43 protein-coding genes and 1 tRNA gene (1 of these 44 running past the window's edge) are annotated in these 57,671 nt (G+C 48.5%); 27 read left to right on the top strand and 17 right to left on the bottom strand.

Annotation, left to right across the window (positions count from 1 at the left end):
• From FD28_RS07380 to FD28_RS07370, 3 genes are all read left to right on the top strand, one after another.
• Positions 1-110: the end of an oleate hydratase gene (locus FD28_RS07380; RefSeq protein WP_235806870.1), read on the top strand. 1,726 nt of this gene lie to the left of the window's left edge; the window shows 110 of its 1,836 coding nt (coding positions 1,727-1,836); its start codon lies beyond the left edge, outside the window; the stop codon is at positions 108-110.
• Positions 111-564: 454 nt separating this feature from the next.
• The gene (locus tag FD28_RS07375; protein WP_083478145.1) at positions 565-1,050 is read left to right on the top strand and encodes a TMEM175 family protein; all 486 of its coding nucleotides are present in this window, start codon (positions 565-567) and stop codon (positions 1,048-1,050) included.
• A 43-nt stretch (positions 1,051-1,093) separates the two neighbouring features.
• On the top strand, positions 1,094-2,161 hold the full coding sequence (locus tag FD28_RS07370) for an ElyC/SanA/YdcF family protein (protein WP_057734130.1): 1,068 nt from the start codon (positions 1,094-1,096) through the stop codon (positions 2,159-2,161).
• A gap of 270 nt (positions 2,162-2,431) precedes the next feature.
• On the opposite strand, the gene FD28_RS07365 is transcribed toward FD28_RS07370, so the two are convergent.
• The 3 genes from FD28_RS07365 to FD28_RS07355 all read right to left on the bottom strand — a co-directional run bounded on the left by FD28_RS07365 (position 2,432) and on the right by FD28_RS07355 (position 5,673).
• Positions 2,432-3,283: a hypothetical protein gene (locus FD28_RS07365; protein ID WP_057734128.1), complete on the bottom strand. Its 852-nt coding sequence runs from the start codon at positions 3,281-3,283 to the stop codon at positions 2,432-2,434.
• A gap of 85 nt (positions 3,284-3,368) precedes the next feature.
• Positions 3,369-3,791, bottom strand: a complete 423-nt coding sequence (locus tag FD28_RS07360) for a helix-turn-helix domain-containing protein (protein WP_057734126.1) — start codon at positions 3,789-3,791, stop codon at positions 3,369-3,371.
• A 73-nt stretch (positions 3,792-3,864) separates the two neighbouring features.
• Positions 3,865-5,673, bottom strand: a complete 1,809-nt coding sequence (locus tag FD28_RS07355; protein ID WP_057734123.1) for a M3 family oligoendopeptidase — start codon at positions 5,671-5,673, stop codon at positions 3,865-3,867.
• Between the two features lie 475 nt (positions 5,674-6,148).
• Here FD28_RS07355 and FD28_RS07350 point away from each other — a divergent pair, with 475 nt between their 5' ends.
• The 3 genes from FD28_RS07350 (at position 6,149) to rny (ending at position 9,518) form a co-directional block, all read left to right on the top strand.
• Positions 6,149-7,096 carry an alpha/beta hydrolase gene (locus FD28_RS07350; protein ID WP_057734121.1) on the top strand — a complete coding sequence of 316 codons (948 nt, stop codon included), beginning with the start codon at positions 6,149-6,151 and terminating at the stop codon, positions 7,094-7,096.
• Between the two features lie 25 nt (positions 7,097-7,121).
• Entirely contained in the window at positions 7,122-7,814 is a 693-nt protein-coding gene (locus tag FD28_RS07345) for a YoaK family protein (protein ID WP_157059867.1), read from the top strand.
• A gap of 99 nt (positions 7,815-7,913) precedes the next feature.
• The gene (gene rny, locus FD28_RS07340; RefSeq protein ID WP_057734117.1) at positions 7,914-9,518 is read left to right on the top strand and encodes a ribonuclease Y; all 1,605 of its coding nucleotides are present in this window, start codon (positions 7,914-7,916) and stop codon (positions 9,516-9,518) included.
• Positions 9,519-9,656: 138 nt separating this feature from the next.
• Here rny and FD28_RS07335 read toward each other — a convergent pair whose 3' ends face one another.
• On the bottom strand, positions 9,657-11,231 hold the full coding sequence (locus FD28_RS07335) for a bifunctional metallophosphatase/5'-nucleotidase (RefSeq protein WP_057734115.1): 1,575 nt from the start codon (positions 11,229-11,231) through the stop codon (positions 9,657-9,659).
• 958 nt (positions 11,232-12,189) lie between these two features.
• Positions 12,190-14,265 carry a cation:proton antiporter gene (locus tag FD28_RS07330; RefSeq protein ID WP_057734113.1) on the bottom strand — a complete coding sequence of 692 codons (2,076 nt, stop codon included), beginning with the start codon at positions 14,263-14,265 and terminating at the stop codon, positions 12,190-12,192.
• Positions 14,266-14,808: 543 nt separating this feature from the next.
• Here FD28_RS07330 and spx point away from each other — a divergent pair.
• A complete protein-coding gene (spx, locus tag FD28_RS07325) occupies positions 14,809-15,207 on the top strand; it encodes a transcriptional regulator Spx (protein WP_020089121.1) in 399 nt (132 codons plus the stop codon).
• Between the two features lie 142 nt (positions 15,208-15,349).
• Here spx and FD28_RS07320 read toward each other — a convergent pair whose 3' ends face one another.
• A complete protein-coding gene (locus tag FD28_RS07320) occupies positions 15,350-15,637 on the bottom strand; it encodes a hypothetical protein (protein ID WP_057734111.1) in 288 nt (95 codons plus the stop codon).
• A gap of 181 nt (positions 15,638-15,818) precedes the next feature.
• The gene (locus FD28_RS07315; protein WP_057734109.1) at positions 15,819-16,751 is read right to left on the bottom strand and encodes a ketopantoate reductase family protein; all 933 of its coding nucleotides are present in this window, start codon (positions 16,749-16,751) and stop codon (positions 15,819-15,821) included.
• Positions 16,752-16,914: 163 nt separating this feature from the next.
• Here FD28_RS07315 and FD28_RS07310 point away from each other — a divergent pair, with 163 nt between their 5' ends.
• The 3 genes from FD28_RS07310 (at position 16,915) to FD28_RS07300 (ending at position 21,352) form a co-directional block, all read left to right on the top strand.
• Entirely contained in the window at positions 16,915-18,888 is a 1,974-nt protein-coding gene (locus FD28_RS07310; protein WP_057734107.1) for a S9 family peptidase, read from the top strand.
• 292 nt (positions 18,889-19,180) lie between these two features.
• Positions 19,181-20,791: a polysaccharide biosynthesis C-terminal domain-containing protein gene (locus FD28_RS07305; RefSeq protein ID WP_057734105.1), complete on the top strand. Its 1,611-nt coding sequence runs from the start codon at positions 19,181-19,183 to the stop codon at positions 20,789-20,791.
• Between the two features lie 204 nt (positions 20,792-20,995).
• Positions 20,996-21,352: a helix-turn-helix domain-containing protein gene (locus FD28_RS07300; protein ID WP_057734103.1), complete on the top strand. Its 357-nt coding sequence runs from the start codon at positions 20,996-20,998 to the stop codon at positions 21,350-21,352.
• A 530-nt stretch (positions 21,353-21,882) separates the two neighbouring features.
• Here the strand turns inward: FD28_RS07300 and FD28_RS07295 are convergent.
• Positions 21,883-22,359: a C40 family peptidase gene (locus FD28_RS07295; protein WP_057734101.1), complete on the bottom strand. Its 477-nt coding sequence runs from the start codon at positions 22,357-22,359 to the stop codon at positions 21,883-21,885.
• 157 nt (positions 22,360-22,516) lie between these two features.
• On the bottom strand, positions 22,517-23,473 hold the full coding sequence (locus FD28_RS07290) for a linear amide C-N hydrolase (protein ID WP_057734099.1): 957 nt from the start codon (positions 23,471-23,473) through the stop codon (positions 22,517-22,519).
• Positions 23,474-23,694: 221 nt separating this feature from the next.
• Here FD28_RS07290 and FD28_RS07285 point away from each other — a divergent pair, with 221 nt between their 5' ends.
• Positions 23,695-24,336 (top strand): LVIS_2131 family protein, encoded by a 642-nt coding sequence (locus FD28_RS07285; RefSeq protein WP_057734097.1) that lies wholly within the window; start codon positions 23,695-23,697, stop codon positions 24,334-24,336.
• 74 nt (positions 24,337-24,410) lie between these two features.
• Here FD28_RS07285 and FD28_RS07280 read toward each other — a convergent pair whose 3' ends face one another.
• The 3 genes from FD28_RS07280 to FD28_RS07265 form a co-directional block, all read right to left on the bottom strand.
• Entirely contained in the window at positions 24,411-24,983 is a 573-nt protein-coding gene (locus FD28_RS07280; RefSeq protein WP_057734095.1) for a M15 family metallopeptidase, read from the bottom strand.
• 546 nt (positions 24,984-25,529) lie between these two features.
• Entirely contained in the window at positions 25,530-26,180 is a 651-nt protein-coding gene (locus FD28_RS07270) for an NAD(P)H-hydrate epimerase (protein ID WP_057734092.1), read from the bottom strand.
• Positions 26,181-26,213: 33 nt separating this feature from the next.
• Positions 26,214-26,672, bottom strand: a complete 459-nt coding sequence (locus tag FD28_RS07265) for a MarR family winged helix-turn-helix transcriptional regulator (protein WP_057734090.1) — start codon at positions 26,670-26,672, stop codon at positions 26,214-26,216.
• A 146-nt stretch (positions 26,673-26,818) separates the two neighbouring features.
• On the opposite strand from FD28_RS07265, the gene FD28_RS07260 reads away from it, so the two are divergent.
• The 6 genes from FD28_RS07260 to brnQ (FD28_RS07235) all read left to right on the top strand — a co-directional run bounded on the left by FD28_RS07260 (position 26,819) and on the right by brnQ (FD28_RS07235) (position 31,935).
• A complete protein-coding gene (locus tag FD28_RS07260) occupies positions 26,819-27,145 on the top strand; it encodes a peptidase dimerization domain-containing protein (protein ID WP_057734088.1) in 327 nt (108 codons plus the stop codon).
• Positions 27,146-27,191: 46 nt separating this feature from the next.
• Positions 27,192-27,263 (top strand) — tRNA-Arg (locus FD28_RS07255).
• A gap of 282 nt (positions 27,264-27,545) precedes the next feature.
• Positions 27,546-27,746, top strand: coding sequence for a hypothetical protein (locus FD28_RS07250; RefSeq protein ID WP_057734086.1), 201 nt, complete (start codon positions 27,546-27,548; stop codon positions 27,744-27,746).
• Positions 27,747-27,995: 249 nt separating this feature from the next.
• Positions 27,996-28,946: a helix-turn-helix transcriptional regulator gene (locus FD28_RS07245; protein WP_057734084.1), complete on the top strand. Its 951-nt coding sequence runs from the start codon at positions 27,996-27,998 to the stop codon at positions 28,944-28,946.
• A gap of 120 nt (positions 28,947-29,066) precedes the next feature.
• Positions 29,067-30,098, top strand: a complete 1,032-nt coding sequence (locus tag FD28_RS07240; RefSeq protein WP_057734082.1) for a hypothetical protein — start codon at positions 29,067-29,069, stop codon at positions 30,096-30,098.
• 460 nt (positions 30,099-30,558) lie between these two features.
• On the top strand, positions 30,559-31,935 hold the full coding sequence (brnQ, locus tag FD28_RS07235) for a branched-chain amino acid transport system II carrier protein (RefSeq protein ID WP_057734080.1): 1,377 nt from the start codon (positions 30,559-30,561) through the stop codon (positions 31,933-31,935).
• Between the two features lie 57 nt (positions 31,936-31,992).
• Here the strand turns inward: brnQ (FD28_RS07235) and FD28_RS07230 are convergent, their stop codons facing one another.
• Positions 31,993-32,916 (bottom strand): exonuclease domain-containing protein, encoded by a 924-nt coding sequence (locus tag FD28_RS07230; RefSeq protein ID WP_057734078.1) that lies wholly within the window; start codon positions 32,914-32,916, stop codon positions 31,993-31,995.
• 505 nt (positions 32,917-33,421) lie between these two features.
• Between FD28_RS07230 and FD28_RS07225 the strand changes: the two genes are divergently transcribed.
• The 4 genes from FD28_RS07225 to pglX are packed head-to-tail and all read left to right on the top strand — an operon-like array spanning position 33,422 to position 41,919.
• On the top strand, positions 33,422-34,015 hold the full coding sequence (locus tag FD28_RS07225; RefSeq protein ID WP_057734076.1) for a DUF1819 family protein: 594 nt from the start codon (positions 33,422-33,424) through the stop codon (positions 34,013-34,015).
• A gap of 1 nt (position 34,016) precedes the next feature.
• Positions 34,017-34,595, top strand: coding sequence for a DUF1788 domain-containing protein (locus FD28_RS07220; protein ID WP_057734074.1), 579 nt, complete (start codon positions 34,017-34,019; stop codon positions 34,593-34,595).
• An 11-nt stretch (positions 34,596-34,606) separates the two neighbouring features.
• Positions 34,607-38,275, top strand: a complete 3,669-nt coding sequence (gene brxC / locus FD28_RS07215; protein ID WP_057734072.1) for a BREX system P-loop protein BrxC — start codon at positions 34,607-34,609, stop codon at positions 38,273-38,275.
• 32 nt (positions 38,276-38,307) lie between these two features.
• On the top strand, positions 38,308-41,919 hold the full coding sequence (gene pglX / locus FD28_RS07210; RefSeq protein ID WP_057734069.1) for a BREX-1 system adenine-specific DNA-methyltransferase PglX: 3,612 nt from the start codon (positions 38,308-38,310) through the stop codon (positions 41,917-41,919).
• Between the two features lie 58 nt (positions 41,920-41,977).
• Here pglX and FD28_RS07205 read toward each other — a convergent pair whose 3' ends face one another.
• Genes FD28_RS07205 through FD28_RS13430 form a run of 3 tightly spaced genes read right to left on the bottom strand, consistent with a single transcriptional unit; the run spans position 41,978 to position 45,184 of the window.
• Positions 41,978-43,066 (bottom strand): tyrosine-type recombinase/integrase, encoded by a 1,089-nt coding sequence (locus tag FD28_RS07205; RefSeq protein ID WP_057734067.1) that lies wholly within the window; start codon positions 43,064-43,066, stop codon positions 41,978-41,980.
• Between the two features lie 53 nt (positions 43,067-43,119).
• Positions 43,120-43,869, bottom strand: coding sequence for a BREX-1 system adenine-specific DNA-methyltransferase PglX (locus FD28_RS13435; protein ID WP_235806869.1), 750 nt, complete (start codon positions 43,867-43,869; stop codon positions 43,120-43,122).
• A 10-nt stretch (positions 43,870-43,879) separates the two neighbouring features.
• On the bottom strand, positions 43,880-45,184 hold the full coding sequence (locus FD28_RS13430) for an Eco57I restriction-modification methylase domain-containing protein (protein ID WP_235806868.1): 1,305 nt from the start codon (positions 45,182-45,184) through the stop codon (positions 43,880-43,882).
• Positions 45,185-45,299: 115 nt separating this feature from the next.
• On the opposite strand from FD28_RS13430, the gene pglZ reads away from it, so the two are divergent.
• From pglZ to FD28_RS07175, 5 genes are all read left to right on the top strand, one after another.
• Positions 45,300-47,840: a BREX-1 system phosphatase PglZ type A gene (gene pglZ, locus FD28_RS07195; RefSeq protein ID WP_057734066.1), complete on the top strand. Its 2,541-nt coding sequence runs from the start codon at positions 45,300-45,302 to the stop codon at positions 47,838-47,840.
• 43 nt (positions 47,841-47,883) lie between these two features.
• Complete coding sequence (locus FD28_RS07190; RefSeq protein ID WP_057734064.1) at positions 47,884-49,212, top strand: replication-associated recombination protein A; 1,329 nt, start codon at positions 47,884-47,886, stop codon at positions 49,210-49,212.
• A gap of 618 nt (positions 49,213-49,830) precedes the next feature.
• A complete protein-coding gene (gene brnQ / locus FD28_RS07185; protein ID WP_057734062.1) occupies positions 49,831-51,216 on the top strand; it encodes a branched-chain amino acid transport system II carrier protein in 1,386 nt (461 codons plus the stop codon).
• A 62-nt stretch (positions 51,217-51,278) separates the two neighbouring features.
• The gene (gene arsC, locus FD28_RS07180; RefSeq protein WP_057734061.1) at positions 51,279-51,695 is read left to right on the top strand and encodes an arsenate reductase (thioredoxin); all 417 of its coding nucleotides are present in this window, start codon (positions 51,279-51,281) and stop codon (positions 51,693-51,695) included.
• Between the two features lie 351 nt (positions 51,696-52,046).
• Positions 52,047-53,246 (top strand): ROK family protein, encoded by a 1,200-nt coding sequence (locus FD28_RS07175; protein WP_057734059.1) that lies wholly within the window; start codon positions 52,047-52,049, stop codon positions 53,244-53,246.
• A 68-nt stretch (positions 53,247-53,314) separates the two neighbouring features.
• Here FD28_RS07175 and FD28_RS07170 read toward each other — a convergent pair whose 3' ends face one another.
• Positions 53,315-55,558 carry a MucBP domain-containing protein gene (locus FD28_RS07170; protein WP_057734057.1) on the bottom strand — a complete coding sequence of 748 codons (2,244 nt, stop codon included), beginning with the start codon at positions 55,556-55,558 and terminating at the stop codon, positions 53,315-53,317.
• Positions 55,559-56,176: 618 nt separating this feature from the next.
• Between FD28_RS07170 and xylA the strand changes: the two genes are divergently transcribed.
• On the top strand, positions 56,177-57,532 hold the full coding sequence (xylA, locus tag FD28_RS07165) for a xylose isomerase (protein ID WP_057734054.1): 1,356 nt from the start codon (positions 56,177-56,179) through the stop codon (positions 57,530-57,532).
• Positions 57,533-57,671: the final 139 nt, after the last annotated feature.

Below are 57,671 nucleotides of genomic sequence, written 5' to 3'. Positions count from 1 at the left end.
TAAAGGTAGTCAACGCTGTACCCCCGTACTACCAGATGTATCTTGGCCGTGACCAGACGATCCCCCAAAAGGCCGCGGTGTTGCACCCCAAGGCACCACATAGCAAATAAACCCTTTACCCCCGTAGATCCTGTGTGGTGTTAGCGGAAAGGCTGCCAGTTGGCGGCCTTTTTGCGTTGGTGTTTTGGTCAATGACCATTTCAAAAGGATTGACAGATAAGGACGACCAATCTCCGCCGTGTGTGCAGTATACGGGAGCCATCGTAGCTTGGCTAGCCCCCTAAAACAAGCCAGATTATAAAAACGACGCTGGCGACTGACAGCATCCTCTTTCAAATAATGAAAAGAATTTTTCAGGTTGCTAGACCGCTAAAGGGTGTGCCGCCACACCATGTAAGGCCTTATTTACGCCGCCTATAAACCGTTATGCTATTCTAAAACTATCACAAGTTTTTGAGGGGGATTTTTCAATGAACAAAGGACGTGTGGAGGCCTTCACAGACGCCGTTATTGCCATCGCCTTGACCATCATGGACGCCTGAGGAGCCCACTTTTACGGCGCTGATGGCCAATTGGAGCTACCTGGTGGCGTACCTGATCAGTTTTCTCTTTATTGGGGTGGCTTGGTACAATCACCATTACATGTTTAGCCTGACCAAGCGCGTCACCAAGCAGATTTACTGGGTTAATAATTTCTGGATTCTGACCATGAGCATGCTCCCGGTCTCCACGGCCTGGGCTGGGCGTTTCATCAACGATGTTCAGCCAGAGCTCTTTTACTTCATTATTTTTACGTTGTGGGCCTGGGCCTATGCGGCACTGTCCTACACCATCATGCGGGCTAATCGCGACGACCATCCCGAAATCGCCCAGAAGATTCGGCGGATGTCGGTCTATCGGATGCACGCCAGCGTGTGGTTTTGGCTGATTTGGGCCGGCGTTGTGGCGCTGATTTTCTACTGGCCACCCGTGTCGTTGGTCTTTACGCTGATCGAATTAATTATGATGGCTATTTTGACGCCAGCCGATAGTGATCGGTTGTTTTCGTAAAATCGTGTTATCCTAAAATTATCAAGTTTTTTGGAGGCGTTTCATGCAAGATGAGTTGTTTAATATTCCCTTAGTTGTGTACTGGGGATGGCTGGTGCCCCTGTTTTTCGGCGCCGTCTTTTTTACCTGCTACGCCATTGAGAAGCGTCGGCTGAGCAACGGTATTTGGTTTTCGCTCTTTTTCTACAGTACGATGGTGATGCTGGCAATCTCGATTATTGGTTTGGGGAATAAGTTACTCTTCGGGTTTAGCCTGATTATTTTTATTGGGGTCATCCTACTAATTGGACTGGCCTTTGCGCTCCAAGCGTTCCTCCTCTTGTGGAATGCGTGGATCGTCTGGCGCCGCGAGAGTCACACGCTGGCCAACATGCTGACGTTGTTCTTAGGACTTGCGATCCTGCTGGCGCCGTTTATCGTGCGGTTAACCTCGCTGTATCTTCCCGTTCCGGTGGCCACGTTCATTAATCTATTTCCGGGCATGGTCATTTTTTACATCTTCTTTTGGTTCTACAATTATTTAACGATGCTGGTGATTTATCAATTTAACCACCCGCGCTACCGCCAGGATTATTTGATTGTGCTGGGTGCCGGCTTGCTAAATGGTAACGAAGTGTCGCCGTTGTTGGGCCAACGGATTGATCGGGCCCTGAAATTCTACCGGAAGCAGTTGCGGAAAATCGGCCAGGGTCCCGTGATCATTTTCTCCGGGGGCCAGGGGGGTGACGAGACGGTGCCCGAGGGTGTTGCCATGCGGCAGTACGCCATTGACCACGGTCTGCCACCGGAGCAGGCGCTCGCCGAAGATCAGTCAAAAACGACCTATGAAAACATGGTCTTTTCGAAGAAGATCATTGATGCGCGGGGAACCGTGAAGCCGGAGATTACCTTCGTGACCAACGGCTACCATACCTTCCGTGCGGGAATGATTGCCCGTAAGGCCGGCGTGCCCGCGAATGGGATTGGCGCCCATACTGCCAAGTTCTTCCTGCCGAATGCCATTATCCGTGAATACATTGCGGTCTTTGTCGGCAACAAGCGGTGGCACGCGGTTGCCATTGGCCTGATGTTTTTGCTAAGTCTGGTCATGGTCTGGGCCGAATATCATTAAATTGCTAAAAATAAAGCAGAAATTTCAAGTGCCCGTAGGCCCTGAAATTTCTGCTTTTAATTTATTCGTCGCGATGTGCTTGGTAACTTGCGAATGCGGCGTAACCCACCGCAATGATCAATAAAGATCCCAAGCCATAAAATAAGATATTCCCTAGTGCTACCATGATTGGTTCCTCCCTCTGCCGATTAACCATAAATATAATATCAAATGGTTAATAAAAGGGAAACCGGTAACGGCCAGTTTGTTAATTTGTAATATTTGCGCGGGCTATTTAACGAGGTAAACGTGGTCTTGGACCAAGTCGATTTGGGTAAAGTGCCGGTTCAGATCGCGCGTGTCCTTATTTTCCAAGAGTTCGGCGTGATTCCAAAAGTCCTCGGAGCCAGTGGCCCCATGAGGTTCACCGATGACCACGAAGTCCACGTCCTTGTGGGTGGCACGGATGGCTTGGAGAAGATCCCAATCCAATGATAAGCCATCCGGTGACCACGACATCACCACGACACCGACGTCATCCTGGTATTTTTGCCAGGCGTCGACAGCTGCTAGGGGTTCGATTGCGGTTAGGGGATGCCGGCCCGTCTCATTTTCACTGGTCCAGGCCTGACTATCCGTGGCGTAGACCGTCTTGTGGGCATCACGCAGACCCTTTGAGATGTAGCCATTACCGGCCATGACCTCTAGGACGGCGCGGTCGCCCACAAATTTCGCGAGATCGGTCACAAAGGGGGCGGAGGTATAGGCCCACATGCCATAGTGATTTTCCAAATAGTCCCGGAATGATCGTAAGTCGTGATCCAGATCGGGCAGCGCGTCGGTTAAGGTGTTCCAGAGTTTATCGCCAGTGGCGTCACCCGCGGGATACTGCTCGCCCAGCTTCTTGAAGATCTGGTCCTGCACGTTATCGGGGAGCTGGAGAAGGGGCACCTGTTGCGGCAGGTCTCCCGCCGCGAGCATCCGGTCGGCTAGAAGCACGTTACTAATCAGAATTTTAACGGCTGGAAAGTCATTGAACTGATGGTAGTAGTCCGTCATGCGGGCGATGTAGGCTGTTTTGCGTTGTGATAGGGGTTGGTGCCGAACTTTTTTCTTGAGTTGACGGAGTTTTTTAGGATTCACGAGAAAGGTCCTTTCTGTCCTGAAATTTTTAGGGAATGCTGACAATGAAAAAGCCGACCGGCAAGAACCGGCCGACTCATTAACGTTAATGGTCGTCTAAGTGCAGATCCAATTCTTCTTGTTGATTGGTGTCCTGCTGCGCCACCCGGTTCTCCCGGCCGTGCAGGTAGCCATCGATCAGTTGGTAAATTTCGTAGCGGTCACGGCCGCTTAACAGCTCACGGTTAAAGCTGAGTTGCTTGCCGGATAGGAACAACCGGCCGAGATCATACTCGTCGCGCTCCGCTTTACCTGTGAGGTAGTCCATGGTGACGTCGAAGTATTCCGCCAGCTTGCGGACCTCGATAAAGGAAGGGGTACGGATGCCCCGTTCCCAGTTACCAATTTGTGAGGCGGTATTGGGATGATCATCCGGCCCCACGGACTGTTGTTCGTTTAAGGCCGTTGCCAATTGTTCCAATGTAATGTGTTGACCGCGCCGTAAAGCCCGAAGTCGTTCAGAAAACATTCAACTCACCCGTTTCTTTCGATAGTCGTTACCCTTAGTATACCACTTAGCGTTGTTTTTAACCGAAAGTAGACTATTTCACCAGTGAATCGGTTAGCCGCATGAATTCTGCGACGTCGCGTTTGATTAATTTAACCCCGTCCAGCCAGAAATCAGGCTTGGTTAGGTCAACGCCGAGGTGCTTACGGGCCAAGTCTTCCGTGGACATGTTGGCCGTATCGCGAAGTAGGGCGATGTAGCGGTCCTCAAAGTTCCCCTCCTGCTGGGCCTTGGCGTAGATGCCGAGGCTAAAGAGGTAGCCGAAGACATAGGGGAAGTTGTAGAAGGACAGGTCGTTGATGTAGAAGTGGAGCTTGCTGGCCCAGAGGTGTGGCGAATAGGTGGAAAGGTCATGACCAAAGGCTTCCTTCTGGGCGTTTAGCATCAGTTCGTTCAGCTCGGCTGGTGTGACCAGCTTTTGTTGCCGTAGCTGGTAGAAATGAGTTTCGAAGAGGAAGCGGGCGCGGATATTGAGGAACATCGCCAGCGGATTATCCATCTTGGCGTTGAGGAGGGTGATCTTCTCGGCGTCCGTTTTGGCTGCCCGGACGTTGGCGTCGGCCACGATCAGTTCGCCGAAGGTCGAGGCCGTTTCCGCCACGTTCATGGCGTAGCCTCGCCGGAAGTAGGGCAAATCTTCCATTACGCTGGAGTGAAAGGCGTGCCCCAATTCGTGAGCCAGCGTCGAAACATCGTTGGGGGAACCAGTGAACGTCATAAAGATCCGTGATTCGTGGGTCTCCGGTGCACTTTCCATCCAGCCACCCGGCGCCTTACCCGCACGGTCTTCGGCCTCAATCCAGTGATGCTCAAAGGCGTGTTGGGCGAGTGCCGCCATCTTGGGTGAAAATTCACCGTAGTGCTTGATAATAAAGGCCGCTGCTTCATCATACGTGAAGTGGTGAAGCTGACTTCCCGGTAGATTCAGGGGCGCTTCCACGTCCTGCCAGCCGGCGTGCTTCTTGCCCAGCAAGGCTGCCTTACGATCGAGGTAGTCGAGCAAAAATTGCTTGTGATCATCGACGACTTGCCAGATGGTGTTCAACGTTTCGGCGCTTAACCGATTGTCCTTCAACGGTTGTTTTAGAAAATCAGTAGTCCCGTGAGCAGCGTACTCGGTTAACCGGAAGCCGGCCAAATGATTCAATGTATCGGCGAAGAGCTGTTCCTTATCCGTCCAGGCTTGTTCCCACGCAGGTAAGAGGTCGGCCCGGTACTGCGGGTCGGCGTTGCCCAGTAGGTTGTTGTCGGCCTGCCCTGCAGATAACGTGGTGGGGTGACCCTCCGCGTCGTGAAACGGGACGGTGACGGTCGCCACGAGGGAATCATAGTGGGAGCTCCAGGCGGATTTGCCATCCAGATCGAGGCGACTGATGAGGGCCTCCGTCTTGTCATCGAGCAGGGACTTGCCATCGTCGCGCATCTCCTGCAGGTTAAAGGCCAGGGGTTGAAGTTCCGGTTGTGTCAGCATTGCCGTGAAATTGGCGTCGGGAACCTGAACCAGGACCTTCTTGAGCTTGCCGCTGACGTTCTCCGACTGGGTTTCCAGGTCGCGGAGTTGGGCCTCCATGGGGGCAACGTCGGGATTGTTAAAGTCAGCGGATCCCACGGCGGAGATAAAGAGACCAGCCTGGCCGATGCCGGCTTCAATGCCTTGTAATTGATTGATGAGTTTGATGAACTGCTGATACTGCGGGGCGTCACTAGCCGCATCCCAGCGGTCCAGAAGATCGCCGAGACCCGCAATGGCGGTCTTGATCTGCGTGAGCTTCGTTTTTAATTGGGCGGAGTTGATGCCGCCACTAAAGAGTGAGTCGAGATCCCAATTCAATGAATATTTCATAAGCAGGCCCTCCTAGGCAGTCAAACGCACCTTGCTGCGGCACTTGGCGGTAGCCGCCTTCATCTCCGGCAACTAGCAGGCACCCTATGAGGCAGACCTGAAGCCTGAGAAGCGGTCTTCAGGGCAACTTTGAACCTCGAAGACCGTGAGTTTCAAAGTTGGCCAGTGGACTAAGCCGGGGAAAGACCCCGACTAAGACCACTAACACAGGGTGTCAGCTAGTTGCCTCCGATTCGGCGGCCACCGCCAGTGTTCCAACTGCTCTACAGTTATCAAGCCAGGGTTGGCCTGATTGTCGCCATGAGTTAAGGATTATGGAGACGACTATTAAATTAACCATTAACGTTGCAGCAAGGTTGTGCCTATTATAGCAAATTTCGTATTGATTGCGCTGGCAGAAAGAACTCCGTATACTAACGGAAGAGAGAAATAGCCCCGTCACCTTGAGGGGCCTGAGAATTGGGAGGCAACAACCGTGAGTAAACGAAAAAAATGGGGGTTCATCAGCCTGGGCGTCATCGTCGTGCTGATTGTGGGCGGCCTGTTGGGCGCGAGCCTGTATTTCTATAACATGACCGTCGCTAGTGGTAAGAAGGACTTCGTGGCAACGGGAACCACGCTTAAAAAGAGTGATCCCCTGTACAGCCAGAAGAAATGGTACCAGGATGTGCCCAAGCAGCGCTGGACCGAAAAGGCCGCTGGCGCCGATTTGAAATTGGTGGCGGACTATATTCCCGCGGAGAAGGCCACGCGAAGAACGGTCGTCTTAGTCCATGGTTTTGGGTCCAACAAGGAAGCCATGGGGGGCTATGCCGCTATGTTCCATCGACTGGGCTATAATACATTGATTCCCGATACTCGGGGACAGGGCCAAAGCCAGGGCAAGGTGATTAGCTATGGTTACTACGAGAGCAAGGACTATTTGAAGTGGGTTAATCAGGTCATTGCCAAACAGGGGCAGCACGCGCAGGTCGTCTTGTTCGGGGTCTCCATGGGGGGCGCCACGACCATGATGACGAGTGGCTTGAAGACCCCCAGCCAGCTGAAAGCCTACATTGAAGATTGTGGGTATACCGATGCCGAATCCGAGATCACGTATCAGGCCAAGCAGATGTACAATCTGCCTTACTGGCCACTGGTACCCTTGACGAGTGCCGTAACCAAGGCCAAAGCCGGCTTCTATTTCAAGGATGCTAACGCCTTAGCTGCCGTTAAGAAGAACCATAAGCCAATGTTATTTATTCATGGCGGCGCGGATACCTTTGTGCCGACGCGGATGGTCTATCAGGTCTACCGTGCTGACAACGGACCGAAGCAGTTGTTAGTGGTGCCGGGCGCTAAGCACGCGGCAGCGCTGTCGCACAATCCAACGTTGTATGAACATAAGGTCAAGGCTTTCTTAGCGGAATATCTACCAGAATAACGTTGTCAATGAGGAGATGAGACCCATGACACCAGTGACCACCCGACAATTTCGCCCGCTGACCGATACAATTTTGGCGCTGGGGGCGACCCTACTCATGGGGGTGATTGATGCCGATACCTTTCTGGAGCACGGCGAGGTCTTCGTGAGTGCGCAGACGGGAAACCTGGTCGTCGGGGTCGTTAAGCTACTGACCGCGGGGTGGCAGTCGGCGTGGACCAATGGTTTTGTATGGATCGGCTACTTTTTAGGTTGCTTCGTGGCGCAGGGCCTCAGTGAACGGATTGCTCAGGGCAATCATCGGCGGCAGATGCGGTGGCTGATGTTGTTTGATGTCCTGGCATATGCCGGTATTGCGAGCTTTCAGGTCGTTTTGCCCGATCCGTGGTTGATCTTTCTTCTGGGGACTGTCGCGGGTTATGAGCTAACCATCTTCCGGCAGGTCGGCGGTATCGCCATCAACAACGGCATCATGACCGGAAACACGAAAAATCTGGCGACCAGCTGTTATCAGGCACTAGTCAATCGGGATTCCCTGGCGAGACAACGGGTGTTGCGGTTAGCAAGTGTCCTCGTGACCTTCCTACTAGGTTGTGCTGTGGGCGTGTGGTTAGCCCATTTGGCCGCGTTGGATGTTTTATGGGTCGCCAGCGGATTCAAGCTACTCCTATTGGCCTGGCTGTTCGTCCCGGCTGCGATGGAAAAACCGATGGCATGAACGGTTGGGTTGTGGCCGTAAATAGCGTATAATTAACGAGATAAGTGACCAACCCACCCGAGACGTACTTCGGGACTGAAAACTAAGGAGCACAGCATATTGTTAATAACAGGACTAATCATCGGTCTGTTGTTGATCGGGCTGGTGCTCGGCTACCTCATCAGACGGCGGCAACACCGCACGGAATTATTAGCGGTACAGGCCAAAGCCCGAGAGATTATTGCCCAGGCGACCGAGCAGACCAAAGAAAAGGTGGACCAACTCCACGAAAAGAGTCAACGTGACACCTTGGCCTATCAACAATCCGTAAAAGACGAACTGACCGAACAACAGAGTGATATTCAGGTAAGAGAACAACGGCGGCAACAACGTGAACAGTTATTAGGACAAATGGCCGTCAGATTAGATGACCAAACGGACATGTTGGATGAACGTAGCCAAGCCAACCGTGAACAACGGCAAGCCATCCATCTTCTGCATGATCAGGCGGGGGAACTGCGTGAAAAGCGTGAAGAAACTCTGGCTGAACAAGCAGGGATGGATGTCAAAGCCGCGCAAGACACAGTGGTCCAGGACACCGAGTTAGCGTTAAAGCGCGATCGCGACATTGAGGTCAAGGCGTTGAACGATAACGCCGTGGCCAGTGCCGAACGGTGGGCCAAGGACGTGGTGCTGTCTGCCACGGAAAGCGGGCCGCAAGATTTGCCCAAGGAACATTTGGAACACACCGTCACCGTCCCTAACGGCGAGATTCGCAGTAAGATCATCGGTCGTGAGGGCCAGCACATTCGCCTGCTCGAGACGTTGACCGGGACGGATTTAATCTTTGTGCCGGACGATAACACCACGTTATTTATCAGCACGCATGATCCAATTCGTCGGGAAGTCGCGCGCGTGGCCTTGACCAATCTCGTGGCCAGTCGCCGGATCTCAGCAACACAGATTGAGACCCAGGTGGAAAATGCCCAACGCGACGTCAACCACAGCCTGTGGGAGACCGGGGAACAGACCGTCAGTCTCCTCCACGTCGGTTGGATGCATCCCGACTTGATGAAGCTGATTGGCCGACTCAAGTACCGGACCAGTTATGGTCAAAACGTGTTGCTACATTCGATCGAAGTGGCGCAATTGACGGGTGCCATGGCGGCCCGGCTGGGGTACAACACCCGGCTGGCCCGGCGTGCGGGCTTACTCCATGACTTGGGGAAGGCCATTGACCATGAAGTCGAGGGTACCCACGTGGAAATCGGAACGGAATTTGCCCAGAAATACGGTGAAGATGACGTGGTTATCAATGCCATTGCGGCCCACCATGGGGATGTCGAGAAGACGTCACCATTGTCGGACCTTGTGGCGGCGGCCGATGCCATTTCTGGGGCCCGACCGGGTGCGCGGAGCGAGTCGGTTGAGGATTACATCAACCGGTTGCGGGCGCTGGAACAGATTGCCAACGATCAGGATGGCGTTTCGGAAAGTTACGCCATTCAAGCCGGACGGGAACTGCGGATCATTGTGAAGCCGCAGGAACTGGACGATCATGCGGCGGCTAGCCTCACGCAAGAGGTGGCTAAGCAGATTGAAGCCAAGTTGACCTATCCCGGCAAGATCAAGGTCACCACGATTCGGAAGTCGATGGCGGTCGAATACGTCGGCGATGAGAAGAAAAAGAAAAAACACAAGAAGAAAAAAGCCGCTAACGCTTAACCGTCGGCGGATCAGTATAGTGCATCGACAGTCATCTCAGGATGGTTGCCGGTGCGCTATTTGTTTTTTAAAAGAGCCACGATCACGCCAATTCCCTGATGGAATGGCGGGTGATCGTGGCTCTTTTCAATGTAAAAATTATTCGGGATCGTAAACCACCGTAAAGTTCTTATTCGCCGTGGCATCAATCGTCGGGTGTTCTTGAAGATAGTCGGCGATAATTTCGCTCATGGCACCCTGACTTTCAGCGCGAATCTTATCGGCACTGTACATCGGGTAGTGACCGCCACCGACCGCGCGGTATTGATTCAGCGCGATTCGAAGGTGTTGATCGTCGGCGATGGGTTGCCCGTGATAGGTGAGGTTTTCAATCCGGTGACCCATCGGTTTGGCCACGTTGATCCGGTAATCAACGCCTTCGTACATATCGTAATTGTACTGACGGCGCTTGGGGTGGATAAACGCTGGATTGACAATGATTTGGCCGTCCTGAGCGCTGAAGTAACGTGCCGTCACTTCCAAGGCCCCCTTCAGGTCCGCTCCGGTGATGTTCAGTAGGGATAGGCCGTTCGGATAGACGTAGTTGGTCATGATATTCCGCATGGTGATAGGATTTTCAAATCCGCGGGCCTCGTCATTAAAGAGTGCCGTCGCGGAAATGTCAGCCCCCATGGTGGCCATTTGGACTTTTTGAATGAATTCGATGTAAGGCGTCTCGTCAATCCGGGCAGCGAAGGGATCGGTAAAGGTCATGTCGCCCTTGATGTGCCCCAGCGGTTGATCTAACCAGTGACCCACTTCATCATTTAAGCCGTTGGCTGCGGCCAGGACTTTTTCGTCCAAAGGTGCTTCGGCCGCGGAGACCAATTCGGAATCATGATTGACCACGATGACTTTGCCCGTGGCGTCGCGGTCGAGGTCGAGCGTGATCTTGCCGATGGCCTGTCCCCGGAAGCCGGGTTGGGTTGTGGGGATATCAAAGACATCGGTGGCGAGTTGACGGTGTTGATGGCCAGTAACCAAAGCGTCAATGCCCGGAATGGCCTCTAAAATGTGGTAGGCTTCGTTTTCGCCGACGTGAATGTCGTTAGGCTTACCCGTCGTTAAGTCGCGCTCAAAGCCCCCGTGATAGCACACAACGACGATGTCTGCTTGCTCACGGATGATGGGAACGTATTTCTTTGCTGCTATGTAGGCTGATTCAAATTGGAGGCCACTGATGTTGGTGGCCTTTTCCCATTTGTAGACGGCTTGGGTGGTGAGCCCCAGCACGCCAATCTTGATGCCTTCTTTTTCTATGATCCGGTAAGGTTGGCCGTATTCTGGGTCGCCATTGCTATCCAAAATGTTGGCACACAGGATCGTTCGTTTGGCGTCACGAATAGCGGCCTGTAAGTACTTTTGGCCGTAGTTAAACTCATGATTGCCGAGGATACCGCAGTCATAATCAATTTGATTGTAAATGGACATCAGGGGTTGGGGATCCCGATCGGGTTTGACCCGCGCCACGTAATAGGCGAGGGGTGATCCTTCCAAAAAATCCCCGTTTTCGATGGTCACGACTGGACCTTGTGTCTTAGCGGCGGCCTGTTCCCGGGCAATCACCGTGGCAGCGCGTGCCAGCCCGAACCCGAGGTGACTCCCTTTCTTCACGTAGTTCGTGGGAAAGACGTACCCGTGGGTATCGCTTGTCGATAAAATTGTCAGCTTCATTAGATCTCACCCTCCAATAACGTCTAACAGATTATTAGCGAACAACCGCCAAATCTATAACGTGTTAAAGAAATTATAAGCTAGTTTGTACCGAGTGTAAATTTACGATGGCAAATTCTCTGTAATTATGAGGAGTTTTCTCACAATTAGGGATAAAATGCCGGCGTAATCGCTTTCTTTAAGATAAAGCGTATGCGGAAATTTAGAAAATGTCAGGGGCTTGTGAATTTTGGCGAGGTGGGGCCGGCTGTTCAGGAGAGAAGTTGGGGAAGGCGGGGATGCTTTGGCTATTTCGGGTCGTGAACTTTCTCTCGCTGGAAGATTGTGGATCTGGCGGCCTCGGAAACGCGTTCCACAAGGCAGCTTCTTCCGCTTAGAAAAATAAGCAACTCCTGTCCGGCATGGCCCTTGGCCGTTGGTGATTAGGCTATTTCAGGTCGTGAACTTTCTCTCGCTGGAAGGTTGTGGAACTGGCAGCTTCAGAAACGCGTTCCACAAGGCAGCTTCTTCCGCTTAGAAAAATAAGCGACTCCTGTCCGGCATAGGGTTGGCCGTTGGGGTTTAATTTATTTCGAATCGCTGAACTTTCTCTCGCCGGGAGGTTGTGGATTTGGCGGCCGCCGAAACGCGTTCCACAAGCCAGATTCCTGCGCTTAGAAAGTTAATGAGCCCCTGTCCGGCATTGCCGAACAGAGACTCATTAACTCCCTAATGCTCAGAATCTAAGCGGCTTGTTCCACGCTCTATACAAAAAAACAGCAACCGAACCAGAATGTCCGCGTTGCTGCTTGGAGAAGAAACGTTTATTACGTTTGGAGTTGGCCGATACCATAGCGGATCGACCGTAATTTTTACTTTGGAGGAGTAAAATTATCAACTTATTCGTTCGTAAATTCGTAAGTTATGTGGACAACTATAACAGGTAATTGTGAAGAAAATATGACGGTGGCTGAAGAATTTAATCAGTCCCCGCAATTTCTTGGGTATAAAGCATCTGGTCCATCGAGACTTGTTGGTAGAGCTCATCGGCCAACTCAACGGGGATAGCCCCGGCCGTGCGTTGCTGACGAATGTAGGTGTATTCGTACTGGAAGGCCTGAATAAATAATTCATTTTGGAAGTCAGCCGACTTGTTTTCTTCAAATCGACGGTGGCGGGCATTGTAGTAGTTACGGACGGAATTGACTTCTGCTTGGTTATCAACCGTGGAGATTTGGGTTAAGAAATTGATGATATTGGTGTAAATATCCTGTTCAATCTTTAGGAAATTCTCCCGTTGACGGGCCTGTACGCGGGGATCGCGATGAGGGTGACGCTGCAGTTGCCGGGTTTCTTGCTGGATGCGTTGCTGCTGGAGCTGCTCTTGTTGTGGCGTGTGCGGCATTTCTTGCAGGCGTTGTTGCTGCAGAGCAATGCGCTTTTTTCGCCGCCATTTGCGACTCAGCATAAACTTGACGCGGTGCCAAACGAAACGGAACCACAGGGACAGGTTAACGAAGGGATTGTTGCGGCTCATTTGGGACTTTATGACCAGGACCCGGACGTAGCGGTTCGCGAAACTATTGGGAATGACACCGTCGTCGGCTAGCTTTTGAACCGTCTCGACCTCCACCTGCGTGGCTTGTTTGAGAATGTCACGCGTCTTCTTTCTATCCGGACGGGCGTTAGTCGCTTGGCTGTTGAGGACCTCAATCACGGACTGTGCTGAAGCGGGGGTATCGGGATTCTCCTGAATCAGCCGCTCGGAAGCATAAGCGACCAGTGCTTTTCGCTGTTGAGTGATGGTTTCGGGGTCCACAGTAACCGTCTTCTTGGGCAGAACGAAGGGCAGCACCAGGGTTGGCACTAAGAGACTCAGAATAATCACGATGGCGGCGACAAAAATCATCGTATTCCGGAAAGGAAAGGCGGCGCCGTGTAAAGTCAGTGGCAGAGAGAAGGCCATGGCTAGGGTGATCGTTCCGTGAACGCCGGAGAGGGCACCTACCAAGGCGTTGTGTGGCCGATTTTCCTTTTCCGAGTGAATCAGCGCCCAGTCGAGGCGAATCCACAGGTAACGCAGGGCTAGCATGACGAGGTACAGGATCACGGCTAGGAGAATGAAGCTGGTCAGTGATTTATTATGATCCTGCTGAATATTTACCCATACGGTTGGCAGGGAGACCCCCAGCAAGACGAAGACAAACCCATTTAGAATGTTGGTGAAGATCCCCCAAGTAGAGCGGGAGACCAATTGGAGTTGCGTACTGGATAGTCGTAGCTGATTGGTCGATGCACTGTAGACCAGGCCGGCCGCCACGACGGCTAGGATACCAGACAGTTCGAAGTGTTCGGCCGCCAGGTAGATCAGGAAGGGGACCATGATATCGAAGGGGACGACGACACTAGACGAATCCTTCCCACTTTGTACCAGGTAGACGCGGACCATGACGGCCGCAATCCCCAGTACGAGGCCAATTAAGAGGCCACCAAGGAAGACCACGAAAAAGTGCTTGATGCCGGCGCCTACTGAGAATTGCCCCGTGGTAAAGGCCGCCAATGCCAGGTTGAAGGCGACCAAACCGGAAGCGTCGTTGAAGAGGGACTCCCGTTCCAGCATGCCCATAACCCGCTCTGGCACGGCCATATTGCTGGTAATTGAGGACACGGCGACGGCATCGGTTGGTGTGACGATGGCCGCCAGTGCAAAGGCCAGCGCTAGGGGAATGCCCGCGAGAATGGCGTGACTCAGATAGCCCATCCCAATCACGGTCAGGACGGCCAATACCACGGCCATAGAGACGATAGAGCCGACGTTTCTTCGTAATTCATGGGCATTGGCGTTCTGCCCGTCATAGAACATGAGGGGCGCAATGATGATGAGCATGAACATCTCGGGCTCTAGAATGAAGTGATGATACATGGGCACTAGTGATAGTAGAGCGCCCATGAAGATTTGATAAAAGGCCTTGGGGATAATGGGGAAATAGGGGTAAATTGTATTGGCGACAATGGTCGCTAAAATAAGTAAGATGATGGCATAAAAGGCTACCATAACAAACGCCTCCAGAAATAATAGGTCATGATTGGTGCCTATTTTACGCCACTCTTTCGAAAAAGTGGATAGAAAACCGTTGTCAAAAAATTGGTTTAGCCATTTTGATTGGTTTGAGTAAGCGCTTTTACAAACCGAGTCAAAAATAAAATGAATAATTAAACAATTCAAATGAATATTAATACAATTGGACCAAAAAGAGACGCCTGGGAGGATTAATTTTTACTGATTGACTGATAACCGCTGATAGTTGGGTAACTGACAAAACTTTGTGGATGCCTAGTCCATCATGTTTACAGGGATATTGTCTGTTTATCACAAAGTGATATTCAGGCGAGAAAATAGTTGGGAACGCCAACCAACTCACTAAAAAATGTGGGGTGTTATTTAGAAAGTTTCCAAAAAGGGTTGATTATTCATTCAATTGTGGTAACATATAAGTTGGTTCTACTAGATAGTTCAGTGAAATATTCGGGGGGAACCAGAACAAGTCAGTTGTTTTTTCTATCGTTACTCAATCCAACGATAAGGAAGTGCTTAGATATGATCAATTTATATATTGCGCCAAGTAGCGCATCCAGTCGGAAGGCACGGGCATGGCTCAAGGATCATGACATTGCGTTCAACGAACGGAACATCAAGTCCAAGCCATTGAATGCCGCCGAAGTTAAGCAGATTCTCCGCTTAACGGAAAATGGCAGTGAGGATATCATTTCTACCCGATCCAACGTGTTTAAAGAACTCCACGTTGATCTGGATAGTCTCTCAGTTAGCCAACTCGTCGACTTAGTTGTTAAGTATCCTGACCTGATCAAGCGGCCCATCATCTTTGATGACAAGCGCTTGGAAGTCGGATACAACGAAGAGGAAATTCGTCGATTCTTACCACGTGAGGTACGGACCGCTGAATTACACCACTTGGAATCACAGTTAAGCTCATAGACCGGATCGATCAGTTCTCGGGGGAGTGCTGGTCGGTTTTTTGTGGAGAGCCCCAATTATAAACGAATAAATAAAGCGATTACGCGTGGCCAATGGTGGCTCACGAGTAATCGCTTTTTTCGTGTCTTTTTAAAGAATCTAACTAAGCGTGTTGTTGCTTACGGTAACTTCGCGCCATATTGGCGTAGCCTAACTGTTCCAGCGTGTCCACCACGGTCGCTTCAATGGTGCCAGTCGCCACGACATCAAACCCTGCCAGTTGGGCCACAATCAGGCTTTCCACCCGGTGTACGACGGTTGGATCGTTAGTTAATGCGGTGAGTGCTGCGTGGATTTGCCGGGAGTTAAACGGAACGTGCTCTCCAGCTAAATTTTCCACGGTTAGGCCACCCGGATACATCGTGGTCTGTGATCTTCTTAAAACGTCCATCGTCTCTAGCCCTCCTAGGTTTGCCGAACCCGTTATACGATCTTGCTAACGTACGGTCAAAATGAGTATAGGTCTATGTTACGATGAATTTGGCAAAATTACAACTAGATATAGTACGAAAGTGTGAGACTTTTCTACATATGGTAGTGAAACCACAGAGCGTGGTGCCGCGTTTTTTCTGTTACTTAATGCCTTTGAGACTTTCTTGGCTATGAATGAGTTGGGCGAGAAGCGCATTAGTCGGGGCGGGGACGTTTAGCTTTGCCCCCAGCCGAGCCACATAGCCATTGAGAAAATCGATTTCGGTTGGCCGCTTCTTGGCCATATCCTGGTGCATGGACGGGTAGTGCCCGCCGTTCTTATCGGGATCGAATTGTGCCGCAATCAGGGCGGTCACGTCGGCCGCGCTGAATTGGATCTTTGCCGCCTGAGCGACGGCCGCGAATTCATTAAGAACAGCATCGTTGAGGGTTCGCCAATTCGGAAGACTGCCAAATTCGGCGATGTTGCAGTCAAACAGCGTGCAGTACGTGTTAAGCACACTGTTTAGACCGGCTTTTTTCCAAATCGCCGCGAGGACGTTATCCGCTGGGCTGGCGTTTAATCCCGCATCATTCAGCGTTGCGATTAAGCCAGACAGATCGGGGAACTTAGCGGGGACCATCGCTTGCAAGGAAATACTACCCGTTCCGGTGACCGTGATGTGACCGGGACCCGTGAGACTGGATGACCAGACCGTGGTTCCTGCCACCACGTGATCCTTGGGGACGTGGCGTTCAATGGTTTCGATGTTACCAATGCCGTTCGCCAGCGTTAAGACAATAGGGTGGTTGCCCAAGACGCCACTGAGTTGTTGGAGCATCTGGTCCATCTGCATGGCTTTGGTAAAGAGGATGACTAGATCAAAGGATTCCGTCACGTCCTGTGGTCGCTTAGCGGTCATCTGATAGACGTGATCGGCACCGTCATCCGTGGTCACGGTCAAGCCTTGCCGTTGGATGGTTGTGACGTGATCGACCCAGTTGTCGATCAACGTGACCTGGTTTCCAGCTGATTGAAGCTTTACGCCAAAACGACTACCCATGGCACCCGCGCCGGCAATTGCAATTTTCATATCAAGCTCACTCCTTCAAAGTTAGTTACTTCCAGTGTAGCAGGTTTCTTTCGTCAACGGGGCGATTGGGAATTGACATCCACCTGGGGCTGGCTTAACATGGGAAACAACCATTTAATGAGAAAACAATGAGAAAAATTATAAACATGAGGAGCGATGCGTCATGTCTCAAGGTGTGCGTGCACAAGATCTATTTAAATTAAAATCGGTTTCCCAGGCACTGGCCGCGGATGACCAGGTCTATTTCGTTGAAAATAGCATTGATGCCGGCGAGAATCGCTATTTGGCGAAAATTAAGCGGGCCGATCGGGCGGGACATGTCCAAGATGTGGCGACTAACGGGCAACTGAGCCTACAACCCGCAGTCGCGGCAGATCGTGTCTACTATGCGGCAAAGGTGGGCGCTGCCAAGTCACAACTATTTACGGTGGCAACAACCGGGGACGTGCCAACGCTCGTGACCATGGCCACGCCCGACGAGGCTGTCAACACGGTGATTGCAGCCGCGGACGGTCAGAGCGTTTACTTCAAGACCACGGAAACGGCCGAATTGCCAAAGCTCCCCAATCAAGAGAAATTCCCCCGGACGCGACGGGTGACCCGGCTCATCAATAAAGCCGATGGTTACGGTTGGTTGCCTCAGGACGCCACGTATCGGTTACGGCGTTACGTGCCAGCTACCGGCGCCGTGGAAGAAGTCAGCCAATACGGTTTTGATTTTAGCTTAACGTCGGTCAGCGCGGATGGCCACTATGTCACGATTTTACGGGACGATCAACCCGCTAACGACCGCAACTTTGCCCACGGGGCGTATTGCTTAGATACGCAAACGGGGACAACGGTTGATTTAACAGCGAGCCTCACGCACGGGCACTTTGAGGATGCCACGTTGTCTCCCGATGGCAAACAAGTGGCGCTAGTGGGCGATAACGGTGCGGCCGGTCGGCACACCGTGGCCAACGTGTATCTGGTTGCGGCGACTGGCGGGGAACTGACCAGCTTGACCGCAGACTTGGACGCGGACCCAGCACCGGAATTTGCCGGTGACTTTGTTCAGCAACCCGGGAGTAAGTTAGTGCGGTGGCTGGACGCACAGCGGGTGGTCTTTGTGACGGCCTTTCATGGGCACAGCCAACTCTATGTGGGAAATCAGGTGGGCATCACGTGCGTTGACGACACGGCCCGACAGATTGTGGATTTTGATGTGATTGATTCCGAGACGCTGGCACTCAGTGTTTCCTATCAAGACCTCCCCAGCGCGCTGGTCACCTTTTCCTTAACGCAGGATGACGAGACCGTTCGCTACGATCCCAACGCCGCGTACGAAGAGACGCATGAGTTCGCGCATCCCCAACGGTTCGATTACCAGTCGGCCGATGGTCAGGCGTTGGAGGGCTGGTATCTGCCAGCGCAAACGCAAGCGGCTAAGACCCCCGTTCTCCTTTACGTGCACGGCGGCCCTCACGCCAACTATGGTGAGGCGTTCTTCTATGAATTCCAGGTACATGCCAGTCGGGGCTACGCGGTGGTCTTCTTTAATCCCCGGGGCTCAACCAGTTATGGCCAAGCATTTGAAAGTCACGTCAACGGCCACTATGGCGAGGACGACTTTGATGACGTCATGACGGGGCTGGACGTGGCGCTGAAGACCTTCCCCGAGTTAGACGCGGATCGCCAATACATCGCGGGCGGTTCCTACGGTGGTTTCATGACGACCTGGGCGGTGGGCCACACCAAGCGGTTTGCGGCGGCCGTCTCGCAACGATCGGTTACCAACTGGATTAGTCTATTTGGGATCAGTGACATTGGTTTTTACTTTAACCCAGAGGAACTGGGCGTGGATCTCTTTGCGGAAGGTGGCGTGGCGGCTTACTGGAAACAGTCTCCGCTGGCCTACGCTCAGAATGTGACCACGCCGATCCGCCTGCTGCACGGCGAATGGGATATGCGCTGCCCAATCAGTCAGTCCGAGGAGTTCTTTACGGCGGTTAAACGCCATGGGGTCGATGCCGACTTTATTCGTTATCCGCAGAGCTTCCACGGTGTTTCGCGCAATGGATTACCCAACCTGCGCATTCAACGGATTGATGACATGACCGAATGGTTTACGGCGCATCCAACGGTTAACCGCGGCTAGTCGATCGGTATGGTCAATTGGTAAGGGTATAAAGAAAACTTTAAACATTTGTGAAGACGGTCGATCCGTAGTGGATTGACCGTCTTTTATGGTGTGCAGACGACCGTGGTGTGACGCGGTTTGAGTTCGTTTCGCGCTGCTGGCGGTTGGCTAAATTATGGGAAGACAGAGGATGGGGCAAGTTAGATAAATTCCCCGATACCGGGGCATTGCCCATGTACAGGCGTAGGTCAGAGGAGTATCCTTGCGAGTGGTGCTTTGACACTAGACTGAATTGGTGTGTGTAAATTTAATGGATAAAAAAATTATTTCAGGTTCATTCTGGCTCTCATTTGGGAGCATTTTTTCACGGATTTTAGGGGTCGTTTACCTCATTCCCTGGTTGGCGATGATTGGGTCACCCCAACATCAGACCGTGGCGCAGGCCCTGTTTAATACGGCTTACACGCCCTATGCGTTGTTTATTGCGTTGGGAACGGCGGGCTTCCCGTCTGCGATTGCGCGGCGGGTGGCGTTCTTTAATGGAGAAGATAGTTTTATTAACTCGAAACATATTGCCTTCGCGGGCTTTGGCTTCATGGTGATTTCCGGTTTAATCTGCGGAGCGCTGCTGTTTGGGCTAGCGCCCGTACTCGCCGCGAATAGTCCCGTGAGTTCGGTGGCCAACGCCACGATTGCCATTCGTTGCCTGGTACCGGCCATTGTGATTCTGCCATCCATGAGCATTTTGCGGGGCTGGTTTCAGGGAAACGGGGATCTGAAGCCCTTTGGGATCTCACAACTCTGGGAACAGTTCATCCGGATTATCGTTATTTTGGGTGGCACCTACTGGCTGATTGAGGTCGGTCATCGCGGTTATGTCCAGGCGGTCTTTGTCAGTGTTGCGGCGGCCTTTGTGGGTGCCGTGGCCAGCTACTTGTATTTACTGGGGCATCTGTGGCGTCAACGGGGGGAATACCGCCGAATGACGGCCAAGAGCCAGACCGGCAAGCAACATGCGGCAGGCAAACTCCTCAAGATGATTGGCTACGAGTCGATTCCGTTTGTGATTGTGGGGTCGGGAATTACGCTGAGTCAATTAGTGGATCAGCTATTCTTTAAGCAAATTATGCAGGGGCTGTTGCATCAGTCGGCTGCCATGACCCAGTACGTCTTTACCATTTTCTCGGCCAATCCCAACAAGATCACCACGGTGATTGTGTCACTGGCCATGGCGGTGGCGGAAACCTCGCTCCCACTGTTGGCGGGAAAATTGGCCGATGTGAAGAAGAATCGGCAACAGATCGGGGCATTGTTAACTAATAACTTCCAGCTACTGATGTTTGTGCTGCTTCCGCTGGTAATTTTAGTCAGCGTCTTTGCCTTCCCAACGTACGGGATCTTCTTTAACTTCGATGGTGCCGGGGCAACTTACTTGATCGCCAATGTCTGGCAAAGCCTGATTCTGGGGTTGGCCCTGGATCTATTAACGGTGCTGCAGGCGTTGCGGATGAGTAAAAAGGCCACGACCTACCTGTTGACCGGATTGGGGATCAAGATTGTCCTGCAGCTGCCGATGGTCTACTGTTTCCAAGGCTACGGGGCATTGTTAACGACGGCGATTGCCTTCGGCTGGATTACCCTGGTGAGCTGGCGATTGATTCGGCGAAGCTATGCGGTAGAACTTGCGGCGATCGGCCCAATTGTCCGATTGAATCTCGTCTTTGCCATCGTTGCCACGGTTCTGGTCGATGGCTGTCAGTGGTTGTTCGGGAACATCTTCTTTACCGGCAAGCTACTGACGATGGGCTATGTCGGCGTTTTAGGCTTGATTACGGTCGGCCTTTACGTCTGGCTGGCCAATCGACTAGGCGTGGCCGAGTTAGTCTTCAAGCGACCATTAAAGTTAGAATTACGACGTTAACTTAGTAAGTCTGAGCGGATGCTTGGGCTTTTTTTTATTGAGCCGGTAAACTGGAGAAAAGCCGTCACACTTGGGACCGCAACTGGTTTTGCAACTATGACGGGCGCAACTAGCTCGGGCAAAGTGCGGGATGTTCTGATTTGTTCGCTAGGATGCCCGGCAAGTTTTGCGTATGATGAAGACAAGATAAGGGAGATGAGTAAGATGGAAAATGTCTTTAGTCAGCAGTTAGTGAAGTTGCGCCGTCAACAGAATTTATCGCAAGAACAGATCGCCCACGAGTTATTCGTGTCCCGGCAGTCGGTTTCTAAATGGGAGCAGGGCGAGACCGTCCCGGACTTGGATACTGTGGTCAAATTGGCCAATCTCTTGCGGGTCGATCTCAACGAGTTAGTTGGGGGACAGTCACCGAAAGAACGCGAGCAGACACAGCAAACCAAGACGACCTTACCCGAAGGTCAGCGACCGATGAACGGCTGGGAATTTCTGTCAAAGAATTGGTGGATGATCTTTCCCTTACTAGGTGCTCTTGGTTGGGTGATCTCGATGTTTCGCTATTAACTTAAGTGATCATTCAGGAATCGCGAGACCGGTTAAAGGGCGCTGGCGGTTCTTTTTTTAGCCGGGCAGGTGCTGCCACCTTGCCGTTCACCAAATTTGGGCTGGAAAATAGCTGGTATGTTCCAACTGACAACGTGGTGAAACCCTAAAGTAGGTGTATGCAGTCACCTGCGGCTGCCAGAGATTCCGGCTGTTGTGGGGACCGCCTACGGCCTGAGGAGCGGTCCTTCGGCTCGGTTTGAAGCCTGACAAGAGTCGTCAGTCTCCAAACACGTCCCACGCTGTAAGCCGTTGCACGGCTAACACCGTCGTCACGACTGCCTGCATCTCTAGCAGCCTTCGGTTATGGTCGTTGTTAGTTACTATATGGATGTGAACAGCGTTGGAACGCGGTGTCGTTGGCGAACGGTAAGGCGATAGCTTTGCACAATGTTACCTATAGTTCAAATTTTAGAGAACAAAAAATCCCCCACCGCGACGCACGGTAGGGGATACAGTCTATTTAATTTATGAAGGTGAGCTAGATGATGTTACTTAACGTTGGCAACGCGAGCGTAACCAACAGCGTGCCACCAAGGGGCATGAACAGCTTCAGTAACGACCCCACGGTTTTGGGAATCGATCATCTTACCGCCACCAACGTACATCCCAACGTGGGAGATGGAGTGCTTAGAACCACCGAAGAAGACCAAATCACCCTTCTTGATGTTCTTGTAGCTCACATGCTTGTACTTGTTGTATTGTGCTTGTGCGGTACGAGGGATCTTCTTAGAAGCACCCTTCTTGTAAACGTAGCCGGTAAAACCAGAGCAATCAAAACGGGAAGGACCAGTAGAACCCCAGCCGTAAGGTTTGCCCAATTGAGCCTTGGCAACCTTGTGTAACTTGCTGTAGGAAACCGTCGAACTGGCGGATGCCGTAGCCGGTTGGTTAATTGCGATACCAGCAACCGTAAAGGCCACCATAGCGATCAGGGATAATACAATTTTAGTCAGCGTCTTCTTCATAAATGTAAACAAACTCCTTTAATTTCAATTATTTTTTAGTATTAAGTTGCTTTCGTTCGATTCAACATGCTTAATACTATCAGGGAGTTGTTACAGAAATGTCTCAAACGAATATCAATCGGATTAAAGGTAAAATTAAGTTTTGCAACAATTGCGGTTATTCTGCGGGATAGGCGTGGGGATAATGCCGGTGGGCCGCCATTTCAGGCGTTAATGTCATTTGTTGCAAACGCCCGGATTTTCGTGAAATAAAATTGTAAGTTGCCGTGGAAATATCGATAATTGCCCGGTAGTGGGTGTAATTATGGTTCGGTTGATCGCGTCTGGCGGGGTTATAAGGAAGACTGACTTCGGCTAACCAATGAAAAATTTGATGTAAACTCGCGGCGGTGGTGGTCATCGGAAGTGTGCCCCACCGGCGTAAGGCCATGTGAATGAACCGTGTCGTGGGCACGGTTCCGGTCGGCAGGGGGGCACCGCTGGTCAGGTAGTCGCGTGCGGCCGTCACCGTTTGCCCCGTGAAGTCACCACTGGGTACTTTCAGAAAATCATTGAGGTTTTGTAAATGGGTCGCAATAACGGGGGTGTTGGTGAGCACGCCGACCGGGTTGCGCTGGGCTTTCAGGGGACCACCAGTGGGTTCAATCACCAGCGTTTGCCCACTACGGTCGCTTAGAATCCAATGAAAGGGGTAAACGTAAGCGTCTGTGCCCCACCGACGGGCGACGAGGGTCACGTGGGGAAGGTCCGCGATGACCGCATCCAGGCTGGCGTGCTCGCCAAGGACCCAGTTGATAAAGTCCTGGGGAGTCAAGTTGATTCGCCCGGGTTGCGGATCGGCGGCATAATCGGTGGCGCCCGGAAGATAGAGCTCAGCACAGGTGATACCGCTTTCATTAATACCATCGGCCATGAGATAAGTGGAGAAATCCGCAGCCGGGCGACCACCGCCCAAAAAGGCGTAGCGGGTGATGCGGGATTCCTTTAGGGCCGTTTGCCAATGATAGTGTCGCGGCAGGAAAACGGGGCGCCAGGGCGTGGTCGTGGGAAAATCCATGGTCCGGGCAAAAAAGTGGTGCTCAGCGGCTGAGGTATAGGTTAGACTGGTACACACGAGACATTCCTCCTTAAGTAGGGTGCAATTGATTTAAGTATAGCTTACACTGTGATAGAGTTAAAGGTCGTTAGGTGGTACACCTTGGTCGGTTCAAGTGGGACTGGTCAGTGGCGAGGAATCCGTGAACTAGCGCTTGTATTCAGGGCGTGAATCTCGTAAGCTAATAGAGAACAGAAATACCCGTAAGAGGTTTGTTTCTTGGAAGGGAATTGGGAACTATGAAATCAGCATGGAACTTAGTGGGGATGGGCCTGTGGCTGATCGTCCTCGTGACACTCGTTTGGATGGTTCACGACATGCGGGTCCGTCGTATTCGGTTAATTGTGAAGGAGCACCGCAGCTTTTCCTGGCAGAATTTTACAATTTCAACGATTGAATTGGTGATCTGGCTACTATTCTTTGGGGGCATGAGCTACACGACCTTCTTCCAAAACGTCAATCAGCTGGGCAATCGCGTCAGTCAAACGACACGCTACGAGCCCCTGGTGATCAACACCGGCGCGACATCTGGCTCGGCTTACTACGTTGAGGTGGATAATAGTGATGGCAAGAAACCAGTCCAGCACTACACGTACCTCACTGAGGGTGAAAAGTACCAGGTTAGCAGCAATGACGCCACCGTTTCGGATGGCAAAAAGCCGATTAATTTGCCGGCTTCTGCTTATAAGTGGGATGACAAGAAGGTGGCCAAGTATGATCAACGCCATCAAAAGGCGTGGGTAGGTGTGATTGAAACCACCTACAAGAAGTCTTTTGTCAATGGGATTGGTCTACATGCTGGTCGGTTGGCGGATCGCTTTACGCTGATTCGAATTCCAGATCACTCCTTTATGTTAAAGGATTCGGGCTACGGTAATTAGATGATTTGCGTTCTAAAATATGCGTTTAAAAAAACCGGTGTCCACTCGTGATGAGTGGGCGCCGGTTTTGATGTTTAGGCGTGTTCTGCAATTTTAAAGTCATTGGGATCGGCCGTAGCGGGTGGGTAGTCATCCATTTGCGTATCGCGGTAATCCCACCACTCGTTTTCGTAGCCGAAGAATCCGGCCGACTGCATGGCTTGATCGAGGATCTGATAGTTTTTTTCTTGTGACGTGGTGCGGACAAAGTCGCGGTGAGCTGCAATCGTGAAATCGTCAAACTCTGTCTGCATCTCTAATTCGTTACCAGACGCATCACATAGCGTTACGTCAAAGGTCACGCCCTTTTGGTGTGAAAAATTTGGATTGGGCTTGGCCACAAACGAAGGATCGGGGTAAACGTCGTAGAGGCGTTTCTGAGCCGATACGGGACGGTAGGCATCCCAAACCTTTAGCCGATAGTCCTGTGACCGGAGAATTTCGCTAGCCCGGGCTAATTTCTTAGCGGATCCGGTCCGAGCGATGGCGGTGGCAAAATCGTAAATAACTTGATGGGTAAAATTGTCCGTGGTGGCGTAGCGCAGGTCGACAATAATGCTGGGGTCCAGCGCTTGAACGTTGGTGAAGCCAGTTTCGAGTTGTGACATGTGGGGCACCTCCCAATAGTATTAAGCCTAGTATACCGGGTCTGAGCAGGAAAAGCTTGCGAAATGGCTTAGTTGGGTTGTTTTTGGAAGGATGGGCGAGCTTGAGTGGATTAACGACCCGTCTTGGCTAGGATGGGGATGTTGTTGGATTGGTTCGGGGCCCGCTCTCATTATTTATGGCCGAAACGTGCGACCCAAGACAGATCCCTGCGCTTAACCCCAATCCTGGTTGAGCATGGCAGTTGTTAGACTGGTTTGAAGCTGGCTTTCATTATCTATGGCCGAAACGTGCGACCCAAGGCAGACTCCTGCGCTTAACCCCAATAAGGGAATAATCCAGGCCCGGGATTTTTCCCTTATTGACGTTAATGCTCAGAGTCTAAGCGCCTTGTGTCGCACTCTTGACACAAAACGACCCACACCTCAGGAGGGGGTGCAGGTCGCGTCAGGAAACACGAAAGTCACTCTAGCTTTCGCAAAGTTTAGTTTACACTGGAATACGAATGAGTCTGTAATGAAGCGTGATGGTTGGTATGGTCACCAGCCTTAGCGGGCGTGCTCGAGGTGGTCTTGCGCGTAGATGCCGATGTCGGCCACGTGAACGGTGCCGCTGTGTTGCTTGCCCGTGATCGTCAGGAGGCCAATCTTGTTGTAGGCCATAGTCGTGGTGCTATCGGCCACCACGGCGACGCCCATGACCTCACCGGTATCCGCGTTGATTCCGGAAGGCACGTCGATGGCTACCGTCTTGGCATCGGCTGCGTTGATGGCGTTGATGGCATCGGCAAATTTTCCTGTAATGTCACGTGACAGGCCGACACCAAAGATGGCATCAACGATTAACGTCGCGTTAACCACGTGATTGAGGTCGCTGGTGAACGGAATGTGATAGTAGTTGGCGATCTTAAGCTGTTGTGCCGTCTGTGACGTTGCCTTGGCCGGGTCCCCCAATAGGTAGACTTCCACGTCGATCCCGCGGATGTGTAAGAGTCGGGCGACCGCGATACCGTCACCGCCGTTGTTGCCAGTTGCGGCAACAACCACGACGCGGCTCAAATCAAAATCATCATTTAATAGGTTGTTAAACGTTGCCAAGGCGGCGCGCTCCATGAGAACTAATGCGGGAATACCGATCTCGTTGATCGTGTGCGCGTCGTAACGCTGGGCTTCGGCAATGGTAATGGCTTTACTCATCATGAATCCCTCCTTAGAGTGGGAAAAACAAGCATCTTACGAATGTGAATGTTCCGTCTGCTGATCTTTTAAGACACGGCTCGAGAGTAATTGCAATTGGGTGGTAATGCCAGCGTAATCGAAGTCGGTATCGGTAGGCGTCACTTGTTCCCACCAATCGTGGAGCACCTCGATGGCTTGTTTCACCAAACGTTTACCATCGGTGGTGAGCTTCAAGCGCCGATTGCGGCGGTCGCGGGGATCGGTTTCCTTTTGCAACAAGGAAAGCTTGACCAGGTGCTGCACCATACGGGCCATCAACCCTTCGTCTACAGCCATGGTCCAAGCGGCCTTCCGCTGGTTTAAATGACTGGTCTCAGAGACCAACACCAATAGATAAAATTCGGTAATATTGACCGGCATCTCATCGGCCTCTAGAATCTGATTCATTGCGCGCTGAAATTGCCGGTGGAGAATGGCCAGGTTCGTAGTAAAGTCTAGTATCGAGTCTTCCATGAGCCACCTCCTAGGTAGTCGTCAGTTGTCGTGATGATTGCATACTCCTAGTTTACACCAGATTTGAATAGAGGATAACATTCACACTCGTTTCTTTGCCAGGAAGTGCTAGAATAGCAGTAAAACTAATTATGGGAGGCATTGCAGTGTTTATTCAGATACCAACCGATATGGATGAGGTGCAGCTGCGCCAGCTTCAATTAAAGCAACATGGAGAGGATAAAACGGAAGATGAGGTCATTAATCAAGCCGTTTTAGACATTTTCCAGGGATTCTTGGATCAGATTGAGGACGGACACTACGACACGGCTAACTGGCAAAATGAGACGCTGGTGGTTACGGACATCGATGGCGATCAAACGGCCACGGTGACTCCCCAAGGGGCGACCTTTAACGCGGATTTCCGCGAAAGTGCGGAGAAACTCATGTTGTATTTGGAACAGGAAGCGGTTCGGGCTTCTGGTGCGCGCTAAATGAGTTGGCGTTATGACTTATTTTGAACTAGAATAGGGGCGTAAGGCGTCCTTAGTGTAACGGATAGCACGAGAGATTTCGGTCCTTTCGATCGGGGTTCGATTCCCCGGGGACGCAATAGAATAGCTAGTGTTGGCTGACAGGCCGGTAATATTGCCGGTGTGTCAGCCTTTTTTGTCAGTTTCGACAATGATCGGTGTGTGAACAAACCAAGTCGGGCTAACGAGAGCGGGATGGGCATTTAATGTCAGTCTGGCTTTTTTTTTCGTTATTTTTAGATGAGCGGTTGATTGGACATAGGCTGTCCAACCACAATGCTATGCTAACTTTATCAAATGAGTTGCAGCCGTTAAATGGTGCTGGGACACGGTTTGCAATGGTTAGAGGAGGCGTTTAATCATGACCAAGACTTATATCAAAGTTACGGCAAAACCGGCGCTGGTTTTAGCGATGTTGATGTTATCGCAACAACTTTCGGGGACGTTGCCCACGCCCGTGGAATTTAAGCGCAGTCTGCGTGACATGCGGGTTGAAATCACCCCTGACTTTAAGCGGACGATTGCCCAACAATTTCCGGAATTGGTGCCGGCTTTAAATTAAGGTGAAGGACCCCGCGGGGAAGGTGATCAAGACCATGGTGTATACCCACCGTGTATACCATTCAAATTGGTAAAAAAAGATTGGTCCCAGGTGTCAGAACGACATAATGTGTCATGGTCGGATGCTATACTCACTTTATAAACAGGAAATGCCTTGGGGCAGTAAGTAACTCACCGCATTTAAAAATGAAAAGCTAATCCGAATATTCGGAAAAAAAACGATAATTCGCGTAAAAAGGGTGGAAAGAAAATGACAGCAATGGACCGCAACATGGATTTTATGGTGAGAATGCTCAACGGTGAAAAGCTAACGACCGAGCAGATAGAGGAAGAAAGTGGGCGTAGTGCCAAAACGGCGAGCCGTGACATGGCCGCCATTGGTTCGATTGTGCACGATCTACCCGGCTGTGTCTTTTACCAGAAGATCATTGGTAAGGCGAACAAGCAGTTTTGGATCACAAAGGAAGCATTGCCCTTCGACGAGGCGCTGGCGCTGCTTAAGATCTTGATTGGCACGCGATCATTAAACAAGGAAGAAATGCTGCGGGTCAAGGATCACTTGCTAAGCTTTTTGCCCGATAAGAAGCGCGAGCCGATTAACAAGTTAGTGGCCAGCACGGTGGCCAGCTATACGCCGGTCTTTTCGAAACAGGAGTTGTTGCCTAAAATTGCCGAATTTGCCACGTACATTCAGAACCGAACGCCCATTACCTTTGTCTACAGTAGTACTACGCAGAATGGTGTGCACAAAGATAATGGCCTGCCGGTGGGGCTGACATTTTCGGATTTTTACTTTTACGTCGTGTTGTACAAGCCAGCACAGGGGCGCACGTTCTTTTACCGGCTGGACCGGTTCAGTGAGGTCAAGCTGGACACGAGCAAGCCGACGACGGTGCCACGCAGTAAGAAGATTGATGAGGGCGAGTCCGTTAATAAGACCTACTTGTTAAACGATGGTGGCGAGATCACTTATGAATTTAAGTATTGGAACTATCCACAAACGGCATTGGATCGCTTGCCGGGCTCTAAGATCACGCATCGAAACGATGACGGTAGCGTCACCATCAAGGGCAACGGCTTTGCCCAGGGAATGGTGCTGTGGATTCTCAGTCAGGGGTCGCGGATTCAGGTGCTGCAACCGCAATCGCTGATCGATGAGGTGAAGACTGAGGTTGCTAAGATGGCAACACGCTATCAATAGACTTTGGGCCGTTAAGGAGGTGCTTGCCGTAAGAGAGTTGCTCACTTGAGAATATAACTGTAGAGAACGAGAATTTTTTGGCTGTCTGTCACTTGTGAAATTGAAGAAGGAGCTGCGTTTATGCCAACTAATGGAGAAGTCTATCAACAATTAAAAACAACTGAGGTAGGTCTTTCGCTATCTGATGCCAAGGGACAACAAAGAATGCTATATTTGCCTGATTGTGCATCAATCGTAGCTTTTAAAAAGTTAACCAAAAGCAATGAAGAAATCCAGAGCTTGGTTGCAAAATCAGGCAACGGTATTAAGGTTACGCCGAATAGTATTGAGGAATATACAGATATTAATTTAAATGTTGATGCCTCCGTATTTACGGATTCTAATCAGGAAAGCTTACCCTTTAAATCCGAATATATGTTTGTTGGTTTAAATTGTGCAGCTCGCAAAAAAGCCCCAAACTCAGATGGTGATTGGGGACAGTTTCATGATATGGAACAAAAGACGCCAACGTATAATTTCGCATTCATGACAAACAGTGAGCGCTTCCGCGGTAGCTATATTACTGATATTTTGAAAAATACAATCGACAGTATCTCTGCTAATATTGAAACAGACTACTTTGTCAAAGAAGAAACTAAAAATCCGGGGCTATTTCTCGATGATAGTCAAGCCAATATTACGAGACTTGCACTTAAAGCGTATCCCAAATATGTAAAACGATATGAAAAAGAACTGGTTAAGAGCCCTGATGATAATAGCATCTCTGTTGATAATGGGAAGGTTATTAATTCCTATGTACGAGATCTTAGTGTAGAAGGTGCAGATAAGTTTGTGCCGAGTGCCGAGGCCTATGAGGCAGTTGTTAAAAATAATCAAGATAAATATCGAAAGAGCGCTGCTTTGTTTGTCAAAGAGTGTCAGATTATTCAGCCCAAGCATTTGATTGTACTCGGCAAAACAGCGCAGACAATTGTCCGGAATATGCGCGCTGATGGCCTCTTTGACACAGCTCCAGAAGTGGCGCAGTTGGCCGATAATCTAATTGAGTCACAACACTATAGTAAACAAGGAAAAGGGTCCTCTACGGTAGACTTTATGGCGTACCTGCAGACGTTATTGAAGAAGACCGATGACGATGTTGTGAATAGCTAAGCTAAAATAAAATCTGATTCATGAAAGTCATAGTGCGGCCTGAAGCGGCGTACTATGGCTTTTTAGTTAGGTGGCGCGAGAGGGGAGTAAGTCCGTAAATTTAACAAATCTAATCTAATTTTAATTTACCCATTGATTTCTAATAATTTCACGTCTATAATACATCTCAATACTTATAAAACGTTGAAGAAAGTAGTAGCGAATCCGTTGGTGTCTAGGGAGTCACGTGAAGTGAAAAGTGATCACCGCGCGTTCGTGAAGGTTAATTCTGAGTTCGGCAGTTGCTAAGGCTGTCGTGGCTGCCACCATTATTTGGCTAGCGGATGTTTGTTCGCGATGAGTGTGGCAGGTGACTGTCACAAAAAGGTGGTACCGTTCTACTTGTAGAGCCCTTTTCCCGGTTGGGAGAGGGCTCTTTTTCACGTTTACGGGTAAAAATGAAGTTCAGGAGGAATTGAAGATGGATGAATTACAGGCAACACCACAGAAAAGTTGGGGTCAGTTATTAGTCGTCAGTTCGTTGATCTTTGGGATGTTCTTTGGTTCCGGAAACTTGATTTTTCCCGTGCACTTGGGGCAGATGGCCGGTTCCCACTGGTTCTTGGCCGCATTGGGATTTGCGATTTCCGGGTCGCTGTTTCCACTGTTGGCCATTTTGGCTGTTGTGGTGACGAAGAGTGATGGGCTACTTGATTTTGCCCGTCCCCTGGGGCGCCACTTTGCCGCACTCTTTCTCATCTTGGTTCATTTGACGATTGGTCCCTTCTTTGCGACACCGCGGACGGCCGCCACGGCTTACCAGATGGCAGTCGCACCCTTCATGCCTAAGTCGTTCTCGACAGTGGGGATGTTCCTGTTTACCGGCCTGTTCTTCGGCGTGACCTATCTCGCCGCCACGCACCAGAATAGCTTGTTGAAGATTGTCGGCAAATATTTAAACGCCGGTTTTTTAGCCTTGTTGGCCGTTGTGTTCCTGTTCGCCTTCATCAAACCGATGGGAAGTCTCAATCAGGCGCCGACCGCGGCGTATCAGACGAATGCGACGATTGGCGGTCTGCTAGAGGGCTACAATACGTTGGATGCCGTCGCCCTGTTGGCCTTGAGTGTGACCCTGATTCACGCGATTCGTGGACTGGGATATCGGGGGAAGGCCTTAACCCGCTTGACGGCGAAGGCGGGCGTCATCAGTATTTCACTGGAGGTGCTGATCTACTTTGGCTTGGTTCTCCTGGGGGCGTTTAGCATGAATCAATTCAAGCTGTCTGCGAACGGCGGGATCGCACTCTCCCAGATTGTGGGCCACTACTTTAGTAGCGTGGGCACGCTCTTGTTGGGTGCGCTGGTGACGTTGGGCGTGTTGACGACGGCTATCGGATTGGTCTGTTCCTTCGCTCAGGATTTTCATAAATTATTTCCGAAGATTAGCTATCGCGCGTGGTTAAGAACCACGACGATCCTCTCCTTCCTGGTGGCCAATGCCGGACTCGACACGATTATCTCGTGGTCGCTGCCCGTCTTAATGTTGATGTATCCGCTGGCTTTGGCGTTGATCTGGTTGTCACTGACCATCTCGCAACGGCCTTACGCCGGCACGGTTTATAAGGTAACGATTGCCTTTACCCTCATCCCAGCGATCCTGGATATGTTGGCGAACACGCCGGCCATGATCTCGGGCTGGGCACCGATTCACCATCTGCTGACGATCTACCACAGTGTGATTCCGTTTGCGAGTTTAGGGCTGGGTTGGCTGTTGCCAACATTGATTGGATTTACGATTGGTATCGTTTGGGGCCGGCTGCGTTGGGTGAGCCAGCGTGGAACGTTGCCAGAAAGGTAAACAGATACCTGTAAAGAAACGCGTCGCGGGCCGAAGATTGGCTCGTGACGCGTTTTCTTATTGCGCAATGGCTTTGAGAAAGTCCGATTCCCCGATAATCGTGATGACCGGGAAGATGCGGTTCATTTCCTCGGCCTTCCGAATCTTGGGGGACTTGCCGTCATTACCAACGACACGGGGATTGGTGTGGCCCACGACGAGAAAATTGGTGGTCTCTGACAGCGTGTTTTGGGGCGTGCCACCGACCGCGGTGATCTTTTGAAAAGCGGTGGCGCGGGTCATGAGTTGAAGATTGCCCGTTAAGACGACATTGCGTTGGTAGAAGAGCGCGGCCGGGGTGAACCGCCCAAAGTCGGCCGTTTTGACGTCTTCGGAAATGTCCATCAGGTCGAGAACGCTGGTTTGCTGGAACTTTTTCTGTTCGATTTGTGAAGAGACACCTAGTTGGTGAAAACCAGCGGTGTTTAGGAGGGTGTTGAGGGTTGGGGCCTCGTGGTGGGCCACCAGTGCGGCAATGATGTGGCCGCAGGTCTGGGCATCGTTGAGCGCATGGTGTTCCTGTGGATTGTGAATGCCAAAGTAGGCGGCCATATCAGCGAGGCGATGATGGGGATAGTCCACCAGCTGTTGGCAGATGACGTAGCTGTCAAAGTATTTGAAGGTTAGCTGGGGGCGTTTGTATTTTGCCATTGTCTGCCGCAGTGCCGAGATATCAAAATTGGTGTGGGAAACCACCAATTGATGGTCGAGCCAGCGGTGAAGGAGGGGCACTAACTCGGTGAAGGCCGGTGCATTGGCAACGGCGGCTGCGTCAATACCATGCGTAGCGGTGTTACGCGCGGCAAAGGGCTCGTGTGGGTTCACGAGGCTGTAGAGGCTGTTGGTGAGCTCGCCGTTCTTGAACTGGGCGATCCCAATGGCGCAGATTGAGGCGCGTGAGGAGTTGGCCGTTTTGACATCGAGGGCAACGTAGTCTTCCATGAGTTTGTGTAGCTCCTTTTAGGGTGGGATTTTTTGAGGTGATTTTAACCCACCTTTTGCGGGTTAAATATTAACTGGTGTCTTTATCATACGAGATAGTTACAGAGAAAGCCAGAAAATTCGTGATAGGCGGATGGTGTAATCTGGTTACCCGATTATTGGATGGAACGTGGTAGGAATCCTTAAATTAGTGGTTAGGAATAACGAGTTAGGGTATGGGTCAAGATCGACGTAGGGATTGTCAATTTTCAAAGAAATTTCAACTTATTTTGATGAAAATGATCAACTTGGTGAGATTAATTCTGCCTTTTCTTCGTTAGTAAGGAGTGTAGACGCTTTTGAAGGGCATTGAGAGAATGATCGGTTAGTTAATAAGCTAATTTATACTGGATTTCATCTGCACAGATGTTAATTTTCTGAAAGTGTCGCGTTTACCGTAATTATCTTATATACTTAGAATCGTAGTAAGGACAAGCATTCCAACGATAGAAAGCTGGCATAAACAATGGCACAATATAGCGCCTCAATGATTACACACTCATTTTGGTTTGATGAATTTTCGCAGTATCTGGCACTTCGCGAGCAGGGAATTGATGATGACGATATTCGATTAATGAGTATCGATGAAAATTACTTCCAGCAACGGTCTAAGGCGCGTGCTCGCGATATGATACGAACCGTTCAGCGTCGAGCCGGTGTTTTGGACGAAGATTATTTCGACCTTTTTCCGTCATTGGATTTAGCTAACCAAAAATTGATGAATCTTATTGCTATCCTGAAACTGAATCACTTATTTGATGACTTTATGTATGAGGTCTACAGAAGCGAATTGTTGCTAGGTGATGCCAAGCTACATAGCTACGAAGTGGAAGCCTTTTTTAATCAGAAGCAAGTGTCTAGTCCACAGATTGCGACTTGGACAGAGCAGACGATTCATCGTCTGTCTGGCACATTTAAAACTTTTTTACGAGAGGCCGATCTACTGGAAGACCAGAGCGATTTTGATCTGGTCAAGCGACCATTACTAGATACACGGTTGGAAGTTTTATTGCAAGCAAAGGGTGCTACTCGCCAGTTGGCAGCACTTTTAGGGAGATAGCATGACAAATACAAGCGAAAAATTGAAACACCTACGAGAGAAAATTGCGGATTCCGATTTTCAACAGAATCGGGGATTATCCAACGAGGTCTCTTATTATATTTTGGCTTTTGCACCACAAGATCAACTGCTGGTTACTGAGGAAGTTAGTAGCATGAAACAACAGCTGAATCGTGAAACGGTTGGTGTAGATATTGTTGAGTTCAATCTGTACAACACCATGTGGGAACTGCTTGATGACATGGGTATTCGTGATGATGTCATCGCCATGGAAGAATCTGATGGTATGGACTATCTGATTGAGCAGCTGAATAACGCCTTGGAAATGACGAGTTCGGAGAATCTATTTGTACAGTACATGCAACGTCATTTGCCCAAAGATCCGGTTATTGTCTTTGTTACGGGGATCGGGGAGATTTTCCCATTGATTCGTGCACATAAAGTTTTAAATACGATGCACCAAATTATTGACAGTGTTCCCGTGGTGTTTTTCTATCCAGGGACCTATGACAGTTTAAGTCTCAGTATGTTCGGGGAATCCAAAGAGGACAACTACTACCGAGCATTTCAAATTAATTAGGGAGAGTCGTCATGAAAATCAAAGATATTTTTGCCAAATCGATTGATCGTGATATTAAGGGTGTCATTACGATTGGTGATGAACAGGATGCAAATGTTAAACAAGAACTAGAAGAATACGTCGTTACTAAAGAGTTAGACAATCACTTCAAGGATTTCTTTGCGGCTTACGCAGAGGGCATCCATCATGATACGACCAACATGGGCGTTTGGATTTCTGGTTTCTTTGGTTCTGGGAAATCTCATTTTCTGAAGATTTTAGCGTACTTACTTGAAAATCGTGAGGTTGCAGGCAAAAAGGCGTTGGATTACTTTATTGATGACCAGAAGATTCATGATCAGGGGACGCTAGCCGACATGAAATTGGCGACGACGGTGCCCAATGAAGTGATGCTATTTAACATTGATTCCAAGGCTAAGAATGGAAATAAATCGCAAAAAGACGCAATTCTTAACGTTTTCTTGCAGGTGTTTAATGAACAATTGGGGCTATTCGGTGCTGATTTTTGGATTGCCGATCTGGAACGGGATCTGATTGCCCAAGGGAAGTATGATGATTTTCAAGCGAAGTTTCAGGAGAAAGATCACCAACACCGCGAGTGGAAAGAAGCCCGCAATGCCTATGCCTTCCTCAAAGGCACCATTCGTGACACATTAGTTGAGATTGGGTTTATGTCGCTGGATGATGCCAACGGCTTTATCGATCAGTTAAAAAAAGAGTATCCCATCAGTGTGGAGAGCTTTGCCAAACTGGTCAATCGGCACATTGAGACGAAAGATCCCAACTATCATATGGTGTTTCTTGTCGATGAAGTGGGGCAATACATTGGGTCTAGTCAGCAGCGGATGCTCAATTTGCAGAGTATTGTCGAAGACTTGGGGACTTACACGCATGGTAAAGCTTGGGTCATTGTTACTAGTCAACAGGCCATCGACAAGGTGACAACAAACATTAATGGTCAAGACTTCTCGAAAATTCAGGGGCGGTTCAAGACGCGGATTGCGATGTCATCAGCCAACGTTGATGAAGTTATTCAAAAGCGGTTGTTGGCGAAAACGGATAGTAGTGAACGACTACTAGAAGCGACGTTTGAGGATAACCAACACGTCATTAATAATCTGATTAGCTTTGATGGGAAAGAAGAACGTAAGCGTTACGATGATGCCAAAATGTTTGCAGACCTGTATCCCTTTGTGCCTTACCAGATTTTCCTGTTGCAGGATACATTAACGGCGATTCGGGAAAATGGTTCGGATGGGAAACATTTAGCCAACGGTGAGCGATCAATGCTGGCGGTCTTCCAGGAATCTGCCCGTCGTTTGGAAGATCGGGAAACCAAGGCCTTGGTGCCATTTAGTATCTTCTTTCAGGGATTAAGTCACTTCCTGGACCATACCCACATGATTGTCATTCAACGTGCGCAGAATAATGAATTAATCAATCCTACGGGTGAAGATAATCCGTTTGCGGTTCAGGTTTTAGAAACCCTGTTTATGGTGAAATATGTCCAGGACTTCGATGCAACCCTAAATAATCTGGTCACACTGATGATTGATTCAATTGATGCGGATCGAATTGCGTTAGAAGCTAAGGTCAAGAAGGCACTGCAGGTGCTTCAAGAACAAAACATCGTGGAGAAGACGACGAAGGGTTATGAATTCTTAACGGATGCGGAACAAGATATCAGCAAACAGATTCAACGTCAGAATGTGGATTCTGGGGATGTTTCGCAGGCAATTGGAGAATACCTCTTCAGCAGTGCCGCAATTTCCAAGCGTTACACTTACCCAAAGTTAAGACAGCAATACAACTTCGTCTTTAATCAGTGGGTGGATGATCGACCGGTTGGACAGACGAATCAGGATATTAATTTAAAGATTATCACGGTTGAAAGTGAGACCAATCATGAGGACATTGAATTGCGGCGGCAGTCAAGTTCACCGGAACAGCCGCAGATCATCATTGACCTACCAAATGAACAGCAGTATGCCAATGATCAACGCCGTGTTTTGCAAATTCAAAAGTTCATTTTAAATCCGCAGGAGCAATCACAAGATGCCCGTTCGCAACGTATTGTGGATCTCAAAAAAACTGAATTGACGTCTTTAAAAGCTAGTGTGGCGAAAGAACTTTTGGCTGTTTTGCAACGGGCGGATATTTACGTTCAGGGAGATCGAATCGAAGCAGGGACAAAGGACTTCTTCACACGGTTGGCACAGGCTCAGGAGCAGCTGATCGATGAGATTTATCGCAATCTAAGCTACATCGATGTCGTTAAGCAAGATGCAGATGTTGTGGCTTTGTTTAAAGATACGGATGAATTGGTTAAGACTGACGAAAATGCTCAAGCGGTGCAAGCCGTTTTGGATCGGATTAACCGGGAGTCTACAGGGCACAACAAAATTTCTTATAAGGCTATCCTGGAACGGTTTGGCAAGGTGCCTTACGGTTACCGAGAGAGTGATACAAAATGGTTAGTCGCTAAACTTTTCGCTGATTCTAAGCTAAAAGTCTACGTTAACGGAGAAATACTGAATTTACACACTGGGGTCTCCGCCAATGAGTTGGCCAAATATTTCCTTAAGCGCCAATACGTGGATGCCGTTCAGATGGTACCACGGCAGGCGATCAGCGAACAAAAGAAGAAGGACTTACGCAAGGTTGCGCTAGAGGTCTTTGGCAAGCAGTCGTTTAGCGATTCCGAAGACGATACGCTGATGCATGAATTGCAGGAGAGTATCAAAAATGAACGGAAGACCTTAGAGATCTACGACAATAAGCCTAGTTTTTACCCTGGTCATGATGTCTTACAGACGGGGAGCGACCTACTAGATAAATTATTGGCACAGCACGATACTGATAAATTTTATGATCTGATCAGTCATAAACGTGAAGACATTTTGGATTGGCATGAGGATATGGAAGAAGATGGTATCAGTGAATTCTACCGTAGTCCAACGCAGCAAAGAATCTGGAAAGATGCTTATGATCAGCAGAATGTTTACGCGCATTCTAAAGAATTTGTCACGAGTCCGCAGGTTAAAGGATTGATTGTCAAAATAGATACGATTATGCGTAATCGGCCACAAGGAAAAATCAAGCAGCTGAATGATCTGGTAGAAGCCTTTCGGAATGCCTTTAATACGGAATTCGATGCTGGTCTGGGTGATACACAGAGCAAAATTGAAGATGAACAGGCTGCCACAGAGAGTTATGCTGCGGAACATGGACTGACACAGGAATTTGAAAGTAAGGTCAAGCAAGACTTCATGCACTTATTGGAGAATGCACGGGATGCGACGACGTTGAACGAACTGTTTGTGGTGCCCCAACAAGCTCAAAAACACCGTGAAGCGCTGACTAAGGAAATGGATCAGCTTTTGGCGCAACGTGCGGCAGAAGAAGCCGAACGAATTCGTCGTGAAAAAGAGAAACAGGGTCAACGCAATCAGGTTGACGAGACGCCAGATGTAGAGCCTGACCTGGGTTCAGATGCAGAATCGGATTCAGAAGCGGCTGTGACGGTTGTGACGCCTAAGAATGTCAGTGCCAAGACGTTGCCAATGGAACAGACTTGGCGCTTAAATAACGCTCAGGATGTGGATGTCAAAGTTGAGCAATTGAGAAAGATTCTCAAACAGCAATTAAATGAGCATGGCAAGGTTGATTTTGAACTATAGTCAAGATCTGATATGGAGTGAAGGAATAGTCTATGGATAAAACAGCAATTAAAAGATTTGCGATTGATGCGCGTCGTTCACTCATCAAAGGCATCCAACTAAAAGCAGCAATGCTGGGAATTACGTCAGAGGGTGTGAGCAAAAAGCTGCCAATCTCGACGTCGGAAATTGAATACTACGTGGATGATCAGAACGGGATCACGGGTCATGACATCATCAAACGGCAAAAATTAGTTGCCGAATTGCAGCAACGAGCGCGCAAAAATGATTTTGCGACGGCGTTTAATGATCTGGTAGAAGAGGTGGCCTACACTTGGTTTAACCGAATCATTGCGATTCGTTTTATGGAAGTGAACGACTATCTGCCAAGTCAGATACGGGTATTGTCTAGTACCGAGAACCGTAACGTCCCGGATATTATGCTGAATACGGGGGATGTTGAAGAATATTTAGGTGGGTTCACATCTGCTGAGCAGGCGCTGATCGATCGTGCATTGGACACAGAACAGCCTAGTGATACGGATGCCGAGTATCAGATGTTATTCATTAAACAGGCAAACGCGTTGCACAAGAATCTGCCGTATTTATTCGAAACAACGAATGATTATGCAGAATTATTGTTCACTCCAAACTATCATGATGGCGTGATTCAGCATTTGATTACCGACATCAGTGAGGATGATTTCAACGTGGCCGTAGGTGGTCAGGTGGAGATTATTGGGTGGCTGTATCAGTACTATAATACGGAACCTAAGGACACGGTCATTGGCATGCCCAAGTCCCATAAATTCAGAGATACGGAGATTGCCTCTGCTACTCAAATATTTACACCGGACTGGATCGTTAAGTACATGGTGCAAAACTCCTTGGGAAAGTATTGGATCAAACATCGACTGGCTGTGGATAATTCTCAAAGTGAGATGGATATTGCCAACGAATTCAATTGGCAATATTACATGACTGACGCTAAACAACCGCAAAGTGTTCAAGATAATCTCGATTCTCATGATGATACTCTGAAAACTTTAGAAGTCACCAGTTTAAAAATGATCGATCCCTCAATGGGTTCTGGTCACATTCTGGTATACGCATTTGACGTTTTTATGCAAATATATACTTCTGAAGGCTATTCTCGTAGGGATGCTGCAGAAAATATTGTAAAGTACAATTTAAATGGACTTGATATTGATACACGAGCTTTTCAGCTATCGTACTTTGCGGTCATGATGAAGGCACGACAGTACAATCGGCGCACCTTAACTCAGATTAATCACATGAACGTTTACGACATTCCCGGAACAGATGATTTAAGACTAGAAGACTTCGATATTCTATTAGTCCAGTTATCCGACACTAGTCACGAGCTTTTACACAAGCTTCTTGAAGACTTCACATACGGAAATGAACTAGGTTCACTCATTTCTGAAGATGGCCTGACGTTAACACAATTACACAAGGAATTAAGCGCACTAAATCAAAATCAGTTATCTTTTGAATTAATACCGTTATTGGATAAAGTAAAAGTAATATTAGATTCTGCGGAATTGCTTAGTCAGAAGTATCAAGTTATCATCACCAATCCGCCCTATATGGGATCATCTAGAATGGGAGAGAACCTCACAAAGTTTGCAAAGAAAAATTATCCCAATGCTAAGTCAGATCTGTTCGCAATGTTCATTGAGCGCTGGAATAAAGCATTACTTCCTGGTGGATACAATGCAATGGTTACGATGCAATCTTGGATGTTTCTCTCAAGCTTTGAAAAGATGCGCATCAACCTTCTAAAAAAATACACTATTTCGAACTTGATGCATATGGAAAATAACGTTATGGGAATTGCCTTCGGCACGGCGGTAACAATTGTCAGGAACTGTCAACTGGTAGGATTTGTAGGAACGTATCATCAAATCAAAACAGCAGATGCTTCTGGTCGGATACCACATAATTTACCAATTGCAGGTAATCGGTTTAATCGAACTAACCAAGCGAACTTTGCGAAAATTCCAGGGATGCCGATTGCTTATTGGGCTAGTGAAAACTTGCTTAGTGCATTTACTAGAGGAACTTCACTTTCCAACATTTCTGAAACTAGACAGGGATTAGCTACTTCGAATAACAATCGCTTTTTACGACACTGGCATGAAATTGAGTATTCCTTAATAGGATTAGGGTTTAGTAGTTCGGTTGATGCCAGTCATAGTAATAAGAAGTGGTTCCCCTATAATAAAGGTGGAGCGTTTAGAAGGTGGTATGGTAACCAGGATTACGTAATTAATTATGAAAACGATGGTGCAGAGTTGAAGGGCTATGCAGCTTCGCTTTATAAATCATTTACTAGAACAATTAAAAGTATTTCCAAGTATTTTGAACCCAGTATTAGTTGGTCAAAAATCTCAAGTGGTCAAGCAGCATTCCGATACTTTCCAAAGGGATTTATATTTGATGTCGCTGGCACAAGTATTTACAGTGAAAGTGAAGAATCTAGAATATTTTTATTAGCCTTTTTGAATTCTAAAGTTGCAACGCAGATTATGTCATTTATTTCTCCAACATTAAATTACGAAGCCGGTCAGGTAGCAATCCTACCTGTAATTAAATCGAGTAATACATCCATAGCTACATTAACTAAAGATAATATGCATCAATCAGCTATGGATTGGAACTCCTTCGAAACCTCCTGGGACTTCACCCACCATCCACTCCTAGCTCACATCGCTGACGATAAGCGAAATGAAGTTAATGGTAAGCTAAAAAATGCGTTTGGTTTATGGCAACTTGAGGCTAAGGATCGATTTGATCAGCTTAAATCAAATGAAGAAGAGTTGAACCGAATCTTCATTGATTTGTATGGCCTGAATGATGAATTAACGCCGGAAGTGGCTGATAAGGACGTTTCTGTTAGGTTAGCTGATGAAGTTCGGGACATTAAATCGTTCCTATCATACTTTGTTGGGGTTGTCTTTGGCCGTTATTCATTGGACATTGAAGGATTAGCTTTTGCTGGTGGAGAATGGGATCAAAGCAAGTATCAAACTTTTGTGCCAAATGAGGACAACCTGTTGATGCTAAATGATGCTGACTACTTTGGCGATTCACGCGATATCATTAACCGGCTGAAAGTCTTTCTGACGGCCACTTTTGGCGCAGAAACAGTTGCCGAAAATATCGCTTATATTGCTGGAGTCGTTGGCAAAAAGGCTGATACCGATGAGGCGGCCATTCGACGTTACTTTGTCGAGGACTTCTTCAAGGATCACAAGAAGATCTATCAAAAACGTCCTATTTATTGGGAGTTTAATAGTGGCAAGGCCAATGGTTTCAAGGCTTTGATGTATCTCCACCGTTACGATTCAGATGAGTTAGCCATGATTCGAACGAATTATCTGCATCCACTGCAAGGCAAATATGAATTGCGGATAGACCAGTTAACTCAGTTGGCTAACGATGAGACAGTAACTAGTCAAAAGAAACGTTATGAAAAGACCCTCAAACACTTAAACCAGCAATTGTCTGAAATCATTAAGTATGATCCATTGATTCAGCATATTGCGAACCAAAAAATTGAACTAGATTTGGACGATGGTGTCGTCGTGAATTACGACAAACTTCAAGATGGCAATACCATTCTATCCAAGCTGAAATAAGACAAAGGGGACCTCTCAGATTGATGAGAAGCCCCCTTTGTGCCAAGTTATGTGCCAACTATTTTGAGATATTATTCAAGATGGCAATGATCTTATCTTGGTCTTGAGATTCGAGTTCTTTGATGATGTGTAAGTAGGTTGATTGCGTCGTGGTGATGTTGCTATGACCTAATCGTCGTGAAACTGAAAGGACGCTAACCCCTTTGTAGAGTAAGATTGAGGCATGTGTGTGTCGGAGACCGTGGAAGGTAATCCGCGGAATCTTAAGTTCTGCCAACTTCTCGGTTAAGACTTTATTGATTTCGGCGCTGACTAAGATGTGACCGGCTGCGTTCATAAATATGGGGCGATTGGGTTCTGAAGCGTGACATTCCAAAAACTTATCAAGCTTGCGGCTAGTTTCGGAATCGATAGCAATTTCACGAACCGAGGAGCGGGTCTTAGTCTTCATAAAACCAGTCTTATACTTGTAATCCCAAGCTTTGTTCACATTAATTAGCTTGTTTTCCAAGTCAATATCGTTAGAAGTTAAGCCCACGATCTCGCCGTAGCGCATGCCGGTGACGGCTGCGAGGTAAATAATCATTTCACCGATTTGTGAGGTGTTGAGATAGCGAAGTAATTTTGTCCAATCAGCGTAGTTGAGCGTTTTGGCCATTTTAGGGCGCTCTTGGCCGGTAATGACAGCCTTTCTAGTGGGATCAGTTGTGATTATTTTTTCGTCTAGAGCCTCTAAAATACAGGCGCGCAGCTGTTTGTGGAAGCAGGAGACGGTTCGTCTAGCATGAGTCTTTGCAAATTCATTTAGCCGTTCCTGATAAATTAGCTTGGTTAAGTCCTTCAATTTGAGGTCGCCAAAGAGTTCAATCGCATGTTTAGCAGTGTTTTGATACTTGTTATAGGTGATGGGTGTAACGGCATTTTGCTTGTAAACTTGAATCCAGCGCTTGTAATAAGAAACTAAAGACTCGCTGCCGGACTTGACGGTTGTCAGATTAGGGTGTTCTGTTTGGACCTTGCTAGCAGCTAAAATTGCTTCAGATTTGAGTAGAAAGCCTGATTTACGAAGCTTCTTGTACTTGCCATTTTGGTCCTTGTAGGAAATCTCATATTGCCAGGCGTTGCCACGTTTACGATAACTTACCATAGTTTTTCCCTCCGTTACTGTCTATTGGCACAATTTTGTCACAGATAGGCGTATTAGCCAACGGGAGAACGACAGTGTGATAGGTTATCGTCAGCGATGTGAGATAAGAGTGGGTGATGGGTGAAGCCCCAAGCTGCTTCGAAGGAATCCCAATCAATTTGTGCTATTTCAACTAATGATCGTATATCATGTTGCACATTGTAATCTTGAACGACGTCTAAAATTACTGGAAAAGCATTGAAATTTCCTATTTCTAAGTGGATCGTTGGATTTAATAACTTTAAAATGTAGTTTCCAACTGGAGAATTCATTAGACCTAAAATCATCAAAAGATCGATATGTGAGTCCGAAAAAGCCGACATTCCAACATTGTTATGAATGCTTCCAGACGATCGATAGCGCATGCTAAAATTACCACTTGTAATGTCGGACCAAGTTATCGCTTCACGAAAGTAATAATTAGTATTCTGTGGGCGGGAACGAACTTTACCGTTTGAGTCAGTGAAGCCTCGAATAGCTTGGCCGTCATTTCCCCAGTTTACAACATAGTCATAATTTCCAAACCATTTTCGATAGGCTCCACCCTTATTACATGGGAACCACTTCTTCTGTGATTTTATCGAGTCGGCAATAGAAGTCGAATGAAAACTAATATTTGTATTGCTAACCTCATACCACAATCTCAAGAAGCGTTTATTATCGGCTGTCGCCAATCCTTGACGTGCATCGACTAGCTCATCCATTCGTGTGCCAACTTCAAAATCATGAATCAAGTTTTCACTAGCCCAATAAGCAATCGGCATCCCCGGAATCTTAGCAAAGTTCGCTTTGGTTAGTTCGATAAAGGTAACTAACATTGGGATTGGCAATCGCTTCAAGAACCTTGTCCCTTTGGACATTCATGCCGCCTTTGAACGCTGAAAGCTTCACATAGGTGCCCAGTGATTCATTTGTCACATTCTTCATAACAAATGTGTTAATCGGCACGGTGGCTTCTTCAAACGCCGAGTATTCCATCTGAATAAGACTATCTATTTTTTTAGTTTCAATTAAATATTTTCGTAACTTCTCATAGGTTTTAATGAACATCCATACAAATGGCGTCATAAACGCTGAGTAGCCACCTTTTTTGACAAGATTACTATTGTTAAAAATGAAAACGGAGAATAAATCACCGGAATAATCTGCATAATACTTTTTCACGTATTTCTTCAATGCGGCGTCCATTTTATTCATATATGGCGGGTTCGTCACAACAACATCGTAACGATCGGTTAGGATCTTAGCGATGCTTAAAACACGCAAAACTTTTTCTTTAGTTTCTTGTATGCCAAAGATGTCTAACCCATCAGTGGTCACAGCTTCTACCGCTGCTTGTAGGCTATCAAAGTCATATGTTTTCTGTGTATCGAAATGTATGATTGACCCTAGTTCACGAGCGTTCCTAAACTTATCGATAATTTCAGTCAAGTCAGCTTGGTCGCTCTCTGAAATTTTTGCCAAGAACTCTTCTGACACATCATCGGTATCTTCAAAAACAAAGACGTTTGGCGCTAAATCACCATTACGAAGTGCGCGTCGATTGAACTGACGGGCCTTCATCATCAAAGCAAAGTAGGACAATTGATAAGCACGCTTATCAATCTCCAGTCCAAATAAATTATTTTTGATGATGAGCGTAGCAGCGTCTCGGATAGCATAGCCTTGTTCTTGATAAATCTGCATCAAAACGTCAAACGCATAAACCAAGATATGTCCTGATCCCATGGCATTATCAATGATTTTTAGATCTTCAACTGATTCATTATCAGTAACAATCTCAATATCGGCCGGTAACAAGAACGCTAACTTTTCTTGGAGACTGCTTTCAGGATGGCGTTCTAGCCAATACTTTCCTAATGAGTTATCCACCATGTACTTCACGACCCAGTCAGTCGTGAACAATTGCGTTGCGGCCGGGATATCATTTTTCTTAACCGGTCCACCCGTAATATTAACGACTTGGTCATGTGGCTCCGTATTATAGTACTGATACAGCCACCCAATAATCTCAACCTGACCACCCACGGCCACGTTGAAATCATCCTCGCTGATGTCGGTAATCAAATGCTGAATCACGCCATCATGATAGTTTGGAGTGAACAATAAATTTCACAAATTATCCTGCAGACGTCAGCCGTTTACGTTATGATTAACTTAGACTTTAAAACGGATTATAAAGGGAGCAGAAGCCATGGCAGACGTGGATATCAATCAAATCATTACGACACTTAAAAAGCGATTTACCGCAGAAAACCAATTTATTTTTTGGTACGACGATAATGGTGACTTTGCTGATAGTATCTCGGCTATCAAAGACGCTTTGACGGGTATTGCCGAAGTTGTGGTGATGGCGCCAGGACATCAGGTAGCCACTAAACAGCACTTATTGGCATTATCACGTCAAAGAAAAGCATTAATCTACTCACCGGCCCCTGAGCCGGCATTAGATGAAGATCATCTTCGCAGTATTTTATGGTATTCTGGAACATTTTCTGCGGACTCTAAGGAGATCCTACGTAAGGAATTAGGACTACCGGATGAGCTGAAGCCCTTCATCAAACAATATACGACGTTTTTTGGTAACGAGCGTCGACGCAAGAGCTTTGCCCGCTACGATGTGGCCAGTTACCAGAAGAAACCAGAGTTGGCAATTATGGCCGTTCTGGTCCACCTGGATCAACCGATCGTAGACTTTTTTGATGTGTTGCAAGAGCTCTTAACCAAGGGCATTCAAGACAATCCAGTACTGGAAGAGTTTGAGAAGTTTGGTGTCTTAGGGGCTTTTTGGTCCGAGATTGCCGACCGATTTGGTTACGTTAGCCAGCAGCCGCAATTGGTGGATTTAATGACGGGGATGTATTTGACCGTTGTCTACCAGCAAATGGACAAGGCGGTACCCAAAGCGCTAACGCAATATGACCTAAGTAATCATGGCGCCAACGTCCGTACCTTGGTACAACAGTTTAGTAATCATCGAAATAGTGCGACGACTCAGGACGAAGATGACTTTGCTAGCATTGCCGATTTAATCTGGCGCAATGTGGATGGCGATCGACTATTTAAAGAAACCAAGATGGATGATTTGGCTAAGTCAGATGTATTTCCCCGATTTGACCAGCGTATTTTGCTGTGGATTCAGGATCGGCTACAGCTTGAGGACTTGGACGGTCGCCTTAATAATCAGACGATTGTGGAGATAACCCATCAACGCTTAGAAACTCACTTTGGCATTAAGCCGCGTTTTGCGCGGCTTTACCGCATGATGCGCAAGGCCTGGTACATTGTTCGTCATGCTCATCAACAGCCCCAGGAAGGCCTGCAAGAGATGATTGACGACTACGTGACGACGGGGTACAAGATGGATACCGATTATCGCAAGTTTACGTACTATTATCAGCAGGCGGGGATGCCGGAACAGTTTGCCAAGACGAAGGCGCTAATTGAGTCGATTTATGTAAATAATTATCTGGACAATTCCATTTACGCTTGGAATCAAGGCTTAGATTACGCCGAAGTTGATCCGAAAAAATTGCAGCGTAATTTTTACAGATTCCATGTTTCCCCAGAAAAGAATCGTGTGGTCGTGATTATTTCAGACGCATTCCGATTTGAAGCGGCAAAAGAGCTGGAGAAACGGTTGAGTCGTGAGGATCAAGTAACCGGACTAAAAATGGATTACATGATTACGGGATTACCCTCGGTAACGTATCTGGGGATGCCATTGCTACTACCTAACCGTAAGCTGAGTTTAAACACTCAAAATAAGAAAATGACGGTTGATGGTCAACTAGCCGATAGTTTGGCGCATCGTCAAGAAATCCTACAACATCATAATCCTAAGAGTGCCGCCTATGCCTTAGATGATTTGAAGGGTGACTCTGCGAAGGGAATTCGGGCGAAGTTTACGGGACAAGAAGTGGTCTACATTTATCACAATCAAGTGGACGCGATTGGTGACAATAAGAAGACGGAAGATGATGTGTTTAAGGCGACCGAAGAGGCAATTGACGAGATTCAGCAGTTGATCACACGTCTACGAACGCAGGGGATTGCTCAGATCTACGTGACGGCGGATCATGGTTACATTTATCGTAATGATCAGCTCAAAGAAACGGACAAAATCGCGGTTACAGCAGAAGATGGCGACGAGAAGTCTCAACGTTATTTCATCTCACCTCGCCAATTTGACTTACCAGGCGTTGCTCATCAGAAGTTGGGTGACATTCTGGCAAATGATGATCAAGACAATGTGTATTATCCCAAAACCGCCAATGTTTTTAAGGCGGTTGGCTCATTTAATTATGTTCACGGCGGATCATCGCTTCAGGAAATGGTGGTGCCCCTATTAGAGGTTAAAACGACCTCTAGCCGGTCGGCGGCACATGACGTTGAGCTGGAATTATTCAGCATGAACCGGCAGATTACGTCGTTGACGGTGCCGTTGGTTGTCCGTCAGTCAGCGGCGATTAGTTCGACCGTCATTCCGGCTGAATTCAAACTGTACTTTATCAATGAACGTGATCAGCAAATTTCAGGTCAAACCACGGTTAACGCCAATAGTCGATCGGTTTCCGTGAAGGATCGTATGCAAAACATTCAGATTGTTTTAGCCGATCACGATTACGATAAGCAACAGAATTATTATCTCGTTATCGAGAACATGAACAATGGTGAAAAGACGGAAACGCCATTTACCATGGACATTGCGGATTTAAACGATTTTGATTTTTAAGCTATTTTGGCGGTATCATTGACCTAAAAAGGTGGTGCTTCTCGTGGAGCAAGAGTCGTTGTTTGCCAATCAACAGAATACGCCGTTGGCTAGTCGGGTGCGGCCGCGGTCGCTCGCCGATTTCGTGGGTCAGGGGCACTTGCTGGGCCCCGGTAAGATTTTGCGTGAGCTCATTGAAAATGACGAGGTGTCGTCGATGATTTTCTGGGGGCCGCCGGGTGTGGGCAAAACCACGCTAGCTGAGATTATTGCTCGCCAGACGCAGGCCAAGTTTTTACGGTTCAGTGCGGTCGACAGTAGCATTAGTCAGATTAAAAAAATCATGAAGCAGGCCGGTAATGATTTGGCCATCGGTGAAAAGACCATCGTGTTTGTCGATGAAATTCACCGCTTCAACAAAGCCCAGCAGGATGCCTTTCTACCGTACGTTGAGCGGGGCAGCATTGTCCTGATCGGGGCGACGACCGAGAACCCCTCCTTTGAGATTAATTCCGCTCTGCTATCGCGGTGTAAGGTCTTTGTACTCAAGGCCTTGGAGACGGCGGATGTTGAGCAGTTGTTGACCAATGCGTTGGCCAGCCCGGATGGGTTTAAAGGCAAGGTCGAGATTGGCGCCGATGAACTGCGGGCGATCGCTGAATTTGCCAATGGCGATGCGCGCAGTGCGTTGAATACGCTAGAAATGGCCGTGCTCAACGGCAACAAGCAGGGCGATCAGGTGACCGTCAACATGGACGATCTCAAACAACTGATCTCGCAGAAGTTCGTGCTCTACGATAAGACGGGTGAGGAGCACTATAACATTATTTCGGCGCTGCACAAGTCCATGCGGAACAGCGATCCGGATGCCGCCATCTATTGGCTGTCGCGGATGCTGGAGGGTGGCGAAGATCCGTTGTACATTGCGCGGCGCTTGGTCCGCTTTGCCAGCGAGGACATTGGGTTGGCAGACACCAACGCCCTGAATGTGGCAGTCAACGTCTTTCAGGCCTGCCAATTTCTGGGGATGCCGGAGTGTGACGTCCATCTGACGGAGGCGGTCACCTATCTAGCGCTGGCACCGAAGTCCAACGCCATTTATAAGGCTCGTCTGGCAGCTAAACGGGACGTGAAGGAAACCCGTGATGAGCCGGTACCCCTTCAGATTCGCAACGCGCCGACCAAGTTGATGAAGGACCTGGACTACGGGAAGGATTATCAGTACGCGCACGACACCAAGGATAAATTGACCACGATGCAGACACTACCGGATTCCTTGATCGGCCACGAGTATTATCACCCGACGAATCAGGGACGGGAAGACCTCTTTAAGAAGCGGCTGGATTATGTGAAACAGTGGCGGCAGGACCACGCGGGTGACGATCAACATTAACTGTGGATTGTTGAAATATGGACGATAAAGACCTAAACAGCGATTGAATTTCAGCTGTTTATTGAAAATTAGGCAATATTTGAATAAACAGGTGTACCTTATCTGCTGTTTATTCAAATATCGCCGTTTTTTTAATTTATAAATCGAAAGGCCACCTTATTAAGACCTATCCGGAAATTAAGGATGCTGAGCTAATGGTGGTTTTAAATACACAGGATAATCGTCAATTCCCGCGCTCAGTGGTTAAATGGATCATTAAGTAATAAAATGAGAAAACAATTAAAATTACCATTGCATTTTCATCTATAGCCACCTATAATACAACCAATACTTCAAAACGTTGAGGAAAAAAGTAGCCCTGGCAGCGATGCGTAGTGAGTCACGTCAAGTGGAAAGTGACCGTCAAGCCAGGGTGAAAATCATTTCCGAGTTCGATGCTGATATGTAGGCAATCGTGGTGGCCACCATTATTTGGCTAGCGGATGTTTGTCCGTGATGAGTGAGGCGGGTAACTGCCTCAAAAAGGTGGTACCGTTCTACTTGTAGAGCCCTTTTCCCGTAGTGGGAGAAGGGCTCTTTTGACGTTTAAAATCAAAGTTAAGTTGTGGAGGAAGCAATATGAAGCAGACAGTAACGGGTAAATCGCGCAAAAACTTGGGACAATTATTAGTAGTTAGTTCCCTGATCTTCGGTATGTTCTTTGGTTCCGGCAACTTAATTTTCCCCGTGCACCTGGGGCAAATGGCGGGCAGTCACTGGTTCACGGCGGCTCTGGGCTTCGCGATCTCTGGGTCGTTGTTTCCGCTGCTAGCGATTTTGGCGGTGGTGGTCACCAAGAGCGACGGTCTCTATGACCTGGCCAAGCCGGTGGGGCGGCACTATGCGGCTCTCTTTTTAATCCTGGTTCACCTGACAATCGGGCCCTTCTTCGGGACGCCACGGACGGCCGCAACGGCTTATGAAATGGCGCTGCAGCCGTTTCTGCCTAAGCGTTTCGACACGGTGGGGATGTTGCTCTTCACGGGCTTGTTCTTCGGCGCCGCCTACCTATTGGCCACGCATCAGAATAACTTGGTCAAGGTGGTCGGTAAGTACCTAAACGCGGGCTTCTTAGCGATGTTGGCCATCATCTTCGTGGTAGCATTTATCAATCCGATGGGTGGCTTGGATCACGCGGCGACCACGGCTTACCAGAGCAACGCAACGGTCAGTGGCTTTCTGGAAGGCTACAACACCGTGGATGCGGTCGCACTGCTGGCCTTGAGTGTGACCTTTGTCCATGCGGTTCGGGGGCTGGGTTACCACGACCGGGAGCTCACCCGACTGACGGCTAAGGCCGGGACGTTGAGCATTGTCTTGGAAATCCTGATCTACTTTGGGTTGGTTCTGTTGGGGGCCTTTAGCCTGAGTCAATTGACGTTGTCCGCAAATGGCGCCGTGGCGTTATCGCAAATCGTGGGTCACTACTTCACGCGGTTCGGGACGGCCTTCCTGGGAGTTCTGGTGACGCTGGGGGTCTTCACGACGGCACTAGGGCTGGTGACTTCGTTTGCCCAGGACTTTCACAAGTTATTCCCCAAGGTCAGCTACCTGAGCTGGTTACGCGTGACCACCTTCGTGTCCTTCCTGGTGGCTAACGCCGGACTGAACACGATCATTGCCTGGTCGTTGCCCGTGTTGATGCTGCTCTATCCGTTGTCGTTGGCGTTAATCTTGGTTTCCTTAACGGTTGCCAAACGCCCCTACGCTGGTATTGTGTATAAAATGACGATTGCTTTTACCGCGGTTCCGGCCGTGTTGGACATGCTGGCCAATTCACCCAAGGTAGTGACCAGTCTAGGGCCAGTTGCGAGCGTCTTGCGATTCTATCACCAGGTCATCCCGTTTGCCGGTCTCGGCTTGGGGTGGCTAGTTCCGACCTTTGTGGGTTTTGTCCTCGGGATCGTTTGGGGGCATCTGCGGTGGGCTAGTGAGCGGACGTCCGTGGTTGAGAATGATCGTTAGGGCGGTCTGCGTGAGAGTCATGGTATACTCATAGCAGCATTAATGAAACGGAGGTAGCAACCATGACGCAACTCTATTTTCTCTGTACCGGGAATTCTTGCCGCAGTCAAATGGCGGAAGGCTTTGCCCGACAGTTGGCACCGCAAGATTGGCAGATCGCTAGCGCGGGTGTTGAACAACACGGCTTGAATCCACTGGCGGTGAAGGTGATGGCCGAACGCGGGATCGACATTAGCCAACAACAATCGAAACTGATTGATAACGACTATTTACAGCACAGCGACATGGTGGTCACCCTGTGTGGGGATGCCCGGGACAAGTGTCCGATGACGCCGCCCACCGTGGCTAAGCGTCACTGGCCACTCCCTGATCCGGCCCAAGCGACTGGGGACGAAGACGCAGTACTGGCCGTTTTCCGGCAGGTACGTGATGAGATTGAAGCGCGTGTGAAGCGGTTGGTGGCGGCGCTAGAAGAGTAGGCGATATGCGTATACATATCGTGTCAGTTTTATGACAAATATGGCTAGAGATGAGGGGAATTTCCACCTCATCTCTTTTTTTTAGCTCGCTCAGGTATCTGGCTTGTCACGGAAAAATACCCATTCGAAAAAAAACACAACAAATTTCGCACAAACGGTTGAAATTTCACAAGGTGTGGGCGATACTGAGGTTAGTTGGTTCACTGAACCATGATGTTAGTTTCTGTTATCGCTTCCAATCGAATTATATTCAAGACGGTGGCTGTCCCGGTTAGTTGGGCGGCCTGCCGCACTAACAGTAATGACTTGAGAAGTGGTGCAAGAACGACCGAGCGATAAGGAGGGATTTGGATGGTTCGTCGTAGTATGAATCGTAATCAGTTGCATGACCAGAATTTGAAGTTTGTCCTACAACAGATTTTTAATAACCATCCCACCTCGCGGATCGAAATTTCTCACCAGCTTCACCTAAATAAGTCAACGGTCTCATCGTTATACAACACACTGATGGCCGACGGGTACTTGACAGAATTGGGTCTGGGGGAGGCTTCCACTGCGGGTGGGCGTAAGCCGACGTTAGTTGAGATCAACCAGAACTATGGTTACACATTAACGTTTGATTTGGGGTACCGGCACTTGCACGCCCTGGCCACGCGTTTGGATGGCCACGTTTGGCAGTATGACCGGATTGAGACCAAGGATCAATCGATTCACGAGATGGTGGATCGGATCAAGCAGTATATTACGGATACCCAGTCCGCTGATACCAGCAGTCATGGCCTACTCGGCATCTGCTTCTCCATTCACGGGATCGTGATGGATAATAAAGTGGTCACGTCCCCCTTCATTGATATGGATGGTATCGACTTAGAGCAGACCTTTACCGAGGCCTACCACGTGCCGGTCGTGTTGGAAAACGAAGCCAACCTGTCTGCCGTTTATGAACGGGACTTCAATGGCGCTCGCAACCTCAACAGTGCTGTCACCATCAGTATTCACCGTGGGATTGGTGCCGGGGTTATCCTGCACCGCGACCTCTTCCGGGGTGAACACGGGGATGCCGGCGAAATTGGGCGAACGGTGGCCAGTCTACAATTTGATGATGACGGCAAGACCCGGCCGATCCACGCCGAAGATATTTGTTCGGAAGACGCCATTATCCAGCAGGTTGAACAACGTAAACAGCTCAGTAACCTGGACCGTGGCGACATTGTCCGACTATATCAAGACGGGGATGCGGAAACGGTCAAGATTATGCGGACCTTTGTGATGGGAATTTCTTCCCTGATCTATAACACGATGCGCACACTGGATCCCGATGCGTTCTTCATCAACTCACCGTTGGTTGAAGAACTACCGGATCTGTTGACCGACATTCGCGTGGCTTACCGTAAGTTGTCTGAAAATGATGACCGGGGGATTGAGCTGACCAACAATGCTCGGCTAGCCACGGTTCTCGGCGGCTGCTCCCTGATCACGCACCGCGTGTTGAATCTTAACGGCTACGAGTTGAATTTTGACCGACCGAACGCGGAAGCTACTGAAATTTAAGATGAGTTCACAAAATGACGCCCACGGCAATTTCGCTGTGGACGTCATTTTTATATTGTGCCTTAGGATTAGTTGCGTTTCCGTCGAACGGTAAAGCCGATGATGGTGCCCAAGAGAAGGGCTAAACCGACGAGTGGTGACGTACGATGCTCGTTGGTTTGGGGCAAGGTTTGTTTAGTTGCCGCGGTTGGGGCGGCTAAGTCTACCGAGTTGGCTGTGGTCTTACCCGCAACTTTTGCGGGTGCTGTCGCGGTTAAACGTTGTGGCTGCTTGGCAGTGGCCGTGACCGTTGCGGCTTGACCCTGGTTATTAGCTTTTTGTGGCTGAGCGGGTTTGGCTTGGTTGGGTTTAGCCTGATTTGGCTGCTTCTTAGTGGGGTCGGTTCCTGGTGTGATTGTGGCGCCATCTCCGCCAGAAGCCAGCTTGTGGTAGGTGACCATGACGTCTTGATTACTTGATCCAAACGTACCAGTCGGGTTGCTGGCGGAATCTAGCTGGTAGCCTTGGAGTACGGGGGTTTTTACCTGGTAAGTTGTCCCCGGCTGACCAGTCAGTTGCGCATCAGGTAGTAATTGCGCGCCCTGACCGTCTTGGTAGTGAACCGTGACCGTTACGGTTGTGGCCGGCGTAACGGGTGGGGTGACGGGGGTAACTGGTTTAGTGGCATCCTTGGTGTAATACAAGGTGATGGTTTGTGCCTGATCCGAGAATGTTCCGGTGATGGCGGCATTTTGATTAGCAGCATCATCATAGGTGTAGCCGTCAACGGCCAGTTGGTCTGGCGTCAGCGTGTAGGTATCACCGGCCGTTTTGTCGCTGCCAAAGACGAGGTCTGGTTTGATTGCTGTGGCGTCATCGGCTTTATCCCGGTATTGGACGGTGATAGGTGCGGCGGTAGTGGCGTAGGGGATGAGGACGGTAAAGAAATCTCTTAGAGTGCTGATTAAATCGGCACGAAGATAATATTTATGATGGCCAGGAGTGGCAATACCAGTAACTGTCGGCGCGTAACCATCCACACCTGAGAAGCCATTCTCGTAGTAGTAGAGACTCTGTGGTGCAATGTTTTTAAAGGTAATGGTATTATCCGCATTTAGATTGAAATCGTCCCTGGTCATACCTGATAAGAAGACTTGAGTAAGCATTCCGCCAGCATTAGGGCCAACGTGAACTTCTCTAATTTTTCGCTCGATGTCTTGGAAGTCGGTTGGCGAAATAAATTTATTGCTTAAAGTTGCATTATAGTTCTTCGGAAGTTGAACGGGAGAAAGCACAGTAATCTTTTGGGTCTTTGGGTCGATAAACTTCTGCTGTGCAAAGTCAAGTACAAAGAGTTGATGTGAGATTTGTAGAGACGCAAATTGCTTGGAATCAAGCATCGAAAAATCACCGATCATATTGTAAGAAACATCCAAGTCAACGAGATTTTTAAGATTGGCGAGTGGTTTAAGATTAGCAATCTTGTTATATGCAACATGTAAGGTCGTTAATTTCTTGAGCGGAATTAAAGGTGTTAAGTCAACAACATCGCCTATTGCCCCTGATCCATTTGGTGAATTTTGTAAAGCAGTGTATTCTGGGTTCTTACCCTCGCCATTACCTTGAAAAGAAAGATCCAGCGAAAGTAAATTCTTGGCGTATTGAAGTCCCTCTAATGAAAAGGGCGTTTCGCCATCAACATAAACAGTGTCACCTAGTACATGCCCTGTGCTCAGGTGGGTTAATTGCAACATATCAGTTTGTGTGATCTGAGAGGCATCCTCTTTAAGATACTTGGCAACCATTCTCTGGAGTGTCTTATTTGGCATCCAGTCATCAATCGACTGGCTTGCTGGCACATTGAGTGGCGTTATAGCGGCAATTGGCGTGCTTGCAGGTTGTGATGATGAGGCATCAATTGGCTGCGGTGTTGGGGTTTGGGACACTTGTGTTTTTGGATCTTTTGGCTCAACCTTAGGTGCTGGTGCTGGTGCTGGTGCTGGTGCTGGTGCTGGTGCTGGTGCTGGTGCTGGTGTATGTACGACTGGTTCTTCAGGAGTGGTTGGCTGTTTAGCTGGCGCTGGATTCTCAGGGGTCACATTTGTTGTTTCTTTTGAATTAGGCGTTTCTGGCAAAACACGGTTTCTGGTCTCAGTTGTCGTCGGCTCAACGGTTGTTTCAGTCGTTGTAGCTGGATTGGAGTTAGCATCCGCGTGGGCTACAGTGCCGCCAAAGGTGAAAAGCAAGCCCGCCGAAACAATGCCGGCAAAAACCCAGGATTTTCCGCTTTTGTACATTTTGTAATGTAGAGTTGTGTTTGCTATTTTAGTCATGATACTCCTCCTTCGAACAAGTTAAGGGTTAAAACTACGTCTGAATAACGATTAACACCAGTATAGGAGATTTGAGAGAAGAAATCCACAGCATACCTGATTAGGTTTATAGTGAGAATAACCATGCAAAAGTGACTTAGCCAATAGTCGAAAACGTGTATTAGAGGCGTTTCTCTAATGCAAAAGACTCATAAATGAGAATGGTTATTAAAAAAAGAATATGAAAAAAGAATGTCATAATTGTGGATAGCTTGATTGCTGTCCTAAAAGATGTACGGGTCGATGGTTGGTTATAAGTTACATAATAATGGCATAAAGTAGCAGTTAGTTTGTCAGCTTTAGCCAGCACCTACTTTCTAGCAATGCAAATGGCAATGCTTTTAAGAGTAGGATTATGAAGTTCTTTTTAACAGTCATACTATAGGAAAAAAGCTGACTAACCTGGAAGATCATACGGACTGTAAGCTTACAGTGAAATCCCCGTACGACACTATTCGCAATCGCTAACAATTTTTTAAATCTTTTCCCGAAAACGCTTGCATTAACGATAAAACCTTGTATAATTGAATTTGTAAGTTGGTTGTCGCAACGAACTAACTAGGAGGGTTTTTATAAATTATGGATACTAAAACAAGTTACTGGAAGGGCATCGACAAGATTCAATACGTCGGCCATCAAGATAAGAAGTCAGGTTTAGGGTTCCAATACTACAACCCAGAAGAAGTTATTGGCGGAAAGAAAATGAAAGATTGGTTACGGTTCGCCGTAGCTTACTGGCACACCTTTGATCAACGCTTAGTTGACCCATTCGGTGATGGTACTGCCCAACGTCCATACGACAAGTACACTGATCCTATGGACTTGGCTTTAGCCAAGGTTGATGCTGCATTCGAATTTTACGACAAATTGGGTGTAGATTACCTTTGCTTCCACGATCGTGACTTAGCTCCAGAAGGCGACACTTTACGTGAAACCAACAAGAACCTGGACAAAGTTGTTGACAAGATCGTTGAATACCAAAAGACTTCTGGCATGAAGGTTCTCTGGAACACGTCAAACATGTTCACGAACCCTCGCTTCGTTGAAGGTGCCGCAACTTCTCCATACGCTGACATCTTTGCTTACTGTGCCGCTCAATTGAAGCACAGTTTGGAAATTGGTAAGCGTGTTGGCTCTGAAAACTATGTCTTCTGGGGTGGCCGTGAAGGTTACGAATCACTCTGGAACACCAACATGAAGGAAGAACAAGAACACGCTGCTAAGTTCTTCCACATGGCTAAAGACTACGCTAACGAAATTGGCTTCGACGCACAAATGTTGCTCGAACCAAAGCCAAAGGAACCAACGACTCACCAATACGACTTCGATGCCGCAACCACGATTGCCTTCATGAAGGAATACGGTTTGGACAAAGACTTCAAGTTGAACTTGGAAGGTAACCACGCTAACTTAGCTGGTCACACTTACCAACACGAAATCCGGACTGCCCGTGAAGCAGGTCTGTTAGGTTCATTGGACGCCAACCAAGGTGACAAGTTAATCGGCTGGGATATTGATGAATACCCATCTAACTTGTACGAAACGACTGCTGCAATGTACGAAGTTGTTGAAAACGGCAGCATCGGCCCTCGCGGTGGTTTGAACTTCGATGCTAAGCCTCGTCGTTCATCATTTGCCCCAGAAGACCTCTTCTACGGTCACATTGTAGGTATGGACAGCTTTGCTGCCGGCTTACGGGTTGCCGTTGCTATGAAGGAAGACGGCTTCTTAGACAACTTGAAGAAGGACCGTTACAGTTCATACGAATCTGGTATCGGTGCTGATATCGAAAGCGGCAAGGCAGACTTCAAGTCCCTTGAAAAGTACGCTATCGACAAGCCACAATCAGAATTGATTGCTGCTACGCACTCAGATCACTTGGAAGAAGTCAAGGATACGATCAACCATTACATCATTGACACTTTGAGCAAGTAATCTCGATCCTTACGAAAATAAAGATCAATAGAATGGCGGACGGACGGTGTGTTCGTCCGCCATTTTTATTTACCACAATTGCAGACTAGTTGAAATGGTAGACTTGAAAATGGCCTAACCTTTCACCTGCGGCTGGCAG

It is taken from the genome of Levilactobacillus hammesii DSM 16381 (assembly GCF_001434395.1).
In the GTDB taxonomy this organism is placed as follows: domain Bacteria; phylum Bacillota; class Bacilli; order Lactobacillales; family Lactobacillaceae; genus Levilactobacillus; species Levilactobacillus hammesii.
This window is presented reverse-complemented; position numbering and strand designations above follow the sequence as displayed.

Excerpts from the sequence above, each read along its gene's own strand:
- FD28_RS07375 (WP_083478145.1), top strand. The coding sequence starts at position 565 with ATGGCCAATTGGAGCTACCTGGTGGCGTACCTGATCAGTTTTCTCTTT.
- FD28_RS07370 (WP_057734130.1), top strand. The coding sequence starts at position 1,094 with ATGCAAGATGAGTTGTTTAATATTCCCTTAGTTGTGTACTGGGGATGG.
- FD28_RS07360 (WP_057734126.1), bottom strand. The coding sequence starts at position 3,791 with ATGTTTTCTGAACGACTTCGGGCTTTACGGCGCGGTCAACACATTACA.
- FD28_RS07355 (WP_057734123.1), bottom strand. The coding sequence starts at position 5,673 with ATGAAATATTCATTGAATTGGGATCTCGACTCACTCTTTAGTGGCGGC.
- FD28_RS07345 (WP_157059867.1), top strand. The coding sequence starts at position 7,122 with ATGACACCAGTGACCACCCGACAATTTCGCCCGCTGACCGATACAATT.
- FD28_RS07335 (WP_057734115.1), bottom strand. The coding sequence starts at position 11,231 with ATGAAGCTGACAATTTTATCGACAAGCGATACCCACGGGTACGTCTTT.
- FD28_RS07330 (WP_057734113.1), bottom strand. The coding sequence starts at position 14,265 with ATGGTAGCCTTTTATGCCATCATCTTACTTATTTTAGCGACCATTGTC.
- spx (WP_020089121.1), top strand. The coding sequence starts at position 14,809 with ATGATCAATTTATATATTGCGCCAAGTAGCGCATCCAGTCGGAAGGCA.
- FD28_RS07320 (WP_057734111.1), bottom strand. The coding sequence starts at position 15,637 with ATGGACGTTTTAAGAAGATCACAGACCACGATGTATCCGGGTGGCCTA.
- FD28_RS07315 (WP_057734109.1), bottom strand. The coding sequence starts at position 16,751 with ATGAAAATTGCAATTGCCGGCGCGGGTGCCATGGGTAGTCGTTTTGGC.
- FD28_RS07310 (WP_057734107.1), top strand. The coding sequence starts at position 16,915 with ATGTCTCAAGGTGTGCGTGCACAAGATCTATTTAAATTAAAATCGGTT.
- FD28_RS07305 (WP_057734105.1), top strand. The coding sequence starts at position 19,181 with ATGGATAAAAAAATTATTTCAGGTTCATTCTGGCTCTCATTTGGGAGC.
- FD28_RS07300 (WP_057734103.1), top strand. The coding sequence starts at position 20,996 with ATGGAAAATGTCTTTAGTCAGCAGTTAGTGAAGTTGCGCCGTCAACAG.
- FD28_RS07295 (WP_057734101.1), bottom strand. The coding sequence starts at position 22,359 with ATGAAGAAGACGCTGACTAAAATTGTATTATCCCTGATCGCTATGGTG.
- FD28_RS07285 (WP_057734097.1), top strand. The coding sequence starts at position 23,695 with ATGAAATCAGCATGGAACTTAGTGGGGATGGGCCTGTGGCTGATCGTC.
- FD28_RS07280 (WP_057734095.1), bottom strand. The coding sequence starts at position 24,983 with ATGTCACAACTCGAAACTGGCTTCACCAACGTTCAAGCGCTGGACCCC.
- FD28_RS07270 (WP_057734092.1), bottom strand. The coding sequence starts at position 26,180 with ATGATGAGTAAAGCCATTACCATTGCCGAAGCCCAGCGTTACGACGCG.
- FD28_RS07265 (WP_057734090.1), bottom strand. The coding sequence starts at position 26,672 with ATGGAAGACTCGATACTAGACTTTACTACGAACCTGGCCATTCTCCAC.
- FD28_RS07250 (WP_057734086.1), top strand. The coding sequence starts at position 27,546 with ATGACCAAGACTTATATCAAAGTTACGGCAAAACCGGCGCTGGTTTTA.
- FD28_RS07245 (WP_057734084.1), top strand. The coding sequence starts at position 27,996 with ATGACAGCAATGGACCGCAACATGGATTTTATGGTGAGAATGCTCAAC.
- FD28_RS07240 (WP_057734082.1), top strand. The coding sequence starts at position 29,067 with ATGCCAACTAATGGAGAAGTCTATCAACAATTAAAAACAACTGAGGTA.
- brnQ (WP_057734080.1), top strand. The coding sequence starts at position 30,559 with ATGGATGAATTACAGGCAACACCACAGAAAAGTTGGGGTCAGTTATTA.
- FD28_RS07230 (WP_057734078.1), bottom strand. The coding sequence starts at position 32,916 with ATGGAAGACTACGTTGCCCTCGATGTCAAAACGGCCAACTCCTCACGC.
- FD28_RS07225 (WP_057734076.1), top strand. The coding sequence starts at position 33,422 with ATGGCACAATATAGCGCCTCAATGATTACACACTCATTTTGGTTTGAT.
- FD28_RS07220 (WP_057734074.1), top strand. The coding sequence starts at position 34,017 with ATGACAAATACAAGCGAAAAATTGAAACACCTACGAGAGAAAATTGCG.
- brxC (WP_057734072.1), top strand. The coding sequence starts at position 34,607 with ATGAAAATCAAAGATATTTTTGCCAAATCGATTGATCGTGATATTAAG.
- pglX (WP_057734069.1), top strand. The coding sequence starts at position 38,308 with ATGGATAAAACAGCAATTAAAAGATTTGCGATTGATGCGCGTCGTTCA.
- FD28_RS07205 (WP_057734067.1), bottom strand. The coding sequence starts at position 43,066 with ATGGTAAGTTATCGTAAACGTGGCAACGCCTGGCAATATGAGATTTCC.
- FD28_RS13435 (WP_235806869.1), bottom strand. The coding sequence starts at position 43,869 with ATGCCGATTGCTTATTGGGCTAGTGAAAACTTGATTCATGATTTTGAA.
- pglZ (WP_057734066.1), top strand. The coding sequence starts at position 45,300 with ATGGCAGACGTGGATATCAATCAAATCATTACGACACTTAAAAAGCGA.
- brnQ (WP_057734062.1), top strand. The coding sequence starts at position 49,831 with ATGAAGCAGACAGTAACGGGTAAATCGCGCAAAAACTTGGGACAATTA.
- arsC (WP_057734061.1), top strand. The coding sequence starts at position 51,279 with ATGACGCAACTCTATTTTCTCTGTACCGGGAATTCTTGCCGCAGTCAA.
- FD28_RS07175 (WP_057734059.1), top strand. The coding sequence starts at position 52,047 with ATGGTTCGTCGTAGTATGAATCGTAATCAGTTGCATGACCAGAATTTG.
- FD28_RS07170 (WP_057734057.1), bottom strand. The coding sequence starts at position 55,558 with ATGACTAAAATAGCAAACACAACTCTACATTACAAAATGTACAAAAGC.
- xylA (WP_057734054.1), top strand. The coding sequence starts at position 56,177 with ATGGATACTAAAACAAGTTACTGGAAGGGCATCGACAAGATTCAATAC.